The organism is Chryseobacterium phosphatilyticum (assembly GCF_002899825.2).
GTDB classification, from domain to species: Bacteria; Bacteroidota; Bacteroidia; order Flavobacteriales; family Weeksellaceae; genus Chryseobacterium; species Chryseobacterium phosphatilyticum.
The window spans coordinates 496,948-554,618 of the sequence record NZ_PPED02000003.1 but is presented as its reverse complement, the minus strand read 5'-3'; the positions used below and the strand labels follow the sequence as shown (position 1 = coordinate 554,618).

The 57,671-nt window shown below is 36.1% G+C and carries 50 protein-coding genes and 1 riboswitch (2 of these 51 only partly in view); of the genes, 24 read left to right on the top strand and 26 right to left on the bottom strand.

All coding sequences use genetic code 11. The features are described 5' to 3' along the window. The 4 genes from C1631_RS14410 to C1631_RS14395 all read left to right on the top strand — a co-directional run. A protein-coding gene (locus C1631_RS14410) for a GLPGLI family protein (protein ID WP_109712925.1) crosses the window boundary here: on the top strand, nt 1-695 show its 3' portion. Its footprint begins 142 nt before the window's first position; only the last 695 of its 837 coding nucleotides appear in the window; its start codon lies beyond the left edge, outside the window; it ends in the stop codon at nt 693-695. Nucleotides 696-817: 122 nt separating this feature from the next. Continuing rightward, nucleotides 818-885, top strand: a riboswitch (Fluoride riboswitch). A gap of 30 nt (nt 886-915) precedes the next feature. Continuing rightward, nucleotides 916-2,223, top strand: a complete 1,308-nt coding sequence (locus C1631_RS14405) for a voltage-gated chloride channel family protein (protein ID WP_109712923.1) — start codon at nt 916-918, stop codon at nt 2,221-2,223. A gap of 214 nt (nt 2,224-2,437) precedes the next feature. Further along, nucleotides 2,438-3,313, top strand: a complete 876-nt coding sequence (locus C1631_RS14400) for a LysR substrate-binding domain-containing protein (protein ID WP_103248917.1) — start codon at nt 2,438-2,440, stop codon at nt 3,311-3,313. A 147-nt stretch (nt 3,314-3,460) separates the two neighbouring features. Continuing rightward, a complete protein-coding gene (locus C1631_RS14395; RefSeq protein WP_103248918.1) occupies nt 3,461-4,396 on the top strand; it encodes a YeiH family protein in 936 nt (311 codons plus the stop codon). Nucleotides 4,397-4,474: 78 nt separating this feature from the next. Here C1631_RS14395 and C1631_RS14390 read toward each other — a convergent pair whose 3' ends face one another. The 9 genes from C1631_RS14390 to C1631_RS14350 all read right to left on the bottom strand — a co-directional run bounded on the left by C1631_RS14390 (nt 4,475) and on the right by C1631_RS14350 (nt 11,220). Continuing rightward, entirely contained in the window at nt 4,475-4,657 is a 183-nt protein-coding gene (locus C1631_RS14390) for a hypothetical protein (protein ID WP_103248919.1), read from the bottom strand. A gap of 322 nt (nt 4,658-4,979) precedes the next feature. After that, nucleotides 4,980-5,159 (bottom strand): hypothetical protein, encoded by a 180-nt coding sequence (locus C1631_RS14385; protein WP_103248920.1) that lies wholly within the window; start codon nt 5,157-5,159, stop codon nt 4,980-4,982. Between the two features lie 130 nt (nt 5,160-5,289). Then, nucleotides 5,290-6,531 carry an MFS transporter gene (locus C1631_RS14380; RefSeq protein ID WP_109712921.1) on the bottom strand — a complete coding sequence of 414 codons (1,242 nt, stop codon included), beginning with the start codon at nt 6,529-6,531 and terminating at the stop codon, nt 5,290-5,292. 73 nt (nt 6,532-6,604) lie between these two features. Next, nucleotides 6,605-8,170 (bottom strand): ribonuclease Y, encoded by a 1,566-nt coding sequence (gene rny / locus C1631_RS14375; protein WP_185144671.1) that lies wholly within the window; start codon nt 8,168-8,170, stop codon nt 6,605-6,607. A 232-nt stretch (nt 8,171-8,402) separates the two neighbouring features. Continuing rightward, nucleotides 8,403-8,690 (bottom strand): cell division protein ZapA, encoded by a 288-nt coding sequence (locus C1631_RS14370; protein WP_103249320.1) that lies wholly within the window; start codon nt 8,688-8,690, stop codon nt 8,403-8,405. Next, nucleotides 8,690-8,992, bottom strand: coding sequence for a hypothetical protein (locus C1631_RS14365; protein ID WP_103249319.1), 303 nt, complete (start codon nt 8,990-8,992; stop codon nt 8,690-8,692). Before C1631_RS14365 ends, C1631_RS14370 begins: the two co-directional genes overlap by 1 nt. A 137-nt stretch (nt 8,993-9,129) precedes the next feature. Then, on the bottom strand, nt 9,130-9,912 hold the full coding sequence (porT, locus tag C1631_RS14360) for a type IX secretion/gliding motility protein PorT/SprT (RefSeq protein ID WP_109712917.1): 783 nt from the start codon (nt 9,910-9,912) through the stop codon (nt 9,130-9,132). Nucleotides 9,913-9,915: 3 nt separating this feature from the next. Further along, a complete protein-coding gene (gene ubiE / locus C1631_RS14355; RefSeq protein WP_109712915.1) occupies nt 9,916-10,647 on the bottom strand; it encodes a bifunctional demethylmenaquinone methyltransferase/2-methoxy-6-polyprenyl-1,4-benzoquinol methylase UbiE in 732 nt (243 codons plus the stop codon). A 3-nt stretch (nt 10,648-10,650) separates the two neighbouring features. Then, the gene (locus C1631_RS14350; RefSeq protein ID WP_109712913.1) at nt 10,651-11,220 is read right to left on the bottom strand and encodes a hypothetical protein; all 570 of its coding nucleotides are present in this window, start codon (nt 11,218-11,220) and stop codon (nt 10,651-10,653) included. Between the two features lie 101 nt (nt 11,221-11,321). On the opposite strand from C1631_RS14350, the gene C1631_RS14345 reads away from it, so the two are divergent. Then, a complete protein-coding gene (locus tag C1631_RS14345) occupies nt 11,322-12,395 on the top strand; it encodes a 3-oxoacyl-ACP synthase III family protein (RefSeq protein WP_103250133.1) in 1,074 nt (357 codons plus the stop codon). Between the two features lie 66 nt (nt 12,396-12,461). Continuing rightward, nucleotides 12,462-13,667 carry a metallophosphoesterase gene (locus C1631_RS14340; protein ID WP_109712911.1) on the top strand — a complete coding sequence of 402 codons (1,206 nt, stop codon included), beginning with the start codon at nt 12,462-12,464 and terminating at the stop codon, nt 13,665-13,667. 143 nt (nt 13,668-13,810) lie between these two features. Here C1631_RS14340 and C1631_RS14335 read toward each other — a convergent pair whose 3' ends face one another. The 3 genes from C1631_RS14335 to C1631_RS14325 all read right to left on the bottom strand — a co-directional run bounded on the left by C1631_RS14335 (nt 13,811) and on the right by C1631_RS14325 (nt 18,688). After that, on the bottom strand, nt 13,811-14,563 hold the full coding sequence (locus C1631_RS14335) for a polysaccharide deacetylase family protein (protein WP_109712909.1): 753 nt from the start codon (nt 14,561-14,563) through the stop codon (nt 13,811-13,813). A gap of 84 nt (nt 14,564-14,647) precedes the next feature. Further along, entirely contained in the window at nt 14,648-15,613 is a 966-nt protein-coding gene (locus C1631_RS14330; RefSeq protein WP_109712907.1) for an NAD-dependent epimerase/dehydratase family protein, read from the bottom strand. A 222-nt stretch (nt 15,614-15,835) separates the two neighbouring features. Beyond that, nucleotides 15,836-18,688: a TonB-dependent receptor plug domain-containing protein gene (locus C1631_RS14325; RefSeq protein ID WP_109713323.1), complete on the bottom strand. Its 2,853-nt coding sequence runs from the start codon at nt 18,686-18,688 to the stop codon at nt 15,836-15,838. A 317-nt stretch (nt 18,689-19,005) separates the two neighbouring features. Here C1631_RS14325 and ggt point away from each other — a divergent pair, with 317 nt between their 5' ends. Together ggt and C1631_RS14315 are read left to right on the top strand one after the other, a co-directional pair. Beyond that, nucleotides 19,006-20,694 carry a gamma-glutamyltransferase gene (ggt, locus tag C1631_RS14320; RefSeq protein ID WP_109712905.1) on the top strand — a complete coding sequence of 563 codons (1,689 nt, stop codon included), beginning with the start codon at nt 19,006-19,008 and terminating at the stop codon, nt 20,692-20,694. Between the two features lie 141 nt (nt 20,695-20,835). Continuing rightward, nucleotides 20,836-22,116, top strand: a complete 1,281-nt coding sequence (locus C1631_RS14315; RefSeq protein ID WP_109712903.1) for a dicarboxylate/amino acid:cation symporter — start codon at nt 20,836-20,838, stop codon at nt 22,114-22,116. Between the two features lie 99 nt (nt 22,117-22,215). Here C1631_RS14315 and C1631_RS14310 read toward each other — a convergent pair whose 3' ends face one another. The 7 genes from C1631_RS14310 to gyrB form a co-directional block, all read right to left on the bottom strand. Further along, the gene (locus C1631_RS14310; RefSeq protein ID WP_103249212.1) at nt 22,216-23,028 is read right to left on the bottom strand and encodes a T9SS-dependent choice-of-anchor J family protein; all 813 of its coding nucleotides are present in this window, start codon (nt 23,026-23,028) and stop codon (nt 22,216-22,218) included. Between the two features lie 272 nt (nt 23,029-23,300). Further along, nucleotides 23,301-24,152, bottom strand: coding sequence for a diacylglycerol/lipid kinase family protein (locus C1631_RS14305; RefSeq protein WP_109713321.1), 852 nt, complete (start codon nt 24,150-24,152; stop codon nt 23,301-23,303). A 43-nt stretch (nt 24,153-24,195) separates the two neighbouring features. Continuing rightward, on the bottom strand, nt 24,196-25,023 hold the full coding sequence (locus C1631_RS14300) for an RsiV family protein (protein ID WP_109712901.1): 828 nt from the start codon (nt 25,021-25,023) through the stop codon (nt 24,196-24,198). 96 nt (nt 25,024-25,119) lie between these two features. Next, nucleotides 25,120-27,054 carry a transglutaminase family protein gene (locus C1631_RS14295; protein WP_109712899.1) on the bottom strand — a complete coding sequence of 645 codons (1,935 nt, stop codon included), beginning with the start codon at nt 27,052-27,054 and terminating at the stop codon, nt 25,120-25,122. Nucleotides 27,055-27,056: 2 nt separating this feature from the next. Next, nucleotides 27,057-28,949: a DUF3857 domain-containing transglutaminase family protein gene (locus C1631_RS14290; RefSeq protein ID WP_109712897.1), complete on the bottom strand. Its 1,893-nt coding sequence runs from the start codon at nt 28,947-28,949 to the stop codon at nt 27,057-27,059. 113 nt (nt 28,950-29,062) lie between these two features. After that, complete coding sequence (locus C1631_RS14285; protein ID WP_103247861.1) at nt 29,063-29,485, bottom strand: DUF5684 domain-containing protein; 423 nt, start codon at nt 29,483-29,485, stop codon at nt 29,063-29,065. An 83-nt stretch (nt 29,486-29,568) separates the two neighbouring features. Continuing rightward, a complete protein-coding gene (gene gyrB / locus C1631_RS14280) occupies nt 29,569-31,503 on the bottom strand; it encodes a DNA topoisomerase (ATP-hydrolyzing) subunit B (RefSeq protein ID WP_109712895.1) in 1,935 nt (644 codons plus the stop codon). A gap of 373 nt (nt 31,504-31,876) precedes the next feature. Between gyrB and C1631_RS14270 the strand changes: the two genes are divergently transcribed. Genes C1631_RS14270 through C1631_RS14260 form a run of 3 tightly spaced genes read left to right on the top strand, consistent with a single transcriptional unit; the run spans nt 31,877 to nt 34,741 of the window. Then, nucleotides 31,877-33,220, top strand: a complete 1,344-nt coding sequence (locus C1631_RS14270; RefSeq protein WP_109712893.1) for a cytochrome ubiquinol oxidase subunit I — start codon at nt 31,877-31,879, stop codon at nt 33,218-33,220. Further along, nucleotides 33,217-34,221: a cytochrome d ubiquinol oxidase subunit II gene (locus tag C1631_RS14265; RefSeq protein WP_103247865.1), complete on the top strand. Its 1,005-nt coding sequence runs from the start codon at nt 33,217-33,219 to the stop codon at nt 34,219-34,221. The genes C1631_RS14270 and C1631_RS14265 overlap by 4 nt, the downstream gene beginning before the upstream one ends. A gap of 4 nt (nt 34,222-34,225) precedes the next feature. Next, the gene (locus tag C1631_RS14260; protein WP_103247866.1) at nt 34,226-34,741 is read left to right on the top strand and encodes a ClbS/DfsB family four-helix bundle protein; all 516 of its coding nucleotides are present in this window, start codon (nt 34,226-34,228) and stop codon (nt 34,739-34,741) included. A 170-nt stretch (nt 34,742-34,911) separates the two neighbouring features. Here the strand turns inward: C1631_RS14260 and C1631_RS14255 are convergent, their stop codons facing one another. The 3 genes from C1631_RS14255 to C1631_RS14245 all read right to left on the bottom strand — a co-directional run bounded on the left by C1631_RS14255 (nt 34,912) and on the right by C1631_RS14245 (nt 41,846). Next, nucleotides 34,912-36,348 carry a glutamate synthase subunit beta gene (locus C1631_RS14255; RefSeq protein WP_103247867.1) on the bottom strand — a complete coding sequence of 479 codons (1,437 nt, stop codon included), beginning with the start codon at nt 36,346-36,348 and terminating at the stop codon, nt 34,912-34,914. Next, complete coding sequence (gltB, locus tag C1631_RS14250) at nt 36,348-40,877, bottom strand: glutamate synthase large subunit (RefSeq protein WP_109712891.1); 4,530 nt, start codon at nt 40,875-40,877, stop codon at nt 36,348-36,350. The genes C1631_RS14255 and gltB overlap by 1 nt, the downstream gene beginning before the upstream one ends. Nucleotides 40,878-41,432: 555 nt before the next feature. After that, entirely contained in the window at nt 41,433-41,846 is a 414-nt protein-coding gene (locus tag C1631_RS14245; protein ID WP_109712889.1) for a helix-turn-helix domain-containing protein, read from the bottom strand. Between the two features lie 203 nt (nt 41,847-42,049). Between C1631_RS14245 and C1631_RS14240 the strand changes: the two genes are divergently transcribed. Continuing rightward, a complete protein-coding gene (locus C1631_RS14240) occupies nt 42,050-43,705 on the top strand; it encodes a tetratricopeptide repeat protein (protein ID WP_109712887.1) in 1,656 nt (551 codons plus the stop codon). 80 nt (nt 43,706-43,785) lie between these two features. Here the strand turns inward: C1631_RS14240 and lysS are convergent, their stop codons facing one another. From lysS to C1631_RS14220, 4 genes are all read right to left on the bottom strand, one after another. Next, on the bottom strand, nt 43,786-45,483 hold the full coding sequence (gene lysS, locus C1631_RS14235) for a lysine--tRNA ligase (RefSeq protein ID WP_109712885.1): 1,698 nt from the start codon (nt 45,481-45,483) through the stop codon (nt 43,786-43,788). Between the two features lie 159 nt (nt 45,484-45,642). Next, nucleotides 45,643-46,569, bottom strand: a complete 927-nt coding sequence (rlmF, locus tag C1631_RS14230; protein WP_103247997.1) for a 23S rRNA (adenine(1618)-N(6))-methyltransferase RlmF — start codon at nt 46,567-46,569, stop codon at nt 45,643-45,645. Next, complete coding sequence (locus C1631_RS14225) at nt 46,570-46,944, bottom strand: c-type cytochrome (RefSeq protein WP_103247995.1); 375 nt, start codon at nt 46,942-46,944, stop codon at nt 46,570-46,572. Beyond that, nucleotides 46,944-47,156 (bottom strand): hypothetical protein, encoded by a 213-nt coding sequence (locus tag C1631_RS14220; protein WP_103247993.1) that lies wholly within the window; start codon nt 47,154-47,156, stop codon nt 46,944-46,946. Before C1631_RS14220 ends, C1631_RS14225 begins: the two co-directional genes overlap by 1 nt. A 202-nt stretch (nt 47,157-47,358) precedes the next feature. On the opposite strand from C1631_RS14220, the gene C1631_RS14215 reads away from it, so the two are divergent. From C1631_RS14215 to C1631_RS14160, 12 genes are all read left to right on the top strand, one after another. After that, nucleotides 47,359-47,811, top strand: coding sequence for a cupin domain-containing protein (locus C1631_RS14215; protein WP_103247991.1), 453 nt, complete (start codon nt 47,359-47,361; stop codon nt 47,809-47,811). 192 nt (nt 47,812-48,003) lie between these two features. Beyond that, nucleotides 48,004-48,648, top strand: coding sequence for a hypothetical protein (locus C1631_RS14210; protein ID WP_103247990.1), 645 nt, complete (start codon nt 48,004-48,006; stop codon nt 48,646-48,648). Between the two features lie 252 nt (nt 48,649-48,900). Next, nucleotides 48,901-50,325, top strand: coding sequence for an anthranilate synthase component I family protein (locus C1631_RS14205; RefSeq protein WP_109712883.1), 1,425 nt, complete (start codon nt 48,901-48,903; stop codon nt 50,323-50,325). 67 nt (nt 50,326-50,392) lie between these two features. Beyond that, a complete protein-coding gene (locus tag C1631_RS14200) occupies nt 50,393-50,995 on the top strand; it encodes an anthranilate synthase component II (RefSeq protein WP_103247986.1) in 603 nt (200 codons plus the stop codon). 38 nt (nt 50,996-51,033) lie between these two features. Then, on the top strand, nt 51,034-52,020 hold the full coding sequence (trpD, locus tag C1631_RS14195; protein ID WP_103248003.1) for an anthranilate phosphoribosyltransferase: 987 nt from the start codon (nt 51,034-51,036) through the stop codon (nt 52,018-52,020). A gap of 72 nt (nt 52,021-52,092) precedes the next feature. After that, nucleotides 52,093-52,872, top strand: coding sequence for an indole-3-glycerol phosphate synthase TrpC (gene trpC, locus C1631_RS14190; RefSeq protein ID WP_109712881.1), 780 nt, complete (start codon nt 52,093-52,095; stop codon nt 52,870-52,872). A gap of 16 nt (nt 52,873-52,888) precedes the next feature. Continuing rightward, a complete protein-coding gene (locus tag C1631_RS14185; protein WP_109712879.1) occupies nt 52,889-53,587 on the top strand; it encodes a phosphoribosylanthranilate isomerase in 699 nt (232 codons plus the stop codon). Between the two features lie 214 nt (nt 53,588-53,801). Continuing rightward, nucleotides 53,802-54,362 carry a GNAT family N-acetyltransferase gene (locus tag C1631_RS14180; RefSeq protein WP_103247839.1) on the top strand — a complete coding sequence of 187 codons (561 nt, stop codon included), beginning with the start codon at nt 53,802-53,804 and terminating at the stop codon, nt 54,360-54,362. Continuing rightward, a complete protein-coding gene (gene trpB / locus C1631_RS14175; protein WP_109712877.1) occupies nt 54,352-55,530 on the top strand; it encodes a tryptophan synthase subunit beta in 1,179 nt (392 codons plus the stop codon). Before C1631_RS14180 ends, trpB begins: the two co-directional genes overlap by 11 nt. A gap of 62 nt (nt 55,531-55,592) precedes the next feature. Then, the gene (gene trpA / locus C1631_RS14170) at nt 55,593-56,327 is read left to right on the top strand and encodes a tryptophan synthase subunit alpha (RefSeq protein WP_109712875.1); all 735 of its coding nucleotides are present in this window, start codon (nt 55,593-55,595) and stop codon (nt 56,325-56,327) included. Between the two features lie 31 nt (nt 56,328-56,358). Beyond that, entirely contained in the window at nt 56,359-57,087 is a 729-nt protein-coding gene (gene lipB / locus C1631_RS14165; RefSeq protein ID WP_109712873.1) for a lipoyl(octanoyl) transferase LipB, read from the top strand. Nucleotides 57,088-57,401: 314 nt separating this feature from the next. After that, nucleotides 57,402-57,671: the 5' portion of a protein-glutamine glutaminase gene (locus C1631_RS14160; RefSeq protein ID WP_123966687.1), read on the top strand. Its footprint extends 693 nt past the window's final position; 270 of the gene's 963 nt are visible here — the first part of the coding sequence; it begins with the start codon at nt 57,402-57,404; its stop codon lies off the right edge, out of view.

Below are 57,671 nucleotides of genomic sequence, written 5' to 3'. Positions count from 1 at the left end.
GCCCAAAAGAAGTGAAATTTTATGGGCAGAACCTGGCGATTACCGATTCTTTAAACAAAAAATTCGGGATGAATTCTGAGTATACTGATATGTCTGGTCAGATTGTCAAAAGAAAAATCAATTCTTTTGATCATGAAAACTACATTAATATCAAACAAGGATACTACTCTTTCAAAACGACAGATAAAATAAACTGGGCCATTTCTGATGAAACGAAAAAAACAGAAAATTACCATTTACAAAAAGCTACTTCAAAATTCGGAGGAAGAAGTTGGACAGCATGGTTTTGTAAGGACATTCCATTTAATGAAGGGCCATTTAAATTCCGGGGATTGCCTGGATTAATTTTTGAATTATCTGACACAAAGAGAAATTTCATCTATACTCTTATCAAAAGCCAGAAGTTACCTGATAATTATTCAACTGAATCTTTTGTGGAATCAAATTTTGGAAATAAGGCCATTCCTATCAATGAAAAACAAAAGTATAAACTGAGCATGGAGTTTTATAATGATCCTTTCGCTTACGAAAGAAATACCTTCAGCAAAACAAATAATGATTTAAAAATCAACATTAATGGAAAAGAAATACGCAATATTGATGAGCTGAACACACAAACAAAAAGCATGCAGGAAGTGATCAGAAGATACAATAACCCACTTGAAATTAATAAAGCACTGCATTATCCCAAATAGATAATCATAAACAAAAGATCATTCATACTGATGTTGAATACAACAATAGATAACAGAAGTTTAATCATTTTATCTTTTATCTTTTATCTTTTATCTTGTGATCATAATTCATATATTTGTAGTATCAAAAAGGAAATGGTGTTCTTCCTTACCCAACCGCTTTACAAAAGCTGATGACGCCTGATTGAGAGATTATTAACAATAACTAATCAGGTTTATTATGTCAAAACATCAACGAACGCTTGTTAAAAAAGCAATTTTCCACACTCATTTTTTTTTCAGAAAATTTCCGGCTTTACCTTATATTTTTAAATGGCTCCTGATCAGTATTATTATTGGTATTCTGGTAGGAACAGCTTCCGCCGGATTTTTGCGATCATTGGAATGGGCCACCGATTTCAGAGAACATCACATTTGGCTGATTGCACTACTTCCTGTTGCTGGTTTTTTGATTGGACTTTTATATTATTACTGGGGTAAAGATGTTGAGGCAGGAAACAATCTGCTGATTGACACCATTCATGATCCGAGAGATATCATTCCTTTTAAAATGGCTCCTTTTGTATACCTGGGAACTATTGTAACCCATTTCTTCGGAGGCTCGGCAGGTCGGGAAGGAACAGCACTTCAGATGGCAGGTGCCATTGCAGACCAACTTACCCATCCCTTTAAGCTTGACAGAAATGAAAGAAAAGTATTAATCATAGCTGCCATCGCCGCAGGTTTTGGATCTGTTTTTGGAACTCCATTAGCAGGAGCTGTTTTTGGGCTTGAAGTCTTTCTGATCGGAAGAATACGTTATAATGCTATTTTTCCGGCCTTTGCCTCTGCTATTCTGGCAGATTGGACTACTAATCTCTGGAAGGTGAAACATACCCATTATCACATCGATTTCATCCCCAAACCAGAATTTTTGCCAATCTTATACAGCATCTTAGCAGGAATCGCTTTTGGGATCTGTGCCGCAACGTTCAGTAGAGCGATTCATTGGGCCGGCTCTTTTCTCAAATCAAAGATTAAGTATCCTCCCTTACGTCCGGTTGTGGGCGGAAGTATTATTGCTCTGGCAGTTCTGATCATGGGCACTACCCGTTATATCGGTCTTGGTGTACCGTCCATCGTAGAGTCCTTTGAAAAACAACTTCCGTTGCATGATTTTGCTTTAAAAATGATTTTTACCATCGTTACGCTTTCCGCAGGATTTAAAGGAGGAGAAGTTACTCCTTTATTCTTTATTGGAGCTACTTTGGGGAGTGCCTTGTCATTGTTCATTCCTCTTCCTTTCGGATTATTGGCAGGAATGGGCTTTGTAGCTGTATTTGCAGGCGCTACCAATACTCCTTTGGCATGTATGCTGATGGGTATAGAACTATTCGGAGCCGAATGTGGTGTGTATGTAGCTATCGCCTGTGTTGTTTCCTATCTCCTTTCCGGGCACCACAGTATTTATACCAAGCAAATGATTGGTGAAGCCAAGAATCAAAGATATGAAAGTCAGCAGAACAAATCTATTTCTGATTTTTTATAGAGCATTCGGGGTTCGATATACGAGTTGAAAGTTGTTGGTTTGTTTTTTTGTTGCTGGTTATCTTTGTTACTAGTTTCTGGCTATTTTTTGTTGTTAGTTGCCCCTCGAAACCCAACAACTCGCAACTAGTAACTCGCACCTCGCACCTCGAAACCCGAATCTCGAATCTCACCAACTCTTCGCCATTTCCAACTATAATTCGTAATTTTACCCCATGTTCGATTACAGATTAAAAGTATTTCATACGGTAGCATCGAGGTTAAGTTTTACAAAAGCTTCGGAAGAACTCCACATTTCCCAGCCGGCAGTTACAAAACATATCAAAGAAATTGAAAATCAGCTGGGCACTAAATTGTTTGACCGTAAGGGAACTTCTATTCAGCTAACCCAGGGTGGAAAGATTCTGTACGAATATGCAGAAAAAATACGAAACATCTACCGTGATCTTGAATTTGAAATCAGCCAGATCAATCAGCAACATAAGGGAAAGCTGATTATTGGAGCCAGTACAACGGTAGCACAATATATTCTTCCTGAAATATTAGCTAAATTCAATACTTACTATAAAGATATTAAAATTGAACTTCTTACCGGAAATACTGAAGCTATTTCAGCTCTTTTAAAAGAAGAAAAAATTGATCTTGGAATCATTGAAGGGGAATCTCAATCTTCTTATTTCAATTACAAAACTTTTAAGCCAGATGAAATTGTATTGACCGCAAAAGCAGACCATACCCTTGCTCATAAGACCTTACAGCTAAAAGATCTGTATGATATTGATCTGATATTCCGCGAACAAGGCTCTGGAACTCTGGAGTATATACAAAACCGGTTAAAGGAAAAGGAAGTTAACATCAATGAATTAAAAACAGTCATACAGCTTGGAAGCAGTGAAAGTATTAAAAATTACCTGCTCCACTCAGAGTGTATGGCTTTTCTTTCGATCAGCACAATCCTCAACGAACTTAAAAATAATGTACTGACTGTTATTGATATTAAAAACTTTAGTATTGAAAGAAACTTTCACTTCATTCTTCCGAAAGGGGAACAATCTGAATTGATAGAACTTTTTCTTCGATTCATTGATTAATCCTGTATTATATATTCTTTCATGCCCATATAAAACAGTATACTCAGCCCTCACCATTATAACTAAAAGTTATTCAATATAACAAAATACAATTTATTTCGTAATATTATATTGCCGAATTTTGACTTATAATTTAAAGTTCGCAATATGAAAGATCTCATTCGAAATGAAGCTGTACGAAAAGTCGTTTTTATGATACTGGCTGTTTTATGTCTAACTCCGCTTATATCTTCCCCGATAGCATTGGTTTTAGGTTTTGGACTTGCCGTTCTTATAGGAAATCCCTTTGAAAAAAATCTTCATCAATACATTCACCTGCTGTTACAAATTTCTATTGTAGGATTAGGCTTCGGATTAAAGCTCGATGAAGCTTTACATGCCGGAAAAACCGGATTAACATTAACTGTTGTGAGTATTGTAACGGTAATGGTTTTAGGATTTCTTTTAGGGAAATTATTTAAGCTGGAAAGACCTTTATCGTATCTTCTATCTGCAGGAACTGCCATTTGTGGGGGAAGCGCTATTGCTGCTGTAGCTCCGATTATTAAACCCAATACAAAACAGATTTCTCTGGCATTAGCCATTGTTTTTACCTTAAATTCTATTGCATTGTTTGTTTATCCTGCCATTGGTCATCTTCTGAATCTTTCGCAGGAACAATTTGGATTATGGTGTGCCGTAGGAATTCATGATACAAGTTCTGTAGTAGGGGCAGCCAGTAAATATGGAAATGAAGCATTAAAAACTGCTACCACAGTGAAATTGGCCCGCGCCTTATGGATTATTCCGGTCTCACTGATCACGATGTTTATCTTTAAAAACAAAGAATCAAAAATAAAAATCCCATGGTTTATAGGATATTTTATTCTGGCTATAGTATTAAATACCTATTTTCCCATTCTTGACGGTTTCAGTACTTCAATCACTGCTATCGCAAAATCGGGTTTAAATCTTACCTTATTTTTCATCGGCTCTACTCTTTCGATTCAAACATTGAAAACAATAGGATTAAAGCCTTTGCTTATGGCAGTATTGCTTTGGGTAACTATAAGTGTTGGCAGCCTGGTGTACATCATTCACTAAAAGCAGCGGGACCCTTTTGAAATCAAAAGGGTCCCGCTTATTAAATGTGGAAATGTTTATTTCATGTAAAATAGTTTCTTAGATCTCTCCGCAAGTATAAACCTGAGGACATCCAATATATTGCACACAATACCATGGACCTGTTACAGAGCCTGAACAGCTGCATCCGCAAAGTGATAAATCAGGATTTCCACTCACTCCTCCGGAGATGTTCTTAAGATCTGCTTTTCTTAATTTTTTAGCATTTTTAATACGATTCATGTGATTTAGTTTTAATTAAACAATATAGTTTTAGTTACTTCCCAAAGTTAAACAAATATTAAATATTCGCAACATATTTTACAACAAAATTTAATAATACATTGATTTAAACCTTATTAATATGTTCAAAATCCGGAGAAACCTCATTTATTTATTAAACAAGTAATTTATTCAATGAATTTCATGGCTTTATTACAGATTTCAGAAAACCTTATCTGTGACTGAAAATGCCATCGTTATTTCCCGGGCATCATCTTAATGAGTAATAAAAATAATACCTTTTGATTTCTCAAAAGGTATTATTAAATAGTTATACTTTCCGTTAGCAGGTCATCACCTGCAGGCATCTTTTATATTTCACACAGTATGACGGGCCTGTTACTGCACCTGTACAACTGCATCCACAAAGAGATAAATCCGGGTTACCGCTTATCCCTCCGATAATATCTTTGAGGTTCTCCCGTTCGAGCTTCTTAGCATTTTTTAAAATTTTTTGTGACATAATGATTTGATTTTAGTTAAAATAATTTAGTTCGTCTCTTTTCAAAAGTAACAAAATAATACCTTTTTAAAATAACAAAAAAAGTTAATTAACTAAAATTCTGACTTTTAAAGAAATGAAAAAGAAACAATTATTCGGTAAACTCAAGATCTCTATCATGTGTTTCTGAGATGGTAAGGGCAGAATAAAAGGCCAACCCAAATACAACTATTCCAACAATGGCAGCACTCTCCACTACAGAAAAACTACCTTTAAGAGAGTCAAAAGCCAGAATCATAACAGGTACCAGACCTCTTACCATATTTGGAACGGTCGTTGTCGCCGTATTCCTGATATTAGTTCCGAACTGTTCTGCTGCAAGGGTAACAAACATGGCCCAATATCCGGTTCCAAAACCCAACCATACACAAAATAAGTAATATTTAGTTTCTGTGTCTGTATTGCCAAAGAGCATTATGGCTACCCCCACCAAAGTGAATATTAACATATAAAATATGGCCATTTTACGGGATTTCAAAGCATGAGAAATAAAACCACTCATCAAATCACCCACAGAAATCCCTATATAAGCCCACATTATAGCTTTTCCGGGATTAAGGTCTTTTATTCCAAACTCGGAGGCAAACTGATTCGCCAAAACAGCAAGAATACCGATACAATACCAGGTAGGCAATCCTACCGCAATGCATTTTAAGTATCTGATCAACCTGTCTTTATTCGTGAAAAAGGATAGAAAATTCCCTTTAGAAACATTTTTATGCACAATGTTTTTATAGATTCCGGATTCCGAGACGCTTATTCTTAGCAACAGGAGTAAGATTCCCATTACTCCTCCAATGATGTACGATATATTCCATCCTCCTGCCAATTCTACAGTAAGTTGTGCTACTACTGCCCCCATTAATCCAAAACCAGCTACTACAGATGTCCCAATGGCTCTTAAACTCTTTGGCAGACTTTCAGAAACCAATGTAATTCCCGCTCCGAGCTCACCAGCTAGTCCAATACCGGCAATGAATCTTAGGGCGGCATATTGATATACTAAATGCTCTTTGGGAAAATAAGGAAGGAATCCACACGCAATATTGGCTAAAGAATACACTAAAATCGACCCGAACAATACGGATAGCCTGCCTTTCTTGTCTCCAAAAATCCCCCAGAAAACGCCTCCAATAAGGAGCCCAATCATCTGACAATTCAGAATAAAGGTTCCATCAGCATCCGGATTAAGACCTAAGGCCTTTAAGCTTGGAATTCTTACAATCCCAAACAATAAAAGGTCATAGATATCGACAAAGTAGCCTAAGGCAGAAATAATAACGGGAATAGAGAAAATGTACTTCAGTTTTGAAGACATGGACAGTTCTTGCATTTTTAAGTTTTGATAAAAATAAAAAACCTTTCAATTTCTTGAAAGGTTTTTATAAAATATCTTTGTCTGATTATTATCTTGCAATATTCACAGCTCTCGTTTCTCTGATTACTGTTACTTTCACTTGTCCCGGATAAGTCAGTTCATTCTGGATCTTTTCAGAGATGTCATAAGAAAGCTGAGACGCTACTTCGTCATTTACTTTCCCGCTCTCTACCATTACTCTTAATTCTCTACCCGCCTGGATTGCGTAAGCACTGGATACTCCATCGAAGCTTAATGCAGCAGATTCAAGGTCTTTCAGTCTTTGGATGTAAGATTCCAGTACTTGTCTTCTTGCTCCCGGTCTTGCTCCTGAGATGGCATCGGCAACCTGAATGATCGGAGATAATAATGACTTCATTTCAATTTCGTCGTGGTGAGCTCCGATAGCATTTACTACTTCAGGATTTTCACCATATTTCTCAGCCCATTGCATTCCTAATAAAGCGTGAGGTAATTCAGATTCCTGTTCAGGAACTTTACCGATATCGTGTAACAGACCTGCTCTCTTGGCTAATTTTACGTTTAATCCCAATTCAGCAGCCATAGTTGCAGCAATATTAGCGACTTCTCTTGAGTGCTGTAACAAGTTTTGTCCGTAAGAAGAACGGTATTTCATTCTACCTACGATCTTAATCAATTCAGGGTGTAATCCGTGGATTCCTAAATCAATAATGGTTCTTTTCCCCACTTCAATGATCTCCTCTTCGATTTGTTTTCTTGTTTTTTCAACAACTTCTTCAATTCTCGCCGGGTGAATTCTACCATCTGTAACCAATCTGTGTAAAGATAATCTTGCGATCTCTCTTCTTACAGGATCGAAACATGAAAGAAGAATAGCTTCCGGAGTATCATCAACGATAATCTCTACTCCTGTTACCGCTTCTAAAGCACGGATATTTCTACCTTCTCTACCAATAATTCTACCTTTTACCTCATCAGATTCGATGTTGAAAACAGACACTGAATTTTCGATAGCCTGCTCGGTTCCGATTCTCTGGATCGTTTGGATAACGATTTTTCTGGCTTCATTTTTCGCATTCATCTGAGCTTCTTCCATGATACTCTGAACATGTGCCTGAGCTCTTGTTTTTGCTTCAGCTCTCATGGTTTCTACCAATTCTGCCTTAGCTTCATCTGCAGTATAATTAGAAATTTTTTCAAGTATTTCTACTTTCTTAGCGGTTGCTGTATCTAATTCCTGTTGTTTTCTTTCCAGAATTTCATTCTTCTTAGAATAATCTGCAATCTGCTTATCTAAATCCTTTTCAAGCTTTCCTACTTTACTAAGCTCATCATTAAGCTTATGTTCTTTATCCTTCGTTCTTTTTTCTACCTCCTGCATTTTCTTTTCGCGGGACTGGATATCAGAATCGTGCTGAGATTTTAGTTCAAGAAACTTTTCTTTTGCCTGAAGGTTCTTTTCTTTCTTTATGGATTCAGCTTGTACGTTAGCTTTTTCTATAAGGTTTTCGGCGTTTTTCTTTGCATCATCTATAATAAATTTTGCCTTAGTATTCAAAGAGCTTTTGGAGAAAATCATTCCCACTGCGGCTCCGATTACTAAACAAATAACACCGACTATAACTTCTATCATAATGTATATTGAGTTTTAATTGTATTCATATCCTTTAAAATAAAAAAGCCCACAACAATTCAGAGATTGAGAGTAAACTCCTAATCAACACGATTTGAACTGATTTCCATTATCTGTAATCCGGAAATCCGGCACGCCATTTAATGGACATTCGTTCGGCAATTGTTTAGCGTTGAGTTTACCTTTAATGTGTTAGAATTATTGTAGGCAGTCTTTTTCCGGGAAAAAAAATCTATTTCCCGATTTCATTCAACGTTTGATTAATTTGTGTTAATCTTTCGTTGGTAGAATTAATATTTTTTTCGTAGTTAAGAGAGACCACTTCAGCGTTGGTTCCCAACTTCAGGGCACACATGGCTAACGCATCCTGTTTATCTCTAACATCGAAGTTTTGTTCAAAATCTTTAATCATATTTTCGATCTGCTTCCCGACTTTACGCAAAGTTTCTTCCTCTGCTGCCGGTACGTTCAGCGGATATACCCTTCCTGCAATGTTTATGGTTATTCTCCTTACCTCCATTATAGTCCACTGTTTTGAAGCTGAGCAATACAGAAATCAATTTCCTTCACCAATCTGTTGATATGATTTTTCATTAACCTATTGTGTTCAGGATTCCCTGATATTGCTGAATAAAGCTTTATATTTTTTTGTTCTTCTGCTAATACCTGATTTCTTCGTCTCTCCTCATCATACTTCTTCTTCAAGTCTTCATGCTCAGCACTTAATTCTGTTAATCTTTCAGTAAGATTTTTATAATTCTTTTGAAGAGCCAAAATCTTTCTCTCTAATTCTGAAAAATTGTTTTCTAAATCTTGAAGCATTTCAGGTTGTATATTCTAACTTGAAGCAAAAATAAAAAAATAATAACACTAACAAAAATAAAACCCACTATATTTTGGTCTCTCCACAAAAAAGGAGATGCAAAAGCATCTCCTGTATATTTTCAATAGGATATTTTTTATTCAAATTTCAGAACAAACATAATCGCTCTTGTCTGTAATGTAGAGATTGCAGAAGCCCAATATGGAGGTGTAGTAGCATTATCCGCCACTTTCTCATTGTTCATGAAGAATGTTCCTCTGATTCCCGGAGTCAGTTTGAATTTATTAAAGTAAAATTGAATGCCCATTTCCGCAGACCACGCAAAATTGTGTGTTGTAGATCTGAAAATACTTTGCATATTATCATCGCTGGAAGATGCATTAGACTGCAAATTCACAATATAGTTTACCCCTGCTGCGACATAAGGCCTTGAATTGTACCATCTTTGCCCATGAAGTTCCAGCATTACAGGAATATCTACCAATGTAGATTTAATTTCTCTTACTTTATCTTTTTCCTGTAAAGGGATCGGCATGAAGGGAGGATTAGTTAAAGATCCACCTGCATAGATGTCATTTGATTGCGTATTAAAAGTCAACTGTCTTTGAGCAAACTGTAAACCGGGTTCTAATCTTACATCCAGATAGTCATTCAGTCTCCATTTTGCGATAAGTCCCGCACCGAAACTGTAACTTTCTTTAGAGGTAACAAGATTTTGGTTTTCATTCATACCATACCTCGGATGCAGTACAATGCGGTAGTCTAGTCTGTTCCCGTTCAAATAAAACCCCCAACTGAATTTCTGTTCGTCGAAATCTTCCAACTTATCCATTCTGTTTCGGGTTCTAAATTGCGCGTTTGCAAAAACGGCAACATTTACTGAGGTCAAAACCAGTGCTTTTAATAGAAATTTATTCATAGGTTACTTTGTTGCTTTATAAATTGTGGCTATCCCTAAACTTAGTTTTTTATATTCAACTTTCTTAAATCCCGTATCTAAAAGAATTTGCTTCATCTTCTCCCCAAAAGGAAAAGCATTTACAGAATCCGGAAGGTATGTATATGCCCTATTATCTTTAGAAACCAGCCTGCCTATGGCAGGTAATATATTTTTGAAATAAAACATATAAAATGGTCCCATAAACCCCTCAACCTTTGAAAACTCCAGTATATAAACACTCTTGTTATCTTTCACTACTCTTCTTAACTCTGCCAAACCTTTCGTAAGGTTTTCAAAATTCCTTACTCCAAATGCAACGGAAACAGCATCAAATCTATTGTCCTCGAAAGGTAAATTTTCTGCATCTCCTTTTTGCATGGAAATTTTGCCGTCTAATTTAAGTTTTTTTATTTTAATAACGCCAACATTGAGCATTTGTTGTGATAAATCTAAACCAACTACTTTTGAACCGGTTCCTTTTTCGATGGTAATAGCCAGATCTCCCGTTCCAGTAGCCACATCCAGCACTTCCTGCGGGTCATCATTTTTCATCCATCTCACCAGTTTATTTCTCCATAAAACATCAATTTTCATGGATAAAACATGGTTCAAAAGGTCATACTTCGGTGCAATATTGTCGAACATATCCTCTACCTGGCTTTTTTTTGTAGCCTCTGAATTGTAGGGAGTAACTTTGGTGATATCTTTTGTCAAAACTTAAAACTTGTAATATTCTTTGTAATAATTTAGGTAATCCTGCTTTCTGAAAACTTTAGATCTCGATTCCACTTTCTGGATATTCTTGATCACTTTATCATAGTCTTCATCCACATTGTAATAAAAATCTTCTGTGTAAAGCTTATTGAAACGCTTTGCTCCTCCGACATAATCTTTTCCATCAATAACGGTCTTATCTAAAGACATCAACAATGAGTCTTTTTTAAGATTATAGCCGTAGTACTGTTCATTCACATAGTAATCCTGATGGGCAATGTTGAGCAAACCGCGAAGTTTATTCACTTCAAATGCTGAATCGTAAAGCATTTTTTTATTTTGGTCAAAAACCTGAATAGAGTTTTTCCCCTTCTTCAGATCCACATGCACATACTGCCCCGCTGAAATGATTCCCTCGGAACCATTATTGATTTTAAAATAATACGTATTCGGGGTAGGATTATCTACAACATAATAATTCTTCTTGGCTAAAAAAAGGAAGTAGATCCCAAAGGCAACGATAAACGCCACAGCTGCAATAAGTAAGCCTTTTAAGGATGAGTTGTTTTTCATAGATTGTAAAGTACAATTTTTGCAAATTTAATAATATTTTTAATTCTCCGTTATTAATATTAATTATTAACTTTGCATCTTTAAAAAAATCATATAAACGAATGCCGAATACGATCATTATTGGCTCTGGATCTTACATTCCGAACAGAGTTATTGGTAGAGATTATTTCATGAATTCTGAGTTTTACACAGAAGACGGAGTAAAGATTGAAAAGCCTGTGGAAGAGACCATTGCGAAGTTTGTAGAAATTACAGAAATCGAGAACAGGAGATTTATTGAGGATGATCTTTCCAATTCACAAATCGGATATGAAGCCGCTAAAATTGCCCTTGAAGACGCAAAAGTAGACGGCGAAGAGCTGGATTATATCATTTACGCAAGTAATTTCGGGGAAGTTACAGAGAATGGATATGCAGATTTCATGCCTACAATGGCTGCCAGAGTAAAGAACAAGCTTGGCATCAAGAATAGAAAATGTGTAACGTATGACATGATTTTCGGATGTCCGGGATGGGTGGAAGGTATGATTTTAGCAGATAATCTGATTAAAGCTAAGGTAGCTAAAACCATTCTTATCATAGGAGCTGAGACCTTAAGCCGTGTAACAGATCCACATGACAGAAACAGAATGATCTTTGCTGACGGAGCAGGAGCTGTAGTGGTGAAAGCAACTGATGAAGAAAACGTAGGAGTTATTGCACACAATACGATCTGTGATAATGGCCCGGAATTAAACTATCTGGAAAACGCTCCCTCTATCAATCAGGAAGTTGACCAAAAACGTCTTTATGTAAGAATGCTCGGAAGAAAAATTTATGAGTATGCGCTTAAAAATGTTCCTGTAGCCATTAAAGATACCATTACAGACGCAGGGCTTTCTATTGAAGATATCGACAAAATTTTAATTCACCAGGCTAATGCTAAAATGGATTATGCGATGATTGAAAGACTTCACAGGCTTTATGATGTGAAAGAATATGATCATGCTATCTCTCCTATGACGATCCAGGATCTTGGAAACACCTCTGTAGCAACCATTCCTACAATGTATGATTTAATAATTAAAGGAAAAATGGAGGGTCAATCGTTTAAAGATAATGGTAACATTGTGATGACTTCGGTAGGTGCCGGAATGAACATTAATGCTATCGTTTACAGATTTCCTAAAAAGTAATATTTAAACCATTAAAAATATAAAAGCACAAGGGAAATCTTCTTTGTGCTTTTTTTACATCAGATTATGCAAAAGAATCTTTTAATCATTGCCGGAATCTTTCTGTTTTTGGAGATTTACATTTATCAGGCCGTAAGAACGCTGACCGATAATTTTTGGCTGAGAATCGGCTATTGTGTGGTATCTTTAATCATTTATGGAATTTTTGCCTATGAAGTAACCCATTATCAGAGATCAGACCGCAGTATGGTGAGAGCCCAGATCATGATTTCTTTGTTTCTGGTATTTATACTGCCTAAAGTTTTTGTGGTCTTCTTTCTATTAATCGACGACATTTTCAGAATCGGAAGCTATGCCGTTGGATTTACGAACTCCGCAGACCATTTCTTTCCGGAGAGAAGAAAATTCCTGAGTCTTATGGGAATGGGAATGGGTGGTGTGCTTTCCGTTTTATTTATTGACGGAATAACATTCGGAAAATACCGTCACAAAGTAAGAAGGATAAAAGTAAAACTGGCTAATCTTCCAAAGAGCTTCCAGGGCTACAAAATCATACAGATCTCTGATGTGCATAGCGGAAGCTTTTCCGATCCGGGCAAGCTGCAGCATGCTATTGATCTGATCAACGAGCAGCAGCCTGATCTGGTTTTATTTACCGGAGATATGGTGAATAACGTTGCTGATGAATTCAAACCTTTTATTCCTTTATTTTCAAAGATAAAAGCTAAGGATGGCAAGTTTGCGGTCTTAGGAAACCATGACTACGGAGACTATGTAACATGGGCTTCTCCTGATGCTAAAAAACAAAACCTTGATACTCTTATCGATTATGAAAAACAAGCTGGTTTTGATATGTTGATGAACGAACACAGAGTCATTGAGAAAAATGGTGAAAAGCTCTATATTCTTGGTGTTGAAAACTGGGGATTAAAACCTTTCCCTCAGTTTGGTAAAATTGATGATGCTTTGAAAGGGGTTCCTGAATCAGCACCTAAGATCCTGATGAGCCACGACCCTACTCACTTTGATTATGTGGTAAAAAAACACCCGGGAAACATCCACTTGACACTTTCAGGGCATACCCACGGAATGCAGTTCGGATTAGATCTTAAAAATATAAAATGGTCGCCAGTTCAGTATCGCTACCCAAAGTGGGCTGATTTGTATGAGAGTGAGGGAAAAATGCTCTATGTCAACAGAGGCTTTGGAGTTCTGGGATATCCGGGAAGAGTTGGAGTATTGCCGGAGATTACGCTTTTTGAATTGAGTTAAGCGGGATACGGGGTGCGAGGTTCGGGGTGCGAGTTACTAGTTGCGAGTTGTTGGGTTTCGAGTTACGTGTTACACACAACATTAAATATTAAACCTTGAATTCTCTGCCTAATCCCTGCAATCTAATATCTAACACCTATCACCTAAAAAATATAATCTTTCATGCGGGAAGTAGCCATTTCCCTGTCATTGATAAAAGTAAGGAGGGCATCTAATTTGTCCTCCATTTTTTTGCCTGAAAATAGGGTTCTGTAAAAAGGAATATCAAAACGATATCTTTTAAAGTCTGTAAACTGCCATGTATTAAGATAAATCAGAACGAACTCTTCATTCTGCAATGTTTCCAGCATCATATTCTGATAATACTTCATGGGCAAAATCTGAAATGTAAAATCATTGTATGGCAATTGGCTGTAAGGAGAAATACTTTCCGGCACAATACTTAAACCGTCTTCCTCCGTTATTTCAGTATCTCTTTTCAATCGTTTGAAGGGAAAAAGAATATTGGCATTATCAATATTGGAAACATAATTAAACTCCAGAAGCTTCAAGCTTTCCTGAGGAATTTTAACATCTTTCTGACGAATCCCCCTGATTTGTTTCCCAAGAAAATCCTGAATATTCTTCTTGGCATTTTCGATTTCCTGAAGATTTGAACCTTTATTATAAAAAGCAATTTCATGCCCTTTGGATGAAATTGCTTTTATAAGATTTTGCAGTTTTTCGGTAAGGGAAACCTCAACAAAAAAACTTGCCTTTATATCATGAACATCTAAAATTCTAAGAATCGCTTTTGTATTCTCTTCTGTGATTTTTAATCTTTCTTCATCCGTAATTTTAGAGCTGTGTTTTACTTCAGCGTCTATATTTATTATGTTGAAAGTCAATAAAATCATTTAAATTTAATTTTAGATAAAAGTTATAATATATTAAAAATCAGAAGTTAAAATAAAACTTAATTAAAGTTTTACTTTACATTATTAATTCTTAGCTAATTTCACCTTTAGATTTTTGATCATGTCTTTTGTCATTTCAGAAATTCCGAAATCATAAGACAGTCCCCAGTCTTTTTTCGCTACAGAATCGTCAATGGAAGCCGGCCACGAATCTGCAATTGCCTGTCTGAAATCCGGGTTATAATCAATAGTAAAATCAGGAATTTCTTTCTTGATTTCTTCTGCAAGTTCTGCCGGAGTAAATGACATTCCACCTAAATTATAAGACGAACGAACGGTTACACTTTCTTTAGGAGCATCCATTAATTTCAAGGTTGCATTGATAGCATCGTCCATGTACAACATCGGCATTCCCGTGTTTTCAGAAATGAAACTTGTATATTTTCCCTCCTCTATTGCTTTGTAAAAAATCTCAACAGCATAGTCGGTTGTACCACCACCTGCCGGAGTCTTCCATGAGATTAATCCGGGATATCTGATACTTCTTACATCCACTCCATGCTTATCGAAATAATACTCGCACCATTTTTCACCTGCCATTTTTGAGATCCCATATACGGTGGTAGGATTCAGAACTACATCCTGCCCAACCTCATGTTTTGGAATTCCTTTTCCAAATACAGCGATAGAACTTGGCCAGAAGATCTTTTTAAGAAGCCCTTCTTTTGCCATTTCACAAAAATGAAGGAGAGGCTCGAGATTTAATTTCCATGCAAAAATTGGCTGCTTTTCAGATGTTCCGGATAAAAGCGAGGCTAAGTGATACACGGTAGTAATATCATAGTCTTTAATCACCTGTCTTACCAGTTGGGTATTGGTAACATCCATTCTTTCATAATGCCCGGCAGAGGTAATACCCTCCTGCCATCTGTCCAGCCCTGAAGCCACAACATTTTCTGCTCCGTGAATTTCAACAAGTCTATTTGTAAGTTCGGTGCCGATTTGCCCCAAGGCGCCTGTAATCAGTATTCTTTCCGTATAGGATTCCATTTTTCAGATTTTTTTAGAATTGTACAAAAGTAAAAAAAACATGTTAACCATAATAAAAAAGGTGTATTTAAAAATACACCAATGATTTCCTGTAGGAAATTATTTTAAAAATTGAGTTAAAATGAGAGTTATTACATTACAATTTAAATCCAATGACAATATCCCTAATATCTATAAAATTAATTATAAATTGCTATTATTCAATATCATCACTTCACCTACCTAAAAACTCAGGTTCAATCTTACAAACAGAAACCTTCCGTTCATTCCAAACTGAGAAACATTCCTGGAATATATAAACTGATCCTGATAAGAAAGATCTACCTGTGAAGAATTTACATAAACCAAATTTCCCGAAGTATCTAAAGATGGTGTTTTTACATTTTGTGCCCCAAAATTCTTATCTGGATAAATATCAAATAAATTATTCGCTCCAATAGTTACCCGAAGTTCTTTTGTAAATTTATATCCAACAGAAAGATCGGTAATCACCTTCGCACCCCAAACCGGATGCTCGGTAGCGACGGCTTGTCCATTGATGATATTTCCACTCACGATTCCATCTCCATTTACATCCGCTGTATTGGGATCGGTAACCTTTCCAAAATACACATTCCTTAACAGGATACTGAAATTATTAAACTCCAAAGAATTGTTAAGTGAAGCTTTAAATCGCGGCACTGCTTCCTCAAGATACACACGGCTGGTCTCGGAATAATAACGGTTAACCTGCCCGGCATTTATCAAAATATCCGACCCATGAATATCTCCTACTCTATTAGTTTTAGATACCGTTACTGCTAAATCAGAGTTCAGAGATACTTTTTCAGAAGCTTTAAACCTGTGAGAAACCACTCCTTCGATTCCTTTCGTCTGAGTATCAATAGCATTCGCAAAAAACGTAGCAGCATTAGCATTTGCCCGGTCAAAGCCTTGCTGAAGATTATATTCAGGACTTCCGGCCGGAAAAGCTCCTACCGGTCTTGAAAACTGATCTGTCAATACCACTCTGTTTTTTATTTTAATATAATATCCATCTACCGTAAATGTCAGGTTAGCCTGTGGAATTTTCGCCGTAAAACCTACTGAAAAACTCTTCGACTCCTCTTGTTTCAGTTGTGGAATTCCTAAAATCTGCGCTACATTAGAATCATTAGAAAAGGTCCCAACCTCATAAGCTGTTCCACCAACAAATTGAGTGGCTGTTGCATTAAAGTAAATCTGCTGCAAAGAAGGAGCCCTGAATCCGGTAGAATGAGCAGCCCTGATATTAATATTATTCGTCAGTTTATATCGGGTTGCTACTTTATAATTAAATGTAGAACCAAAATCTGAATAATTCTCATATCTCAATGCTGCACTGACTAACCACTGGTCGGTCACATCTAATTCTGTATCAAGATAAGCTGCTACAGAGCTTCTTCCTTTTTTCAATGCATTCTCCGGCCTGAATCCCGGAAACACCTGCGCCCCTCCAGGCCTTGTTGCTCCCATAAAATCAGTAGGCTTCAAAGAAGCAGGAGTATCTAGCGCTTGTATGTTTCCATTGACATCATATGTCGCCCATGAAGCTTCTTCCCCATTTTCTATTTTATACCTTTCTATCCGCACTTCTCCACCAAAAGCCAGATTGAAACCTTTCAGCCAATCAAACCTGGTATCAAAATCTGCATTGATTGTATTTTGAAGGAATCCCAGACCTCCTGCCCTGAATTCACTTTTCTTTGAACCCAGCATCGAAGTATTGGCTGTATTTTTTATCGTATAATCGAAAGTATTTTGTCCAAAGGTGTTACTAATATCATACCCTATTCTTCCTATTTTCCCTTTAAAACCGGCTGCTAATGAAAGATCAATGACATCAGACGCAATTTCCGGAAGAAAACCACTCGGATAAAGCGAAGTAGGTGTCCGGCTCTGATTGGGCCTTCTGTAAAATCCTGCAGCATTTCCCTGTCTGTAAGAAATGCCTCCAAAAGCATATCCACGAACAGAGGGCGAAATATCAAATTCAGAATTCATAAAAAACTGCCCCGACCCCAACTTCGACTGCCCCACTCTCATATTAAAATCATTTCTTTCAAGCCCTCTGTAAGCTAATTCATTACCTGTAACATCCGCTTTTAAAATCGACTGTAATTGAGAGATTGTGCCGGCATTTTGTATACTTGCTAACATCGCAGGACTGAAATAATTTACATAGGGAGCATATTGATGAATGTAGTTAATGATCTGCTGAGTATTGGAGGTATTATTAATATTCCCAAACAAAGAATTGATATCGACCCCGTTTTCAAGAGCTCGTTGTTCAATCGCGTTATAAGCATTAAAAATATCTCCACTAGCTGTTCCTGCTCTTCCTGTAGCTCCTCTGTTCAGAAAACTCGCTGTAAAATTCAGAAACCCCGTTGCTCCTAATTTTGCACCGTAATTTAAATCCACCTGATATTTTCCTCCGTCCCAACCACCACGGTGATCATTAGCCCCTTTTGAATTGAACCCGCCAGCAGTAATTGCTGCTGTAAGATTATTGGTGTTTTTCTTCATGATAACATTGATCACTCCAGCTATGGCATCAGATCCGTATTGGGCAGAGGCACCATCTCGCAATACTTCCAATCTTTCAATAGCAAAAGCAGGAATCGCATTAAGGTCTGTTCCCACTGAACCTCTCCCTGGCGAACCATTGATATTGACCAGCGATGAAGTGTGTCTTCTTTTTCCGTTCAGCAATACAAGTACCTGATCCGGCCCTAACCCTCTCAACTGCGCCGGATCCACATGATCCGTTCCATCCGCAACAGTTGTAGAATTGGAAGTAAAAGAAGGAGCGGCGTAATTTAAAATCTGATTAAGATCCATTTGTGGGCTAAGAACAGATTGAGACCCGATATTGATGACATCAACAGGGACGGGTGTATCAGTTGCTACTCTGTTTTTATTTCTTGAACCCACAGTAATCTTAACTTCATCTACTGTTTTCACTTTTATTGTATCACCTGTTTGAGCATATACATGAGCTGAAACAAAGAATAACACCCCTAAAGAAGTAATTTTTTGGTATTTCTTTTTCATTTTGTATTTTTTAAACATATCAAATAATACCATAAAAATATAAATATTATTAATTAAATTAGAATTTAAATTAACAACAAATCAACAAAAAGCAATATATTCTAAATTAAAATCAATTTAACTTAAATTTTAATACAATTTATATGAAATAAAAAAAAATTTACAGCCCTCTCTATTTACCATTGTAGATAAAAGCCTGGCATGAAAATATTTTGCTATTTTAAATAGAAGAAAAAACAAAAAAAATATTCATTAGAATAATCACCAACAACGGTTTACATAAAAATCAATAATTTTGCTATAAAGAAAACAATCCTATGAAGAAGATATTAATTGCTTCGATCCTTTTATTTAGCCAACTAAGCTTAGCTCAGTTTACAGGTTTCAATATTGTAAAGGAAGTACAGATAAAAAATAAAGGCGTAGTGGTATCCGCCCACCCGCTAGCCAGTGAAGCAGGTGCTAAAGTACTAAGAATGGGAGGAAATGCTTATGACGCCGTTACCGCTACCCAGTACGCTCTGGCTGTTGTATATCCGCAAGCGGGAAACATTGGCGGTGGCGGATTTTTAGTAGGTGTTAAAAATAACGGTGAAAAATTCACATTGGATTACAGAGAAACAGCTCCTAAAAAAGCATCCAGAGATATGTATCTGGACAAAAGTGGAAAAGCCAGCACAGATCTTTCTCAAAATGGCAGATTGGCAGTAGGAATCCCCGGAAGTGTTGCCGGTTTTTTTGCAACCTTGAAGTATTGCAAATTACCAATGGAGAAGATTATTCAGCCCGCTATTGATCTGGCAGAGCAAGGATTTGCCATCACAGATAAGGAAGCTGATATGCTCAATAGCCAAAGAGAAAAATTCCAGAAGCACAATACATCTTCTATTATTTTTGTAAAAGATACCCCATGGAAGGCCGGTGATATTTTGGTTCAGAAAGATCTGGCAGAAACATTAAAACTGATACAAAAATCAGGAGCCAAAGGCTTCTATGAAGGAAAAACGGCAGAACTTCTTGTTGCTGAAATGAAGAGAGGAAACGGAATTATCACACTGGAAGATCTTAAAAACTATAAGGTTGCAGAAAGAAAAGCCTTAGAATTTGATTATAAAGGAAGTCATGTTGTTTCTATGCCTTTACCTTCAAGTGGCGGACTTCTTCTTGCTCAGATGCTTAGAATGGCAAGTTTTGAAAATCTTGAAAAATATCAGCAAAATTCTACAAAAGCTGTTCAAATCATGACCGAAGCGGAAAGAAGAGCTTTTGCAGACCGAGCTGAATATATGGGTGATCCTGATTTCATTCAGGATAAAACACCTTATCTTATCTCTGACGAGTATCTAAAAAAAAGATGGAAAAGCTTCAGCTTTGATAAAGCAACGCCAAGTTCTGAAGTAGGTAAAATTATCCCTCAACCTAAAGAATCTATGCAGACCACTCATATTTCTGTACTTGATAAAGATGGAAATGCAGCTTCTGTTACCACTACTCTTAACGGATATTACGGAAGTAAGGTTCTTGTTTCCGGAGCCGGGTTCTTTCTAAATAATGAAATGGATGATTTTTCTATCAAACCCGGAGTACCGAATATGTTTGGCGCAGTAGGAGGAGAAGCCAATGCCATTCAACCCAACAAAAGGATGCTTTCATCGATGACCCCTACAATTCTGCTTAAAAACGGAAAACCATATATGGTAGTAGGAACACCGGGAGGAACTACAATTCCAACTTCAGTCTACCAGTCTATTGTTAATGTGGTTGATTTTAAGCTCAATGCCAACATTTCAGTAAACGCCCCTAAGTTTCACCATCAATGGCTTCCCGAAACCATATCAGTAGAAAACAACTTTCCGGAAAGCACAATTTCTGAACTGAAAAGCAAAAATTATGTGATTGAAAAAGTAAAATATATTGGAAAAACAGAAATGATCGTTATCGATGACAATGGTAATATCCATGCTGTAGCAGATGGTCGCGGAGATGATTCTGTTGCGGTTGAGTAATATGATCAATAATAAAATATACGCACTAACATTTTGTTTCGGCGGGTCTTTCAGCCCCGCCGAAACAATTTCATGACAGATGTCATGTTTTTATAAAAAATTCATACTTTCGCACTTTCAGAAATTTAAAATTATTTTCAATTGAAAGCGAAAAAAATATATCAGCAACTTTATTTTCAGGTAATAATAGCCATCGTTGCAGGGATTCTTATGGGAGAATTTTATCCTGAACTCGGAGAAAAGATGAAACCCCTGGGAGATGGTTTTATCAAACTGGTAAAAATGATCATTGCTCCGGTTATTTTCATTACCCTTACTTTGGGAATCGCCCATATGACTGATCTCAAAAAAGTGGGAAGGATTGCTATAAAGGCAATGATTTACTTTTTTACATTTTCAACATTAGCACTCATCATCGGCTTATTGGTAGGGAATGTGCTGCAGCCCGGTCATGGTCTGAACATTGATCCCGCCAGTCTTTCGGGTGATGTATCACAATATCAGGCGAAAGCTCATGAGTCTACACTTACAGGTTTTATTATGAATATCATTCCTGAAACGTTATTTAGCCCATTGGTAGGAGAAAATATACTTCAGGTCCTTCTTGTTGCCATTTTAATGGGGATTGCCTTGGTACTAACTAAGGAAAAAAGCCAGAGAGTTACTGATTTTCTTCAGGATCTGTCCACCCCGGTGTTTAAAATTGTCCATATGCTTATGAAACTTGCTCCTATAGGTGCCTTTGGGGCAATGGCATTTACTATAGGAAAATATGGGCTTCATTCTGTATTGAACCTGATATTTCTGGTAGGCACCTTCTACATCACCTCAACACTTTTTGTTATTATCGTTTTAGGAGCTGTAGCGTGGTATAATGGTTTTAATATTTTTAAATTATTATTCTATCTTAAGGAAGAACTTCTTTTGGTATTAGGAACCAGTTCTTCGGAGTCAGCATTGCCAGGAATTATGGAGAAAATGGAAAAAGCAGGTTGCTCACGAGCGATAGTAGGTCTTGTCGTTCCTACCGGATACTCTTTTAACCTTGATGGAACCAATATTTACATGACATTGGCTTCATTATTTATCGCTCAGGCTTTAAACATTCATCTTCCACTTGAAAAGCAGCTGATGTTACTATTGGTGGCTATGTTAAGTTCCAAAGGCGCTGCAGGTGTTACAGGTGCAGGATTTGTCACCTTAGCTGCAACACTGGCAGTCGTTCCTGAAATCCCTATAGCAGGTATGACCTTAATTCTAGGAATCGATAAATTTATGAGCGAATGCAGAGCGCTTACGAATGTTATAGGTAATTCGGTAGCTACGGTGGTGGTTGCCAACTGGGAGAAACAGCTTGACAAGGAACAGTTTCTGTATTGTTTAAATCATCCACAGGAAATTGAAAAAAAACTGGAAGTGTAAACGCAGTATAAATTATAGTTTATGTAGCATAAAAAAAATCCGGAGTTTATCAGATGATAAACTCCGGATTTTTTAATAGTTTAATTTGAAGATTGAAACTTATCTTTTTTCTATTTTCTTCATTATTTTATTATTGTTATCGGATATAACAATAAAATATACTCCTTTCGGCAGGTCCGATACATCATAGGATTCTTTACCAGCTTCAAAAGTTTTTATATGTTTACCAGACATATCGACAACGCTAACCCTTGTATTGTTTTTACTGTATGATATCGGAAGATCTATTTTAAATGATTCCCTTACAGGGTTTGGATAAACAAGCAGATTGTCTTCCCTAGTCTTTGCTTCGGATACACTTAAAGTACCTGCTGTAACACTAATATCATCAATACTCCACTGAGCTCCATCGGTGCCAATATAATTAAAAGCAAGCTTTACATTACTCTGCCCTATTAAGGAAGTTAGAGGAACAGTAATATTGTAGGTTGCAAATCCTGCCGGTGTGGGTACTGTGATACTATTCTCACTCCAGATTTGTGTCCATGTCGTGCCATTATCTATTGAAACCTTGACAACAGTATCATAGTTGTTGTTAGGAGTTATAGCCCAATAAGGGTTAAAATTAGACTTAAAGGCTAAGACAGGGCTGGTAGCACCTACCAAACTAAATGCCGGAGAAATTAATTTTTCATCCTGGCTTACAAGAGCAGGGTCATAAGCGACACTTGCTGACCTTGTACCTGCAACAGGGGAAGTAGTAAGTGGGGACCATGTAAATGCAGGATTTGTTGATTGAACAGTCCATCCTGCAGGAGGAAATGTTGCAGATTCAAAATTCTCGGTAATAAGCTGGCTTTTTATTGCAATACAGCAAATAAAAAGCATTAAAAAAAAGTAATGTTTTTTCATAGGAAATGTTTTATTAATAAAAATATAACCATTTCGCAATAAAAACAATATAAATAGAAATTTTCAATAAAAACAACGTTTGTATTTTAAATTATAAATAATAAAATACTTAATACAAGTAAAATATCAATAATTCAAAATAAGGACATATCTGTTAAAACTGCATTATTGGGAATTTAGCAACCAGCAATTTTTTGAGAATAAGAAATAAGGATATGTGATGCAAAACAGGTGCCCTGGGTTTTCCTTCGTATTTTTAAAATAGGCCGGATTTAAACTAAAATATTAAGGCTTGCAGGCTGCACTTTGACGTGTACAGGAGATTCTATCTTATTAAACTCCCCATCAAGGTGCCAATTTTTTGTATTGACTTTAAATGCTATTTCAGACACAGGAAGATAAGTTACATATTCATCATCTTTCAGTCTTTTAGTAAACATTCTGAATGCAAACAAAGCAGAATAAGTAATTGGAAACTTTTTCACAAGTACCATGTCGACCAAACCATCACTTTTACTTGCTTTGGGAGCGATATAGGCATTATTTCCAAACTGACGGGTATTGGCAATATTCAGCATCAGGTATTTACCATTATACTGCTGATATTCTTTATCAAAAAATTTCACCTTGATCGGTTTATAATTGAAAAAGGTCTTTAGAGAAACTTTAATATAGTTTTTGAATCCGCGGCTGGTTTTCTCAAACTCCTTAACCACTTTACCATCAAATCCGGTTCCTGATACATTGATCGAAAGCCTGTCGTTTACAGTAAAGGTGTCAATTTTTCTGGATTTTTTAGCTTTTATTTTTTCTAATAATTCATCCAGGTTTTTATTAAACCGGGTCTCATTAGAAAATCCATTTCCGGAACCAGCAGGAAAAATCGCGAGTATTTTTTCAGTATTAATCAGATTTTTAGCTACTGTAGAAATCGTACCATCTCCTCCAATCGCCACAAAAATATCTACTTTATCAAAATAAGTCTGAATAAATTCGTCTGTTCCCGCAATAGATTCGGAGATATAATATGACGGATTATCAACCTTTTTTTTCAGTTCATTCAAAAACGGCTGATAATTTTTTTTGGCCGAAAAGGGATTGATGATAAAAGCTACTTTTTTCATTACCGCAAAAATAAAAAATGCTTCCTGAACCGGAAGCATTTATTTACTTAATTTTCATTCTTTCTTTAAATTCTGTGTTTAATGTACCTTTTAGCTCTTCCCAGGAAACAGGAACTGTAATATCTCCGGCAGCAAAAGCTGCAATTTCATAGGGACTGTAATGGAAATACAGATTTTTATCATCAAAATAGAAGTTATCAATTGCAGGAATTTTATCAACCAGCAGCATTTCAGAGTTCTTTACCTCTCCGTTTTCATCTGTTGTTCCGCTATTTATTTTATTGATATTTTTCATCAATAAAGCCTCTATCTTACTTTTAGGCATTGACGTAATATCTTTCAACTCCAGTTTCTTATTATTTTTAAGGTCAAAAACTTTCTCCGAATATCCATACTCATCGTGTGCACCGCCTATATAAGCACTGGTTCCATATTGAATATGCATATAACCATTGCTATTCGATTTCAGATTCATATCCGAGTTTGAAAACCAGGTTTGTGCGCTTGTAATATCAGAAACCCAGTCTTTATTATCATTTTTTACGGAATTGAAATAGTCTTTTTTCTGATTTTCAAGAAAAGCCTGAAGACCTGCTTTAGAATAATCTTTGATTCTGGGATCGTAAGAATAAATACTATCCAATAGTATTTTGTTTTTTAAAGAAGGAAACACCAGTACTTTTGAAGTAAAAGAAAGTGTCAGGAAGTTGTTGACCTTTGTAGAATCATTCACTTTTACTGAATCTACTACAAACTCTTCAGATGTTTTATTTTCCGTTTTTTCTGTCTTTGTAACAGGTGGTATTTCCTTCTTACAGGAAGTAAATACGAAGAATGATGATAAAGTTAAAACAGCAAAAATATTTTTCATAATTATAATTTTAAATAGTAAATACAAAAACCATTCAAAAAATGAATGGTTTTAAAAATATTCCTATAAAGATACAAATTTATGAAATTATGACCTTTAAGGCTTTTTGACCAAACTAATAACCTGATTTTCGCTTTTTGAGGCTACCTCCCAGATTTGCCTGAACGCAGGATAATAATCTTTAGGGTAATCTGCACTGGATACTTTTGTAGTAGAAATCACCTCAAGCTTATTCCCTTTAAGTACAGAAACATAGCTATACTCTATTTCCTTATCTTCTGTGACAATCTTTTTATTCTTAGGCATCTCTTCAACAGTATACCCATCAGGAATTTCAAGAATTACCTTTTTTACTTTTGTAGTAGGTGCTCCAAAATCGATCATGTATTTTCTTTCTTCCGTCTGATCAAACTCATTAGCAGTTTTACTTAAAAATAACATCGGATTGATGATAATTTTTTTACCGATTTTATCAATCAGGTTATTGGAAGAAAATTTCATTGTACTTTCGAAATCACCATTTTCCACAACTTTAGTATCAATTCCGGTAAAGTCTATTGAATAATTCTCTTTATACCGTTTTTTGTATTTCTCAGGATTCTCATCATAGTTATCTTTTACAAACATGGCAAAAGCTCCGGTATCCCGGTCCGAATACGTTCCGGAAATGCTACCATCATCGTTGATTTTTGCTTCTGCAGTCAGGAAAGTATTGCTTGGATGTGTATTGGTCATCTGAATTTGTACAGCTTTATTTTTTGTTAATAAAATTCCGTACTGATTCCAGTCTCTGAGAGGAAGTTCATCTAAAGAAGATTGTTTTGAAGTGGCATCATACATATGTAATTTATCGTCCAAATCTACCGCTGCTAATACGAAATTCATATTGGAAACATTAGGAGACACAAGATTAATCATCCCGTTACTCACTGTAGAAATAAGCAGTGGATCAGCTTTAATCCCTGCCTCACGAAGGAGCATAACAAGAAATAGATTAATTTCTGCCGCATTGCCTACCTTTGTTTCCAGTAGCTTTTTGATACCATCCTCTGTATAAATACCTCTGTCTTTATTCCAAATAAACGTTTTCTGAACATAAGCGAAAACCGCATTGGCTTTTTCAAGATCGGTTTTCATTTCCAAAACACCAGCAGGCATATTCTCCCTGGCAAGCCTTGTCTTTTTAAGTTCACCACCAAATTCCTCATCTTCAGTAAGTCTTTTATTAATCTGGTCCCATGAAGAGGAATACAACTTAAGATCTTTAAAATTGGTAGAATGAAGCTCCGCACTGATTTTTGTCCGGTGATTTCTGTCATTTTGTACAAATTTCTCCGTTTTAAAACCTTTTACATTATCATACCCGAATCTATAGACCCTATATTGATAACCAAACATACTTTTCTCCTTAACTTCTTTGTATTTTGGAGATAGGTTTCCTGTGTAATTTATATTATAAGAAATATTAGCAGGTGAATCCAGTGCATATTCCGTATAAAGAGACGGGGTATCTGTTTCTATTAAAACTTCGGGAATGGCAAATAAAAAAGGAGATACGATTTCGTACTGGTACTCTAATACCGAGCCATTTTTCACATTAGGAAAAGCAAATTTGGTAACAGATACATTTTTACTTTCCTTACTTTTATACTGTGAGCTTTTTTCTACTTTAGTGGGAATTGCAACTCCATTTTCAAGATTATAGGTAAAAGCTTTAAACTTACCCAATGATTCCCGGTCCGTTTTATTACTATAAAGTGGAATTTCAAGATTCAACCAATCTTCAGCTTTATCTTTATCATAAATTTTAACCCTGTAAAAGAATTTTTTATGCAATTCTCCTGTGTTGCTATCTACCGTAAAATGTACGGATTTATATAAAATTTCGGCCGATGCACTTTCATCTATTAATGACTTTACTTTGGAAAGGTCAGTTTCATCAAATTTCGGAGGGCTTAGAAACTCATATTTTTGAGCATTAATCAAGACCACATTCGCAGAACAAAGTACGATCAGTAATATTTTCCTCATCATTATATTTTTGTAATTAAAATTTTTGAATTGTCCATGTTTATTATTTTTTTTCTGAAACCTACATATTCATTATATTTTTCTTTTGGAAAAGCTCCTTTATTGATCTGAATCTTTCTTAATACTTTTATTTCCTCCCCATTTTTCACAACATTTAATTTATAATATCCAAATTCAGAATTGATGTTGATATTATCAGGAACTTCATCAATCTTATAGCCTTTGGGGATACTAAAACCTATTTCATAATCATCTTCGAAAGACTGTCTTATTTCAAAAGGTAGACTCCTGTTTTCATCGGCTTTATACACATTATCAGAATAAATCGGAACAGCTCTGAATATTAAACTGTTTCCGGCATTTTTAGCAAAATGATTGGTTTTAAAATCTGCATCAAAAGTAATAACAGCCTTATCTCTATCATTCACATAGTTTTTCATTTCTACTTTCTCAAAATTCAACACATCAAATGTTTTTTTTAAGGCTTCATTTCTTTCTTTGGAATTGAGATTCGTGAAACTTAAGTTATAGTCATACTGACTCCCGGTATAGGAAAAATGTCCTTCTCCTGTAATGCTGTTGTCTTCGCCAATTTTTATAGTAAGTATCTGTTTTTCCCTGTTTTGTTCAGCTTTATATATGGGAGTATCAATAAGTTCTATTCCATTTTTCTTCACAGAAAGTACGTTTCTATCTGTCGTACTATTTCCCAAATGATTAAACGCAGTCTGTTGAGAGGTGTTTTCCAGCCAAATATTTCCGTTTTCTGCAGGAACCATTAAGATGGCATGATTTCCTCCCATTCTCGGAAATTCAGGATCAAAAGAAACCGAGGAAAGACCGGAATTGATTACACAGTAATAAGAAGGAATCCCAGCTTCATCCAACAGGGTTTTCATGTAATTGGTCAATCCTTTACAGTCTCCATACCCCTTTTTATATACTTCTTCCGGCATCATGGGAAGCCAGCCTCCAATTCCCAGTCCTACATAGATGTATCTGGTTTTAGACTGCATGTATTGGTAAATCTTCTTTACCTTTTCTTCTACACTACCCTGCAAGTTTAAAGCAGCCACTTCAGCCTTAATAGCCGGCGTAGAAACAGCAACCGGCTCTATCAGATTTTTATAATACCAGGTTCCAAAATCTGTCCAGCTATTTAAAGTTCCTTGTCTGCCCGCCAGGTTAAACTTTGTCAAAGCAAAACTTACTTTAGGCAGGATTTTAACAGGTTGCGGAATCAATACGGCATCTTCAATAGCCGGAATATCTTTGTAGGAATATATTTTTTCGTTTCCATTAATATGTTCTGAAACAGAGGCATAATTATATTTTGAAGGGTACACCTTAGAACGCAAATCGATTCCCGACGTATTAATGATTTTAAATTGTCCCTCCTCCAGAGAAGTATTGGTAGAGGTAAAAGGTACAAAATCAGGAATGAAAATGGTATTTTTATCTTCACTCTCAAACGAAAAATCAATGGTATAAGGGTATTGAACCGGTGTATAAGAGAAAACCAACACTCTGTTATCAGAATAAAATACTCCCTGAGGGTTATTGGCATAATCACTAAAATCGGATTTGGAAAAGCTTTTTAGTTTCTTTCCGGTTTCATCATAAACTGTAACCTTTACATTTGAAACAGTCCTCGTTTTATCATAAGGAATATAGACCATTGCTTTTTCATTCCCATCTTTATTTAAAACTGTGGTAACAGTATTGTATTGATATTTTATTTCATCAACTTTATTAATGTATGCAGTCGTGAAATCTCTTCTAATAACAGCACTTGCATTTTTCTTTAAATTTTCCGGAATTGTAGAAACAGGATAGGTTTGTGCAAAGTAGAGTGAAGCCGTAGACAAAGCCCCTAGAAATAATATTTTCATCATAGTTATTAAAATTAGGCAAAAATAATGAAATCTTAATAACTGTTAAAAAATTGTCCAAAAAAAAGAAGCTATAAATAAGAAAGACTCCATTTCTGAAGTCTTTTCTGCATTTTTTAATCATTTGGAATTCTTTTACTATCATAGGTATCACTTCCTAATCCCAGTACAGGAATAAAAATAAATCCAAGGAAGAATAACAAGATTGTATATAAAGGTGTTTCTTTGGCAAAGCCTTTGGCCAATCTATCGTTAGCTACCCAAATAGCATAGATATTTACCAGTGGTATAAAGAACAAGATAATCCACCAGATAGGTTTCTTAATGATTTCCAAAAGAACAATCGCACTGTAAATCGGAACAAAAGCTGCCCATGCATCCTGTCTTCCAGCTTTTTGAAAGATCTTGTACATGCAATATCCATAAAAAATATAGATCAGTAAGCTCATGATCATGGTACCGATTCCAAATCCTGCCGCCGCTGCACCAGTAGCTGCATCCACCCCATCATAAGGGTCTGTTTGTAAAAGAGTTAACATATTATTTGTTTTTATTTGGTTAGTCCAAATATAAAAAAAGCTTCTAAATAATTAGAAGCTTTTTTTGTATATTTTAAAAATGTCTATGCATCAATTTTTGCATATTTTGCATTTTTCTCGATAAATTCTCTTCTTGGCGGAACCTCATCTCCCATCAACATTGAGAAAATACTGTCTGCTTCAACAGCATTATCAATCGTTACCTGCTTTAAGATTCTGTGTTCCGGATTAAGTGTAGTTTCCCAAAGCTGCTCAGGGTTCATTTCTCCAAGACCTTTGTAACGTTGTACTTCTACTCCTTTTCCGTCCGGAGACATTTCTAAGGTAAACTCTTCACGTTCTTTTTCGTTATAAGCATACACTTTTTTGTTTCCTTTCTTTAATAAATATAAAGGTGGTTGAGCAATATAGATATATCCATTTTCAATCAATTCCTTCATATATCTGAAGAAGAAAGTAAGAATAAGGGTAGAAATGTGAGATCCGTCAATATCAGCATCGGTCATGATCACCACTTTATGATATCTAAGCTTAGTCATATTCAATGCTTTGCTGTCTTCTTCCGTACCTACAGAAACCCCAAGGGCAGTATAGATATTTCTGATTTCTTCATTGTCATATACTTTGTGAAGCATCGATTTTTCTACGTTCAGGATTTTACCTCTTAACGGAAGAATAGCCTGGAAATGTCTGTCACGTCCTTGTTTAGCTGTTCCACCTGCGGAATCTCCCTCTACAAGGAAAAGTTCAGATTCTGCCGGGTCTTTAGATGAACAGTCAGATAATTTTCCGGGAAGGCCTGAACCTCCCATTGGAGATTTTCTCTGAACCATTTCACGGGCTTTTTTAGCTGCCTGTCTTGCTTTTGCAGCCAACACTACCTTCTGGACGATTAGCTTTGCTTCATTAGGGTTTTCTTCAAGGAAGTTAGTAAGCATTTCCCCTACAATCTTGTCTACAGCTCCGGAAACTTCAGAGTTACCTAATTTTGTTTTTGTCTGTCCTTCAAACTGAGGCTCCATTACTTTTACAGAAACTACCGCTGTTAATCCTTCACGGAAGTCATCTCCTGTAATTTCCACTTTTTCTTTTTGTGGAACACCTAAGTCATCAGCATATTTTTTAAGAGTTCTTGTCAAAGCACGTCTGAAACCTGCTAAGTGAGTACCTCCTTCGTGAGTATTAATATTATTAACATACGAGTGAAGATTTTCGTTAAAAGATGTATTGTAACGCATTGCTACTTCTACAGGAATATCATCCCTTTCACCTTCCATGAAAATCACGTGTTCCATAATAGATTCACGGTTTCCGTCGATATAAGCAACGAATTCTTTTAACCCTCCTTCAGAATGAAAAACTTCTGTTCTGAAAGAACCGTCTTCTAACTTTTCTCTCTCATCAGTAAGGGTAATAGTAATTCCTTTATTAAGATAGGAAAGTTCTCTTAAACGACTTGCTAATGTATCATAGTTGTAAACTAATTCTGTGAAAATCGTGTCATCCGGTTGGAAAAACTGTTTTGTTCCTCTTTTCTCACTGTGTCCGATCTCTTCTACTTCCGTCTGAGCTTTTCCTTTGGAATAGATTTGTTGATACACATTTCCGTCTCTGTAAACGGTGGTGATCATTTCATTGGAAAGGGCATTCACACAAGAAACCCCTACACCATGAAGACCCCCGGAAACTTTGTAAGAATCTTTATCAAACTTTCCTCCGGCTCCGATTTTTGTCATTACAACCTCAAGAGCAGATTTTTGTTCTTTTTCGTGGAAGTCTACCGGAATACCTCTACCATTATCACTTACTTCAACTCCGTTTCCTTCTTTAATGGCAACAAAGATTGTATCGCAGTATCCTGCCAACGCTTCGTCAATAGAGTTATCTACTACTTCATAAACCAAATGATGGAGACCTCTTGTCCCAACATCACCAATGTACATTGAAGGACGCATACGAACGTGCTCCATTCCTTCTAATGCCTGAATACTACTAGCTGTATATTGTTTTTGACTCATATTAAATATTAAAAATTTTGCTATATGCAAAGACTTACAAATATCGTGATTTTTTTCGACTTATGAAAGTTAAAAAGTGCCAAAAAAGTATTGTCATCAGCATAAAAAAAGAAGACTAAAAATAACCCGTATTTTTGGAGTAATTATTGTAAAGGTGATTGTTTCAAAATCAAATTCTTATCTTTTTGAAAATACTAACACACCATATAATATACATGATACAATTTTAAAAAGAGATGAGATTCTGAGCATCACAACTTATAATGGAAATAAAGGATCAAAGTTAAGACGGTTTTATCTAATTTATACTGTTGTAAATCATATTGAACATCCGTAATTTATGTGTAAATTTATTTACTGAAAAGTTGATATTATGGATGATTTTATTGCAGCCCGTGCCCAGATGGCACTCTCTCTGGGCTTTCATATTATATTCTCCTGTGTGGGTATGGTGATGCCTTTCTTAATGGCTTTTGCCCACTGGAAATACTTAAAAACAAATAATGAAGTCTATAAAGGTCTTACCAAAGCATGGAGCAAGGGAGTAGCTATTCTGTTTGCTACAGGGGCCGTTTCCGGAACTATGCTTTCTTTTGAACTGGGACTTTTATGGCCGGGATTTATGAAACATGCGGGACCTATTTTCGGAATGCCTTTTTCTCTGGAAGGGACAGCATTTTTCATTGAGGCAATTGCCATCGGTTTTTTTCTGTACGGTTGGGAAAGATTCAATAAGTGGTTTCACTGGTTTTGTGGCTTTCTGGTTGGGGTAAGCGGACTAGCCTCCGGAATTCTTGTGGTAGCAGCCAATGCGTGGATGAACTCACCTGCCGGCTTCGATTATATTAACGGTCAATATCTGAATATTGATCCCATCAAAGCTATGTTTAATGATGCCTGGTTTCCACAAGCTCTACATATGACCGTAGCAGCATTTTGTGCTACAGGGTTTGCTGTTGCCGGGGTTCATGCTTTTTTAATTATGAGAAGAAAGAATGTTGAATTCCATACCAAGGCTTTTAGAATTGCAGTTGGGTTTGCCCTTATAGGAGCATTTGGAGCCCCTTTAAGCGGTGATGTAGCAGCAAAATCAGTGGCAGAAAGACAACCCATTAAATTAGCGGCTATGGAAGCACATTTTGAAACAGAAAAAGGTGCAGCATTCGTCATTGGTGGAATTCCTGATGAAGAAAAAGCCGAAATTAAATATGCGGTGAAAATCCCTAAAGTTTTAAGTTTTTTAGTAAGCAATGACTTTAATGCCGAAGTAAAAGGACTTAAGGACTTCCCAAGAGACGAATGGCCACCGGTTGCTGTGGTTCATTACGCTTTTCAGATCATGATTTTCTTTGGAGTTATTATGATTGGCATCGGAGCTATTTATCTTTATGCTTTCTTCTTTAAAAAAGAATGGCTTAGCAAAAACTGGTTGTTAAAGACTTTTTTAATAGCAACACCTTTTGGATACATTGCCCTTGAAGCCGGATGGACCGTAACAGAAGTCGGAAGACAGCCATGGATCATTTATGGCATTATGAGAACTGTAGATGCTGTAACCCCGATGCCGGGAATACAATATTCATTCTATTTCTTCACCGCAATTTTTGTATCCTTATCACTGATTCTGATTTTCCTTTTAAAAAGGCAGATTCAGATGGTACCAAAACTTTATGACCCTACCGATTCTCAGTTTAATGATAAAAACAAAAAATCATGATTTACATTGTAATAGGTTTTCTCTGGCTATCCATTTGTCTTTATATTATTCTGGGAGGAGCTGACTTTGGAGCAGGTATTGTAGAAATGTTCACCAATAAAAAAGCCCGCCATAAAACCCATGAGATTATGTATGAATCTATTGCTCCTGTTTGGGAAGCCAATCACATGTGGCTGATTATTGCCATCGTTATCCTTTTTGTTGGCTTTCCGGAGATTTATACCACTATGTCTACTTATCTTCACATTCCTTTAGTCTTAATGCTTTTAGGAATTATTGCAAGAGGAACAGCTTTTACGTTCAGGCATTATGACGCAGTAAAGGATAGCTGGCAGGTTTTATATACGCAGATATTTTATTATGCGAGCCTTTTGACTCCCTTCTTTTTGGGGTTAATTGCAGCTGCAACGGTTTCCCACTCTATTAATCCTGATGCAACAGGTTTTCTTGATTTGTATGTTTACAGCTGGCTTAACTGGTTTGGAGTGTCTGTAGGACTTTTTACTGTAGCATTGTGTGCTTATCTTGCGTCTATTTTTTCATTAAGAGAAACCCGTGGGAAAGAAGAATTGCTATTAATGATAAGAAAATCAAAACAAACAATGATATTTGTTGTGATTACAGGAATTCTGGTATTTGCTACTGCTTACCTTTCAGATATTCCTCTTTTGATGTGGGTATTTTCAAAGCCTTTGGGAATTATGGCTATTGCTTTTGCTACTGTTGCTTTACTGCTTATTTTAAGAGCACTGAATACCCAAAAATTACTTCCGGTGAGAGCTCTTGCAGGCTTTCAGATGGTGATGATTCTTGTGGCCGCTACCTATCAGCATAATCCGGATATTATACTGCTAGGTAACGGACAGCATCTTTCATTGTTAGAGCATATGGCACCGCCTAAAACTATTGCTGCATTAGGCTGGGCATTGATGCTGGGATCTTTATTTATTCTGCCATTTTTATTTTATTTGATGGCTTCTTTCAGTAAGCTTAGAAAATAATACTATGAAAGGTTATAAAGACAAAACTGAACTTATTGAAGAAATTAAAAAAAGGTTCCTTCTCTACAACAAGGAATTCGATGATATTAAAGAAAAGGAAAAGGATTGGCTAAAAGTTGGGGTTGATAAAACACCAGCCCAAAATATATCCTATCAGATTGGCTGGACCCAACTGCTCCTACAATGGGAAGCTGATGAAAAGAAAGGAAAGGAAGTGAAAACACCTACCCCTGAATATAAATGGAATAATTTAAAAGGATTATATCAGTCTTTTTATGAGCAATATAGCTCCTGTAATCTGGCAGAAAAAAGAGATATCTTACAAAAGCAAGTCGATGAAATTATAAAATGGATTGAAAGCCTTGATGACAAAATCCTGTTTGAACCTGAACAAAGAAAATGGGCAACAACGCCCGCTAAATGGCCCGTATGGAAATGGATACATATCAATACAGTTGCTCCTTTTAAAAATTTTAGAATACAGCTCCGGAAATGGAAAAAAGAAAAAGGTACAGGATAACTCTGTACCTGCTATTTTTATTTCTTTATCAATTTTTTCTGGTGCCCGCATTTGGCCATTGAAGAAAATAAACTCGGGATCAAAGGCTCGAATCTGTATAAAATCACCTACTTCCTTCTTTCAGCTGCCCATCTAAATTTCTTAAATACCCAATCAGAATTCAGATTATTTCAGTATTTATTTTTAAAAAATTCATCAATTTTCTCTGCGCATTGTCTGCCTTCCGCAATAGCCCATACAACAAGGCTTTGTCCTTTTCTGGCATCACCACAGGTAAAAATTTTATCTTGATTGGTTTTGTATTCTTTATTATTTCCAATTAAGTTCCCTTTGGGATCCAGGTGAATGTCTAATGCTTCAACCACTCCCTTATGTTCAACATGGGTATACCCTAAGGCAATAAAGACAATATCACATTCGAGTACAAATTCAGATCCCGGTTTTTCAGTATACAAATTCCATTTCCCTTCATCAGAATCTTTCGTCCACTCTGCTTCCACCAGGCGAATTCCCTTTAGGACTCCGCTTTCATCTTTTACAAATTCTTTTGAATTCACAGACCACATACGGTCACATCCCTCTTCATGGGAGGAAGTAATCTGTAGTAGAGCCGGATAATTGGGCCACGGCATCGTTTCATCCCTTTCTGTTGGCTGCATAGGTTTATAATAAATCTGATATACAACTTCTGCTCCCTGACGGTTAGAAGTTCCTATACAGTCAGACCCTGTATCTCCACCTCCTATGACCACTACTTTTTTTCCTTTCGTATTAATTTCTTCTTCCTCAAATGGAATCCCGCTTACTTTTTTATTACTCTGTTTAAGAAAATCCATGGCGAAATAAATTCCTTTTGCATCCCGGTTGGGAATCACCAGGTCTTTGGGAACAGTACTTCCCGTTGCCAATACAATTGCATCAAAATTACGGTTCAATTCTTCTACAGCATAATTGACACCGACATTAACTCCCGTACAAAACTCAATCCCTTCTTCTTTCATCCATTGAACTCTGCGTTCTACAATATTTTTATCCAACTTAAAATCTGGTATTCCAAATCTTAACAACCCTCCTATTTCAGGATCTCTTTCAAAAACCGTAGTCGTATATCCCATCTGATTCAATTGATAGGCTGCCGCCAATCCGGCAGGTCCGGAACCTACGACAGCAACTTTTTTATCTGTCCTCAGCCTGGGAAGTCTTGGCTTGGCAAAACCTTGCTCAAAAGCAATTTCTACAATGTTCTTTTCTATTTCTTCAATGGTAACGGCCTTGTCATTAATTCCCAACACACATGCACTTTCGCAGGGAGCCGGACAAATTCTTCCGGTAAATTCAGGAAAATTATTTGTAGATATTAAAATCTGATACGCTTTTTGCCATTGTTTTTTATACACGGCTTCATTAAACTCAGGAATGAGATTTCCCAGAGGGCAACCATTCTGGCAAAATGGAACCCCACAATCCATACATCTTGCCGATTGACAATTCAACTGCTGATCAGAAGGCTTCTGGATAAATTCTTTATAATCCTTAAGTCTCTTTTCAACATCCAGTTTAGAGGGAAGTTCCCTCTCGTATAATAAAAATCCATCTATCTTCCCCATTACGCAATGTCATTTATCTGGTTTTCAATCACTTTCTTATATTCTCTCGGATACACTTTCGTAAAATGCTTACAGCTGTTATCCCAATCGCTTATAATATATTCTGCTAATTTACTTCCTGTATTTTCAGAATGTTCTTTGATCAGATTAAAGATCAATTCTTTATCCTCCTCTCTAATAGATTCCAGATCCGCCATATCACGATTAAAATGATATTCCAACGTTTTATTTACATCCCAGACATAAGCAATACCCCCGCTCATTCCTGCACCAAAATTTCTTCCGACCCCTCCCAGGACAATAACTTTTCCTCCGGTCATATACTCACATCCATGATCACCAATTCCTTCTACAACTGCAGTAGCTCCGGAGTTCCGGACAGCAAAACGTTCTCCTGCCATGCCACTGATAAACACCTTTCCTGAAGTGGCTCCATATAAAGCAACATTTCCAACAATGCTATTTTCGTTGGCATGAATAATAGCCTCTTTATGAGGGAAAATCATCAGCTGAGCACCAGAAAGCCCTTTCCCTAAATAGTCGTTAGCATCTCCTTCTAAACGCATGGTAATTCCTTTATTACAGAATGCTCCAAAACTTTGTCCTGCGGTTCCTTTAAAATTAAATACTAATGAATTTTCATTCATTCCCTCAGACTTATAAATTTTGGTTAATTCATGGGAAAGAATAGTCCCTACTGTACGATCCGTATTCTTTATGTCAAATTCAGCCTCCATTGATGTATTATTTTGAAGAGCGTATTGAGCAGTTTCAAGCATTTTCCAGGAAATAGAATTCCCCAATCCCGCATCCTGGTCTTCAGATTTAATGACCGGCAAATCGGTTTTTATTTTATAAAGAACTCTGCTTAGGTCTATCCCCTGATGTTTCCAGAAGGTAATATTTGTTTTTCTTTCAAGACATTGAGACTGGCCTACCATTTCATCAATGGTCCTGAAACCTAAATTAGCCATAATCTCACGAACTTCCATCGCAAGAAATCTAAAATAATTCACCAGATGTTCAGCTTTTCCCTTGAATTTTTTTCTTAATTCCTCCTTTTGAGTGGCAATCCCGACAGGGCAAGTATTCAAATGACATTTTCTCATCAGTATACAGCCTTCAACAATGAGTGCAGAAGTAGCAATTCCCCATTCTTCTGCCCCTAACAAAGTAGCTATAGCCAAATCACGACCTGTTTTCATCTGCCCGTCAACCTGCAGAGTAACCCTCTGTCTCAATTTATTTTTAATCAGAGTCTGATGGGTTTCGGCCAATCCAAGCTCCCAGGGTAACCCGGTATGACGGATTGAGCCTAAAGGTGATGCTCCTGTACCTCCATCATATCCGGAAATCAGTATATGATCTGCTTTTGCTTTGGCAACCCCCGAAGCTATAGTTCCTACTCCTGCTTTTGAAACTAGTTTTACCGATAACCGAGCATGGCGATTGGCATTTTTTAAATCAAAAATAAGCTGGGCTAAATCTTCAATAGAATAAATATCATGATGTGGTGGTGGAGAAATCAGTCCAACGCCAGGCGTCGAGTGCCTTGTTTTACCAATCCACGAATCCACTTTATCACCCGACAATTGCCCGCCTTCTCCAGGTTTAGCACCCTGAGCCATCTTTATTTGAATTTCATCTGCTTCTGCAAGGTATCGGGCAGTAACCCCAAACCTTCCGGAAGCTACCTGTTTAATGGAAGAACGCAAGTTATCTCCATTCTTGTCAGGTGTATATCTGGCTTCATCTTCTCCTCCTTCTCCTGTATTACTTTTTGCCCCTATCCTATTCATTGCAATTGCCAATGTGGTATGTGCCTCCCACGAAATAGACCCAAAAGACATCGCCCCTGTTGCGAAACGCTTCATTATGCTTTCTATGGATTCAACTTCTTCCAGCGAGATGGACTCTCTGTCATTTTTAAATTCCAGTAAACCTCTCAGTAGAGTAGCTTTACCCATTTGCTGATTGACAATTCGTGAATATTTTTTAAAAACATCATAGTCATTGTTCCAGGCAGACTGTTGAAGTAAATGAATAGATTGTGGATTAAACTGATGATACTCATTATTACTTCTCCATTGGTAAATACCTCCTGTATCCAGTAAAGAGTTTTCCGTATCCTCCTTAAATGCGTCCTGATGTTTTAGCAAAGCTTCTTTCGCGATTTCATCAAATCCAATGCCTTCAATTCTGGAAACAGCTCCTGTAAAGCAGGTATTGACCACCAGTTTATTCAGCCCTATGATTTCAAAAATTTGTGCCCCGTGGTAGGATTGTAAAGTGGAAACGCCCATTTTAGAAAATATCTTTAAAAGTCCATCTCCCACCGCTTTTTTATAATTATCTTTTAGCCTTACTAAGTTTTCCTCTTCAAATACCCTTTCATCAAACATTTGTCTGATACTTGCCAGTGCCAGATAAGGGTTAATTGCCGTTGCCCCAAACCCTAATAGTGTTGCAAAGTGATGAACCTCCCAAACATCTCCAACCTCCATTACCAAACCGATCTTTCTCCGGATTCCTTTTCTGATCAAATGATGGTGTACTGCTGAGCATGCCAGTAGTGAAGGAATGGATGCATGCTGAGAATCCAGCGACCGATCCGAAAGTATAATGACTTCAAATCCATCATCTACTGCATCTACCGCATACCTGCAAATCCTGTCGATCGCTTTTTTCAGTTCACCTTCCTTTCCTCTTGCATTGAAATAAGTATAAATAGTTTTGGCTTGAAATCTACCTGTATCAACGCTTCTTAATTTTTCAAGCTGATTATTGTTAATAACAGGATTTTCCAGTTTGATAGAATGTGCAAAGTTTTTATCTTCTTGTAAAAGATTTCCATTTCCTCCGATAATGGTAGTCAAAGACATGACCAGTTTTTCCCTTATCGGGTCTATCGATGGATTGGTTACCTGGGCAAATAACTGTTTAAAATATGAACTCAAATGCTGTGGTTTCTCACTCAGCACAGCTAACGGAACATCAAATCCCATTGACCCAATCGGTTCTTTACCATGAGAAGCCATTTCTTTAATCACTCCGTCCAAATCTTCTCTGGAATATCCGAATGCCTTCTGATACTTAAAAATATCTTCTGTCTGAAGTTTATTGAACCGAATTTTAGGGTTGGGTAATTCGGTAATATTAATCCTCATACTATCCAACCATTCCCGGTAGGGTTTTGAGGTACATATTTCTTTTTTCAATTCATCATCACTGATAATTGTTCCTTTTTTCATGTCTACAAGAAACATTTTGCCCGGCTGAAGATGACCTCTTTTAATTATTTTTTTGGGATCTACAGACAATGCTCCTGATTCGGATGCCATGATCACCAAATCATCCGATGTAATACAATATCGTGAAGGACGAAGTCCGTTTCTATCCAGAGTAGCTCCTATCATATCACCATCTGTAAAGGAGATGGAAGCAGGTCCATCCCAGGGCTCCATCAAGCAGGCATGAAACTCATAGAAATCTTTTTTGTATTGCTCCATCTGTTCATGTCCATCCCATGCTTCAGGAATCAGCATCATCATTGTATGAGGAAGCGACCGCCCCGAATGATACAGCAGCTCCACCATATTATCGAGATATGAAGAATCTGATTGTCCTGGTTTTGTTAAAGGGAGTAGCATATCCATTTCCTGAGGGGTAAAAAAAGGGCTTTGGAACATTTTTTCAGAAGATCTCAACCAATTAAGATTTCCGCCTAAAGTATTTATTTCGCCATTATGTGCTAAAAATCTAAATGGCTGAGCCAAGCTCCATGTGGGAGAAGTATTGGTGGCAAAACGGGAGTGTACCATTCCAAATGCAGAACGAATTTTGGGATTGGTAAGGTCTTTAAAATAATTCCGAACCTGAATACTTCTCAATTGGCCTTTATAAATAAGTTTTTTACAGGAGAAAGAAGCCACATAAAATCCAATAGGATCATTATTGGTAATACTGATCATCTGATGAGAAATATAATTTTTAAAAATAAATAACTTTCTCTCAAAATCTTTTTCTGTATCCAGATCAAAAGGACGCTCAATAAAAAGCATCTCCATCACGGGCTCCACACTTTTTGCCAAATCACCAAGATCGATATTACTCACCGGAACAGGGCGATATCCTAATATTTTAAGATGTAGCTTTTCTGCAGATTGTGCGATGACCTCTTTACATTCTTCCCGAATAAAATTATTCTGAGAAAAAAATAACATTCCAACACCGTAAAATCCGGATTCCGGTAAATCTATCCCAACGTTTAATGCCTCATCATATAAAAGCTCATGAGGGATCTGGATTTGTATCCCTGCACCATCTCCGGTATTACTTTCATATCCGGTAGCACCACGATGTTCCATGTTCTCCAACATGGTAATGGCATCACTTACAATCTTATAACTTTTCACTCCTTTGATATTCGCTACAAAACCAACTCCGCAGGAATCAAATTCAAATTCAGGCTCATAAAGACCCTGTTTTTTTGTAAAATTATCTGGATTTTTTTTTCGTGTTGTATTCATCTACATATTCATTTTCATATCAAATGTAATGAAAAGAATAATCCCAAAAAATATAAATTACATTTATTTCAATAAAATATATTCATAGAATAATTTTATTCAATAAAACGAAACAATAAATAAACATAACATCACAAAAACAACAAATACATACACATTAAATAACAAAAATACAGAATATTAATCTATAAACTCCAAGCAATTAATAATAAAATTAAGTAATCCTAGAAAAAAAAAGAAACCGGAACAGACTGATTCTGTTCCGGTTTTGCATCTGTTTAACCTGATTATTAGGTAAAATTTGAGATTTCGAAGTTCGAAACTTCTCTTTCATGGTTTCACACTTTATTTATTTTAATTTTTTCATTCTCAATTCACGTTTTTGATAAAAAATAAGAGGTTGGAAGTTTCCATTTAAGCAAATTAAAAGGTTAAAGCTAACAGTATTTATAGCATTACCAATCAAATTGCCTGAATGAAGGAAACATGATGAGCTTCCAACCTCTGGAAAAGAGAATAATTAGTACACGAGTACTTTTTTACGTTAGTATAGTTTTAATACTTATAAATCCATCTTTGTATTGCTGCTCTTGGGATCCCGTAATGTTCTATTATTTCCATTCTGGTCATTTGTTTTGTATGATACAGTTCAAGAATAAAATCAATAACTTCTTTGCTGTAAATGTTTTTACGAAATTGGGGTAATGTTGTTTTTACAGGTAAAAGATTATTCCTGGAAAGTGGAGAGTAGAAGATAAGATGTTGAGAATAGATTCTGAAAAGGTCATATTGCAAAATCTTACTCCAGGATAATAAAATCTCTGAATCAAGGCTTTTACACTGATACATCTCTGTGATGTCCGCTTCTATACATTTCAAAAATTTGCAAAGATATGAGATTTCTATACCACGTTCCACAACCTCCTTTTCTATCATCTGTCCCATATGGATATCTTTAAAATTATTCATTTTTTCTACAATTAAAATTTCTATGACAAAGGTGAACCAAATATTAATTTATAAAAAAAAACAACCATTACATTTCATTACATAGGGAATTACGAGCTGTTACATCAACATAAACATCTGATTATAAGTAAATTTTACAATTATCTATTTTAATTTTTATTTGTAATTATGTTTTTATATATAAAAGAATAGTGTTTTTAGTTATGGTATGCTTTTCTCAGGATTGTTTTTCACAAACTGATCGTCATCAGATATTTCAGCAGGTCTATGCAAAATTATTTGCCAGGGAATATAATAAGGCAAAGCATCAGATCGATTTCGAGTTGATCGCTTCAAAAAATGAAACAGATCAGATTCTGGGATATGTGGCCATGATGTATTATTTATCAATGAAACCAGAAAAGAATAATCCATATGAGCAGATCAAAGTACTTGAAAAATTAAAACAACTGGCAAATAACAGTGATAACCCCCGCTATAAAATTTATGTAGAGTACGGATATGCCTTGTTTTATAAAAATTTAAATAAAAAAACATTATTTATAAAAACATTCAATGAAGCATTGCATCTTTTACAGCAATATTCTGATGAAAACTTTCTGCTCAGTAATCTATATTGCATGAGAAACAGATTAATTTTTGAACACGTCAATCAGAAAGAAAAACTTCAGAATTATTTAAAAAGTTTTGAATATGCCAAAAAATCAGGCAATAGGGTAAATATAAGCATGGCAATCAACGACTTTCTGGTTTATTATATATGCGATCAGAAAAAAGAAGCAATTGATAGTGTACGTTTTTATCAGCAACTATATTATTGGAATGCTCAAAAAGTGACCTATACAGCAGCCCGAAACATTATGCTTATCGTCTATGATATTAACCAGGCTACAGTCTTAACCCGGCAGAACAAAACAGAGGCCGCCATAGGAATATTTAAAAAAATTCTTGATGAAAACAAAAATAAGCCTGATATCGCAGACTTAATATTTTCGGTATACACTAACTTAGGATATATCCATTCATCAAATAAAAATTACTCTGAAGCAGTTGCCTATCGCCTGAAAGCCTATTCATTAAGACATAATAAAAAGATCCCGGTCTTTAGCCTGATCATACTCATAAATAATATTTCTTTTGGCTACGAGGAAATGGGAAAATATAAAGAAGCTTTACAATTTGAAAAGGAAAAAAATATTCTTATTGAAGCGAGATTTGAGGAAAATAATAAAATTCTCGAAGCCTTTTATCAATCAGAAAAAAAGAAAAGTATTCTTGAAGAAAAAAATAAAATGTTAAAGACAGAGCGGTATTTGTACATAGGTTTTGTTATTTTTTCTACTGTTATCATTATCCTACTGACACTTTTAATTCGATACCGAAGAAAAATATATATACAGAAAAATAAATTACTTAATGCGGAACAGGCTCGCTTAAAAGCGGAGCAGGAAGTCATTCGAAAAAAATATCTGGCAACCACCCTGCAACTTTCCCATAAAAACTCAGTACTTACAGAAATTAAAAATAAAACGAAAGAGCAATCCGATATTAATATTGATAAATTGTTAAAAGAAGAGCGATTCCTTGATAATAATTTTGACCAACTTCAACAAACTGTGCTTGAGATTCATCCTAATTTCTTTAATCAGCTAAAAATCATGTCAAAAAATAAATTAACACCCCTTGACATAAAATATGCATCTTTCATTTATCTTCACATGAATAATCAACAGATTTCAAATTATACAAAATCTGACCTGAATACAGTGAGAGTGGCTAAGCACAGACTGAAAAAAAAATTCACCATACCAAAAGAAGAAAGCATAGAAAATTTCATACAAAATATCAAAATTATATAATACTACTGCTGAATGTTATTATATAAAAAACCGGTACACACTAAGTCTGTACCGGTTTTTTTATATCTGTTTTAATAAAACTATGCGAGTTTCATCAAAAGAACTTCGTCAATTTTCTCTACTTTCACAATATTATTCTTTGTCAAAGTTTTAGAAGCTTTGTCCCATTTCTTACCTGACAACTGGCTTCTTTCCTTCACTTCAGTTAAAGACATTGCTTCTTCCTGAGAGTTAAGGATTTCAAGGATTACTTTTTCATCCTCACCTAATTCAATTTGCGGAACTGCTTTTTCAGGTCTCATCTGAGGGAAGAATAATACTTCCTGGATCGATGCATTGTTCGTTAAGAACATGATCAGTCTGTCCATTCCGATTCCTAATCCTGAAGTGGGTGGCATCCCGTACTCAAGAGCTCTTAAGAAATCCTGATCGATAAACATAGCTTCATCATCACCTCTTTCAGAAAGAGCCATCTGAGCTTCAAAACGCTCTCTTTGATCAATCGGATCGTTAAGCTCTGAATAAGCGTTGGCGATTTCTTTACCACACACCATTAATTCAAAACGCTCCGTTAAACCTTCTTTGCTTCTATGCTTTTTAGTCAATGGAGACATTTCAACCGGATAATCTGTGATGAAAGTAGGTTGAATGAAGTTTCCTTCACATTTCTCACCGAAGATCTCATCAATTAATTTTCCTTTCCCCATCGTTTCATTCACTTCGATACCGATCGACTTCGCAAAATCATACAACTCCTTCTCAGTCTTTCCTGTGATATCAAAACCCGTAAATTTCAGGATAGCCTCCGTCATGGAAACTCTTGGATATGGAGCTTTGAAGTCTACATTATGTTCTCCGAATGTAGCTGTTGTAGTTCCATTTACCTGGATTGCACAGAATTCTAATAATTTCTCCGTGAAATCCATCATCCAGTTGTAATCTTTATAAGCTACATAGATCTCCATTGCTGTAAACTCCGGGTTGTGAGTTCTGTCCATTCCTTCATTCCTGAAGTTTTTAGAAAACTCATATACTCCGTCAAAACCACCTACGATCAATCTTTTCAGATACAATTCGTTGGCAATTCTTAAATATAATGGAATATCCAAAGCATTATGATGCGTGATAAAAGGTTTGGCAGCTGCTCCACCAGGAATCGACTGCAGGATTGGAGTTTCAACCTCAAAATACCCGGCATCATTAAAGAAAGTTCTCATCGCATTGAACAATTTTGTTCTCTTTACGAAAATTTCTTTTACCTGAGGATTTACTGTTAAATCTACATAACGTTGTCTGTATCTAAGCTCTGGATCCGTAAATCCGTCATGTACTACTCCATTCTCATCAGTTTTTGCCTGAGGAAGTGGACGTAAAGCTTTAGTAAGAAGCGTAAAGTTCTTTACTAAAACCGTCTTCTCTCCTACCTGAGTGGTAAACAACTCTCCTTCAATACCGATAATATCACCAATATCTAAAAGGTGTTTGTAAACTTCGTTATATAATTCTTTATCTTCTCCCGGACAAATCTCGTCTCTGTTGAAGTAAACCTGAATTTTTCCTTTAGAATCCTGCAATTCCGCGAAAGAAGCCTTCCCCTGAATTCTGCGGGACATTAATCTACCAGCGATCTTAACCTGTTTACTTTCAGAAAAGTCCTGTTTTATAGATTCTGTAGTATCTGTAATGGTATACTCATCCGCAGGGAACGCATTAATCCCCATTTCAGTAAGCTTATTCAGCTTTTCTCTTCTAATGATTTCTTGTTCTGATAATTGCATTTCTTATTTTTCTAAAAGCGTACAAATTTAGGCATTTTTGCCTTGCCCGTCAATTGATTTTTTCAGAAATTTTAAAATGTAGACCTGATATGGAGTTCAGATGCGTGATATGGGGTATCAGGTACGGAAGATGAACTATTAACTATTATCTTATGAACTTTAAACAAACCACGTTCTCCTCTCCTTTTGGGGAATAAACGTCCAAGCCAGCATTCTGCTTATTTTCTGTCCCTGAGCCATCTCAATAGTTTTAAAATCTGCAACTTTTGCTTTCTTTAAAAGAGCGTTCAGCTTTGGTAAATTATCTTTCTTAGAAACCAGACAGGTGAACCAGAGAATCTGTGAAGAATATTGTGCACTTTCCTGAATCATTGTACTGATAAAAGCCAGTTCACCACCCTCACACCATAACTCAGACTGTTGCCCTCCGAAATTAAGCAAAGGTTTCTTTTTTGATTTACTAAGATTTTTTGTTTTCCTGATGTTACCTTTTATGGCAGATTCTTCAGAATCATGGAAAGGAGGATTGCACATCGAAAATGTGAACCGGTCATCAGATTTCAGAATATTTTTAAAAATATGCTTGGGATCAGGCTGTTGTTGTAATTGAATTACCGGAAGAAGATCCTGATTTTGGTCTAAAATCTCCTGTGCATTTTTAAGAGAATCTCCATTGATATCGGTTCCCAGCATCTGCCAGCCGTAAGACCGGTGAGCGATTAAAGGATAGACAAGATTGGCTCCGGTTCCTATATCCAGACCTTTTACAGCAGCTCCTGCCGGAATTTCACCGGATGATTCTGCTAACAGATCTGCAATATAGTGCACATAATCTGCCCTTCCCGGGATGGGAGGACATAAGTTAGTATCAGGAATATCCCAGTTTTCAACATGATAAAAATGCTCCAATAATGCCTTATTCAACAACTTTACCGCTTTAGGAATACTAAAATTAATCGTTGTTGTCTGATAAGCATTAACATAGACATAATGCTTCAGTTCCGGCACACAAGAAATAAGCTGCTCAAAATCATATGGATCGCGATGCAGATTTCTTGTGTGCAGACTGGATTTTTCAGTAGACATTTATTTTTTCTGACTTAAAATATATTCTACCATCTTTTTAGCATCTTCTTTAGATACCTGTGGATGGGCTGCCATAGGGACACCACCCCAAACTCCACTTCCGCCTTCTATAATTTTGGAGGCCAATAAATCAATATCTTTTTCAGAATATTTATTGGCAATTTCCTGATAAGAAGGTCCTATCATTCTCTCTGTTGCTGAATGGCATCCTGAACAATCTAAAGTTTCGATGATCTGATCACCGGAAAGATTAGATTTTGCAGGTTCTGAGACTGCAGCTGACTCAGAAGAAGCGGCCACTTCAGCTGTATTTTCTTTTTTAGAACAGGAAATGGTCAGAAGACCTAAAATTCCTGCCAAAAATATTTTTTTCATTATTTCTTCGCAGTAGAATCTGTTTTAGCAGCTTCAGGAGCAGGAGTTGCAGCAGCAGGAGCAGCGGCAGGTTTAGCTGTAGAATCCACAACAGGAGTTGCTGCAGGTTCTTCAAGCATTGTGTTACTGTCCTGTAATGAGTGATCTGCTTTTTTAGAACAGCTAGCTAATAATAAACCTCCGATAAATGCGATTGCTAATACTTTTTTCATTTTTTTCTAATTTGCTAGCAAAAGTATAAAAAATAAACTTTTAAACTTATGACAAATGTTGTCTTTGAGAAATATTTTTTAAGGATTAAGTTTTAATCCAATCCTTAAAAAAATAATTCGATAATTAGGGATAATTAAATTAGCTTATTATTTTTGCATACCAAATTATCCAAACCAAAATCAATCTATTAATATGAAGCGTATGACTAAAAAAAGTTTATTAAGTACTGTTTTAGCTGCAGTATTCTTTTCTCTTACCTTGTCTTGTAATAACTCATCAGACGATCCTCATTCAGAATATTCTGATAAAATTGAATCTGTAACCTTATTAAAGACAACCAAATCATGGGATGGAACATTATATCCGGCCTATCCTGCTACACAACCGGAAATTTCCGTTCTTAAGATTGCTGTACCTCCCAATAAAGCATTAGACTGGCATAAGCATCCTGTGATTAATGCGGCTTATGTAGAAAAAGGTGAAATTCAGGTGGAAAGAAAAGAAGACGGTAAAACACAGTGGATTCGTAAAGGCCAGGTTCTTCCAGAGATGGTTAACATCGTACACAGAGGAAAAACCGGGGATAAAGGAGTGACTCTGATTGTTTTTTACAGTGGAACTCCTGATATTCCTTTGTCTGAACCAGTAAAATAGTTGTTTTTAAATGCTATGTTCACAAAGTAATTATGGCAAAACTTTATTTTTTTAGTTCGCAAGGGAACTTCGTTTAGCTAATGACAAAGACTTTGCTAAGTGAAATGCCTTTGTGGCCGTTTTAACAGTAATTTAATGACATCTTTGCGATCCCGGCGTTTAACAAAAGATTATTATAGCTATATTTAATCCATGGTTTTCATTTCAAAAATTCTGTTTTTCACCAGCCATCATGGTTTTTACACTGTGATTCTGTTGTTCGTGTTCTTTGGGCTTCTCTCCTATCTGACCAAAAAAGCCTGGTTTTTGATTCCTATCATTCCACTGGCTATATTAAACGGATTTGGCGGACAGTTTTTAAATGCATGGTTTCTGAACAAATACGGAATAGAAAGTACAGCCATCATCACCTCTGATGTGGAAACCAATTCTACCCTGAATGACATGTATATCCACGATTATGAAGCTATTGTAAAAAAACAGGACGGAAGGTATATTTCAACTTTCTTTTCTACAACAACCGCGGCTATTTATCCTATCGAAAACGCCATCAGAATCCCGCAAACAGAAGTTTCTTTTCCTGTAAAATATATTCCGGGATATGAAAAAAATATTGTTATACTTTATGGCCAATCTGAAGAAGGGAAAATGGCAGATAAGTATTCAAAGCTTGCCCCAGTTAATTCTGCAAGAATTAAATATGAAGCAGACAGAACCAATAAAGAATTTATTGAAGAATATATTGCCGCTTTAGAAAACTATATAAAATATTATAATGAAGAAGGATACAAATCAAAACTTCAGGAACTCAAAGAAGAGCTTAAACATTTGAAATAACAAACTCTCCATGTTAATTTTTTGTATTTTTTGATAATTTTTGGTTTTTATATTAAAAAAATTTCTACATTTGTCCCATGTTAAAAATGAACAACAATATTTGGTGGTGGCTTTCAAACTCTTCGTCGGGTCTGGAGGTATTGTCATATTGTTAATCACACAATAGAAATAATCAAATAAACAATATATAGGCTTTGACGGAAACGTTGAAGCCTTTTTTTATTCCTTAACCTTACTAAAACAAAACTACAGATGTTTACTGATAGAATTAACATAAAAACCGTTTCGAAAAAAATGTTGGGAGATCTTCATACTCCCATGAATATTTACCTTAAAATAAGGGATAAATTCCGGGATACCATTCTTTTGGAAAGCTCAGATTCAAAAAGTATCGACAACAACTTCTCTTTTATTGCCGTGAATGCCATTGCAGGAATTGAAGTGAAAAATCTCAACGAATTTGAAATTAAACTTCCCACCACTCCACCGGCAAAACAATTTATCATGGAGCGGAACATCATTGATATTTTTGAAGATTTCCGCAAGGTCTTTGATTGTAAAAAAACAAATGATCCTATTGAAGAAACAGCACAAAGCCTTTTTGGATACACTAGCTTTGAAGCCGTGCAGTTCTTTGAAAATATTAGTCTTAAAGCTCAAAGTCCTGAAGTGGAAATTCCTATTCTCAGATACAGACTTTACCAATATGTCATTGCTATCAACCATTTTAATGATGAAATGTACATTATTGAAAACCAGATTGACGGAGTAAAGTCTGAACTTCATCTTTTAGAAACCCTTATCAAAAATCAAAATACACCCGTTTATCCTTTTGAAAAAAGTGGAGAGGAAACCTCAAACATCACCAGTGAAGAATATATTGAATTGGTAAAAACTGCACAAAAACACTGTATGAGAGGTGATGTCTTCCAATTGGTTTTAAGCAGAAGATTTGAACAGAAATTCAAAGGGGATGAATTTAATGTATATCGTGCTTTGAGAAATATCAACCCTTCACCTTATCTGTTTTATTTTGATTACGGAAATTACAAATTATTCGGTTCCAGCCCGGAAAGCCAGTTGATTATTAAAAACAACAAAGCGATCATCCATCCCATTGCAGGAACCTCTAAAAGAACAGGAAGCCTGGATGTTGATTTGCAAGCTATTGAAGTTTTAAAAGCTGATCCTAAAGAAAATGCAGAACATACCATGCTTGTTGATCTTGCCAGAAACGACCTTGGGAAACTCGGAAAAAACGTAACCGTTACCAAGCTTAAAGAAATTCAACTGTTCTCACATGTTATTCATATGGTAAGCGAGGTAACAGCGGATGTTGCACATGATATCAATCCACTTGAAATGGTTTCTGCTACTTTCCCGCAAGGAACATTAAGCGGAGCTCCAAAACACAAAGCCCTTCAGCTTATTAATCAGTATGAAAAAGATTCCCGTGGATATTATGGAGGCTGCATTGGTATGATCGGATTAAACGGAACCTGCAATCAGGCCATTATGATCAGAACTTTCCTGAGCAAAAACAACACCCTCTATTATCAGGCAGGGGCTGGTCTTGTTGCAAAATCGGTTCCGGAAAACGAATTACAGGAAGTCAATAATAAACTGAATGCGTTGAAAAAAGCAGTCGAGAAAGCCGAGAAAATAGTGGAAAATTGAGCGTTAAAAATTGAAAATAAAGAAACAATCAGTAAACTAGTTACAAATGCCCCAATAATAAAAAGAAATGAACAACAATATAAACACTCAACAACCACAGCTTAAAGTTCTCGTTTTCGATAACTATGACAGCTTTACCTATAACCTTGTCCAGATCATTGAAAGAATTCTGAATCAAAAAGTGGATGTGATAAGAAATGATCAGATTACCCTGAAAGAAATCAATCAATACGATAAGATCATTCTTTCTCCCGGCCCCGGAATTCCGGAAGAAGCAGGCATATTATTAGATCTGATCAAAGAATATGCCCCTACAAAAAGTATTTTGGGGGTATGCCTTGGCCAACAAGCTATTGCAGAAGTTTTTGGAGGAAACCTGATCAATCTTTCTGAAATATTCCATGGGGTGGCAACCACAACACAACTGGTGAAAGAAAACATAAAACTTTTCAGGAATATACCTTCAGGAATTGAGGTAGGAAGATATCACAGTTGGGCAGTGAATCCCGAAGGTTTCCCGGAAGAACTGGAAATAACAGCCATAGACAAAGACGGAATGATCATGGCCTTACAACATAAAACATATGATGTACACGGCGTACAATTCCATCCTGAAAGTATTTTAACTCCGGACGGAGAAACCATCATTAAAAATTTTCTTTTACAGTGAATACAACAGAAATCCCCTCAACCATAAAAACTCCTCAAATGAAAGAAATATTGCAATACCTGTTCAATCATCACACTCTATCAAAATCTGAAGCTAAAGCAACGATGATTGAAATTGCTCAGAATAAATTCAATACTGCAGAAGTAACTGCTTTTATCAGTGTTTTTCTGATGCGTAATATCACATTAAAAGAACTGGAAGGTTTCAGAGAAGCTTTACTGCAAATGGCAGTCCCTGTAAATATTGATGCAAGTGATGCTATTGATATTGTAGGAACAGGAGGTGACGGAAAAAACACAATCAATATATCAACACTGGCCAGCTTTGTAGTGGCCGGAGCCGGGCAGAAGGTGACAAAACATGGAAATTATGGGGCTTCTACCACTACAGGTTCGTCTAATGTACTGGAAGAACTAGGGTATCAGTTCAAAAACAATTCAGATCAGCTGAATGAGGATCTTGAAAAAGCAAATATCTGTTTCTTACATGCTCCCTACTTCCATCCGGCACTTCAATCAGTTGGCGCACTGAGAAAATCTTTGGGATTAAGAACTTTCTTTAACCTTTTGGGACCTTTGGTTAATCCTGCGAAACCCCAATATTCAATGATTGGTGTCTATAATCTTGAAATTGCAAGAATTTATCAATACCTCCTTCAAAAAGAGGCTCAGGAATTTATTCTTGTTCATGGGCTGGATGGGTATGATGAGATAAGCCTTACCCACGACACTAAAATTATTACGAAAAAGGGCGAAGAAATCTATTCTGCACAAGATCTAGGATTTAATGCTGTTACTCTGGAAGACATTAAAGCAGGTGAAACCATTCAGGAAACAGCAAAGATCTTTATGAATATTCTGGAAGGTAAAGGTACCGAACAGCAAAATTCAGTGATTCTGGCCAATGCATCTGTCGCGTTATATCGTACTTACAAATTCGGAACCTATGACGACTGCCTTCTCTTAGCTCAGGAAAGTCTGGAAAGTGGAAAAGCATTAAGAAGCTTTGAACTTTTAATTAATTAAAAACTGAGAATTGAAATTGAAAGTTAATTTGATGAATAAATTGACAATTTTTCTATCTTCTAATATTTAAAAATGAACATACTCGATAAAATTATTGAAAGGAAAAAAGTGGAAGTTGCAACAGCAAAATCCAATATTTCTCTTGAACAATTAAAAAGTACTGAGTTTTTTGAAAGGAAAACTTTATCGTTGAAAGAATCTGTTACAAACAAAAATGGAATTATAGCTGAGTTCAAAAGACAATCTCCTTCAAAAGGTATTATCAACAACACGGCTTCACCATTGGAAGTTACCTCAGCTTATGAAAACTATGGAGCCAGTGGGGTTTCTATTTTAACCGATAAAGATTTTTTTGGAGGGAGCTTTGAAGATGTTCTGAATGTAAGAAATCACCTCAACATTCCCATCCTTCGAAAAGACTTCATGATCGATGAATACCAGTTTTACGAAGCAAAAAACATAGGAGCAGATGTTATTTTACTGATTGCTTCCTGTCTTTCTCCTAATCAGGTAGAAGAATTTACAGATCTCGCTCATGAACTTAATATGGAGGTTTTGTTGGAAATCCATACAGAGGAGGAATTGAAGCATTTTAATCCAAAGATTGATCTGGTGGGAATTAATAACAGGAATTTAAAAGATTTTAAAGTTGACTTACAGCACTCTGTTCAACTAAAGAACCTTCTCCCGAAAGATGTTGTATCAATAGCAGAAAGTGGCATTTATAATCTTGAAGATTTTATATATTTAAAAGAAAAAGGATTTGACGGATTCCTGATGGGAGAATATTTTATGAAAAATGCGGAGCCTGCCAGAGCATTCGAAGAGTTTAAGTCACAAATTTCAAAATAACCTGTAGCCAGACTATATGAAACATCAATCATTAACCGATCATTACCCCCCTTCGCTTAAAGTTTGTGGTTTAACAAAGCTAGACCAGATTCAAGCGTTGATTACCATAAATACTGATTTTCTCGGCTTCATTTTTTATGAGAAATCCCCAAGATATGTACTGAATCATCTGACATTAGAAGAAATTTTAACAATTGAGCACCCGGGGAAGGTTGGAGTATTCGTGAATGAAAAAGTTGACAAGATTATTGATCGTACTCAAAAAGCAGGATTGAATTTTATTCAGCTCCATGGTGATGAAAGTGATGATTTCATTATAGAATTAAGAGAAAAATTAAACCCTGAAACCAGCATTATCAAGGTAATAAGAATCGGAAATAATACTCCTGAAAGCAGGAACAAAGTAGCACAGATTTTCACAATCTCAACTTCTGACCTGCCAGTTAGTTATTATCTGTTTGATACGGATAGCAAAGCATTCGGAGGAACCGGAAAACAATTTGACTGGTCGATCTTAAATGAACTGAACATCCCTCGTCCCTATTTTCTGAGTGGTGGCATCTCAGAAGAAAACGTCGGACATATTGAAACCTTGAATCAGAAACCGTTTGCCCTGGACATCAATTCAAAATTTGAAATATCACCCGGTAATAAAGATATTGAACGAATAAAAAAATTCAGCCAAACCATTCAAAGTCCCAACAGGACAATTTAACGCAGGATTGGATTCAATACCATAATCAACCATATCATGAAACAAAATTTCTAAAAAGAATTCATTAAAATTTTGGAAAAACATAAAACGGATTAGGATGAAAAATACCTTTGAGACTGAATAAAGCGGAACTTCCAACTACAGGATTACATCCTTTGCCGGGCTAAATCGTCCCTTCGGGACTTTTTATTAAATCTGACCACCATTAAAAATCATGAAATATCACATAAAAAAAACAAACGAATTAACAGAACAGGAAATAGAACATATTCTTCAGCTTTGGGATATTTCAGCCTGGAATAGGATGAAGATTCCTGAATTCCATTCTCTTTTTAAAGATTCTGAATTCCATTTTCTGATAGATGCCAAAGAAGTAATCTTAGCGGTATTTCGGGTAAATTTTGATTTTACGCTGAATATTTCAGGAGAGGAAATTTCATTTGCCGAGGCAGTCGGATTGGTAGCTGCTCAGAAGAAAAAAGGATATGGTGCCAGATTGGTAGAGTATTTTACAGAGAATATGAAGGAGAGAAATATCGAAACTATTGGATTTTGTCATACACATCTGCGTCCGTTTTATGAAAAATGTAAGATTGAGATTTTATATGATAAAGCACGGGCCATCAAAGAGAATGTTGATTCCGAATGGGTCAACTCTGATGACGATGATATCCTGATATTTCACATATCTGATGAAAGAAAAAAATTACTCAATGGGCTAAGTGCTCAAAATAATGCTTATTTAATTATTAAAGAACAAAGAAATGAATTATAAAAACCCCGACGAAAACGGATATTATGGAGATTTTGGAGGCGCTTTCATTCCCGAAATGCTATATCCGAATGTTGAAGAATTGCAAAGAAACTATCTTGAAATCATTGAATCTGAAGAGTTTCAAAATGAATATCAGGATTTACTGACGAATTATGTAGGTCGTGCAACCCCACTCTATTTTGCTAAAAATTTAAGTAAAAAGTACAACACAAAAATTTATTTAAAGAGAGAAGATCTTAATCACACAGGAGCTCATAAAATCAACAATGCCTTGGGACAGGTTTTACTTGCCAAACGTCTTGGAAAAACCAGAATCATTGCAGAAACAGGTGCCGGGCAGCATGGAGTTGCAACAGCTACTGCGTGTGCACTTCTGGGGCTTGATTGCATCGTGTACATGGGCGAAATCGACATTCAAAGACAGGCACCCAATGTGGCCAGAATGAAAATGCTGGGTGCAGAAGTTATTGCTGCCACTTCAGGTTCAAAGACCCTTAAAGATGCCGTCAATGAAGCTTTAAGAGACTGGATCAATCATCCGGTAACGACACACTATGTCATTGGAAGTGTGGTGGGACCTCATCCTTTTCCTGATCTTGTGGCTAGATTTCAAAGTGTTATTTCAAAAGAAATTAAAGAGCAGCTTAAAGAAAAAACCGGAAGAGAAAATCCTGATTATGTTATCGCTTGTGTAGGGGGTGGAAGTAATGCTGCAGGAACCTTTTATCATTTTGTAGAAGAAAAAGAAGTGAAAATTATTGCTGCTGAAGCGGGAGGATTGGGTGTTGATTCCGGAAAATCAGCGGCAACGACATTCCTTGGAACATTGGGAGTTCTTCATGGAAGTAAGAGTCTTGTCATGCAAACAGCAGACGGGCAGGTAATCGAGCCTCACTCCATTTCTGCAGGATTAGATTATCCGGGAATCGGCCCTTTCCATGCGCATTTATTTAAGGAAAAACGGGCAGAGTTTTTCAGTATTAATGATGATGAAGCATTAAAATGTGCTTTTGAGCTCACAAAACTGGAAGGAATTATTCCTGCTTTGGAAAGCTCTCACGCTTTGGCTGTTTTAGACAAAAAGAAATTCAATGAAAATGACATTGTGGTGATCTGTCTGAGTGGCCGCGGAGATAAGGATATGGAAACGTATTTAAAAAATTTGTAAATGCAGATGTATATGTACAAGACCGTTTGATTGATATACATGATACTTTAATACCATAAAAAATGAAAAAATTAAATATATATTTTACAGCAGGAATTCCACAACGGGAAGATACTGCTGATATTATAAAATTAATCCAGGAATCCGGAGCAGATATGATTGAAATCGGAATGCCATATTCCGATCCGGTGGCAGATGGACCTGTGATTCAAAAAGCCCATGAGCTGGCCCTACAAAACGGCATGACTATAGAGAAGCTGTTGTCTCAGTTAAAGGCCATTAAAAATGAAGTAAAAATCCCTTTAATTCTGATGGGATACATCAATCCTGTATTAAGTTTCGGGTTTGAAAAATTCTGTGCTGAATGCTCAGAAAGTGGAATTTCAGGATTAATTCTTCCCGATCTTCCTCCTATTGAATTTGAGAAAAATTATCAGCAGATTTTACAAAAATACAACCTCAACTTTACTTTTCTCGTCACTCCGGAAACATCAGATGAAAGGATCATTTATCTTGACTCATTAAGTTCAGGTTTTCTGTATGCAGTAAGCTCTTCTTCCACTACAGGAAAAGAAAATGCAGTATTGAAAAATGAAAATTACCTCTCCAGACTCGCTTCTCTCCCATTGAAAAATCCTGTGATGATTGGTTTCGGAATCAAATCTAAACAAGATTTTGAAAATGTAACGGAAAAAGCAGATGGTGGCATAATAGGAACTGCTTTTGTCAATATTTTGCTGGAAGATAAAGACTGGAAGAAAAGTGCCATAGATTTTATCCATTCCATAAAAGGGTAAAATTCACTAAATTTGTATATCAAAAATTGAAATGAATACAAATCCAAATAAAGTAGTAGAATTTGAAGATTTAGGAATCAAAGAATATCAACCCGCCTGGGAATATCAGGAAAAACTGATGAAAGATATTATTGACACCAAAATAAAAAACAGAGATCTTCCGGCAGAGCAGCATATTATCACTCCGAACCATCTTCTTTTAGTAGAACACCCCCATGTGTATACTTTAGGTAAAAGCGGACATGAAGAAAATATGCTGGCAGGTATTGATAAGCTTAAAGAACTGGAAGCTACGTATGTAAAAACAAATCGTGGTGGAGATATCACCTATCATGGCTATGGGCAAATTGTAGGGTATCCTGTACTGGATCTTGAAAACTTTTTCACAGACATCCATTTATATATGAGGAATCTTGAAGAAGTTATTATCAGAACAATTGGTGAATATGGTCTGAAAGGCGAACGTTCCCAGGGAGAAACCGGGGTATGGCTGGATGTAGGGAAACCCTATGCACGAAAGATCTGCGCTATGGGAGTGAAGGCTTCAAGATGGGTCACATTGCATGGTTTTGCTTTAAATATCAATACAGATATGCGTTATTTTGAATACATCATTCCATGTGGTATCAAAGACAAGCAGGTGACTTCTTTAAAAAGAGAGCTTGAAAGAGAACTAAGCCCGGAAGAAATGGAGGATATTAAATCCAAAATCAGAAAACATTTCGCCGATGTATTTCAGGCAGAATTGATGTACAAATAGTTCCATAAAACATATTTTTCTCTGTGCAGCTTTAATAATGTACAGTAAAAGAACAACCAGTTTCAATAATTGAAACTGGTTGTTCTTTTACTGTACTCTATAATTTTTAAATTAATGCAAAACATAACAATATAATTGATAAAATCAACACAATTGATGATAAAATTTATTTTAAAACCAGATATATCACATTTATTTTAAAATTTTTACAAAAAACATTTGCAGGTATTATAATTTTTTTTACTTTTAATATCACAAAATAGTGAACTAAATTCACTAAAAAACATCATTTAACCACCAAATTTATGAGAATTATGAAAAAATTTTTGCTATCCATGATGGTATTTGTGACAGTTCTGTCATTTAATGCCTGCTCAGATTCAGGCGCCAATCAGGACGCCAACCTTAACTCTAATGAGTCTAAAGATTTTGTTGTGAAAGATTTCGGGAAAACAGTTCCGGTAGGGATACAGCAAGAGAATGGCAAGTACAAAGTTTCATTTATGGTTAGTGCACAGCCTTTTGAAATAAAGGACACTAAAGAAAATGAAGACTTTATCTCTATGATCAGACAAGCTGTAAAG

Coding starts and splice junctions, on each gene's coding strand:
- C1631_RS14405 (WP_109712923.1), top strand. CDS start 916: ATGTCAAAACATCAACGAACGCTTGTTAAAAAAGCAATTTTCCACACT.
- C1631_RS14400 (WP_103248917.1), top strand. CDS start 2,438: ATGTTCGATTACAGATTAAAAGTATTTCATACGGTAGCATCGAGGTTA.
- C1631_RS14395 (WP_103248918.1), top strand. CDS start 3,461: ATGAAAGATCTCATTCGAAATGAAGCTGTACGAAAAGTCGTTTTTATG.
- C1631_RS14390 (WP_103248919.1), bottom strand. CDS start 4,657: ATGAATCGTATTAAAAATGCTAAAAAATTAAGAAAAGCAGATCTTAAG.
- C1631_RS14385 (WP_103248920.1), bottom strand. CDS start 5,159: ATGTCACAAAAAATTTTAAAAAATGCTAAGAAGCTCGAACGGGAGAAC.
- C1631_RS14380 (WP_109712921.1), bottom strand. CDS start 6,531: ATGCAAGAACTGTCCATGTCTTCAAAACTGAAGTACATTTTCTCTATT.
- rny (WP_185144671.1), bottom strand. CDS start 8,170: ATGATAGAAGTTATAGTCGGTGTTATTTGTTTAGTAATCGGAGCCGCA.
- C1631_RS14370 (WP_103249320.1), bottom strand. CDS start 8,690: ATGGAGGTAAGGAGAATAACCATAAACATTGCAGGAAGGGTATATCCG.
- C1631_RS14365 (WP_103249319.1), bottom strand. CDS start 8,992: ATGCTTCAAGATTTAGAAAACAATTTTTCAGAATTAGAGAGAAAGATT.
- porT (WP_109712917.1), bottom strand. CDS start 9,912: ATGAATAAATTTCTATTAAAAGCACTGGTTTTGACCTCAGTAAATGTT.
- C1631_RS14350 (WP_109712913.1), bottom strand. CDS start 11,220: ATGAAAAACAACTCATCCTTAAAAGGCTTACTTATTGCAGCTGTGGCG.
- C1631_RS14345 (WP_103250133.1), top strand. CDS start 11,322: ATGCCGAATACGATCATTATTGGCTCTGGATCTTACATTCCGAACAGA.
- C1631_RS14340 (WP_109712911.1), top strand. CDS start 12,462: ATGCAAAAGAATCTTTTAATCATTGCCGGAATCTTTCTGTTTTTGGAG.
- C1631_RS14335 (WP_109712909.1), bottom strand. CDS start 14,563: ATGATTTTATTGACTTTCAACATAATAAATATAGACGCTGAAGTAAAA.
- C1631_RS14330 (WP_109712907.1), bottom strand. CDS start 15,613: ATGGAATCCTATACGGAAAGAATACTGATTACAGGCGCCTTGGGGCAA.
- C1631_RS14325 (WP_109713323.1), bottom strand. CDS start 18,688: ATGAAAAAGAAATACCAAAAAATTACTTCTTTAGGGGTGTTATTCTTT.
- ggt (WP_109712905.1), top strand. CDS start 19,006: ATGAAGAAGATATTAATTGCTTCGATCCTTTTATTTAGCCAACTAAGC.
- C1631_RS14310 (WP_103249212.1), bottom strand. CDS start 23,028: ATGAAAAAACATTACTTTTTTTTAATGCTTTTTATTTGCTGTATTGCA.
- C1631_RS14305 (WP_109713321.1), bottom strand. CDS start 24,152: ATGAAAAAAGTAGCTTTTATCATCAATCCCTTTTCGGCCAAAAAAAAT.
- C1631_RS14300 (WP_109712901.1), bottom strand. CDS start 25,023: ATGAAAAATATTTTTGCTGTTTTAACTTTATCATCATTCTTCGTATTT.
- C1631_RS14295 (WP_109712899.1), bottom strand. CDS start 27,054: ATGAGGAAAATATTACTGATCGTACTTTGTTCTGCGAATGTGGTCTTG.
- C1631_RS14290 (WP_109712897.1), bottom strand. CDS start 28,949: ATGATGAAAATATTATTTCTAGGGGCTTTGTCTACGGCTTCACTCTAC.
- C1631_RS14285 (WP_103247861.1), bottom strand. CDS start 29,485: ATGTTAACTCTTTTACAAACAGACCCTTATGATGGGGTGGATGCAGCT.
- gyrB (WP_109712895.1), bottom strand. CDS start 31,503: ATGAGTCAAAAACAATATACAGCTAGTAGTATTCAGGCATTAGAAGGA.
- C1631_RS14270 (WP_109712893.1), top strand. CDS start 31,877: ATGGATGATTTTATTGCAGCCCGTGCCCAGATGGCACTCTCTCTGGGC.
- C1631_RS14265 (WP_103247865.1), top strand. CDS start 33,217: ATGATTTACATTGTAATAGGTTTTCTCTGGCTATCCATTTGTCTTTAT.
- C1631_RS14260 (WP_103247866.1), top strand. CDS start 34,226: ATGAAAGGTTATAAAGACAAAACTGAACTTATTGAAGAAATTAAAAAA.
- C1631_RS14255 (WP_103247867.1), bottom strand. CDS start 36,348: ATGGGGAAGATAGATGGATTTTTATTATACGAGAGGGAACTTCCCTCT.
- gltB (WP_109712891.1), bottom strand. CDS start 40,877: ATGAATACAACACGAAAAAAAAATCCAGATAATTTTACAAAAAAACAG.
- C1631_RS14245 (WP_109712889.1), bottom strand. CDS start 41,846: ATGAATAATTTTAAAGATATCCATATGGGACAGATGATAGAAAAGGAG.
- C1631_RS14240 (WP_109712887.1), top strand. CDS start 42,050: ATGGTATGCTTTTCTCAGGATTGTTTTTCACAAACTGATCGTCATCAG.
- lysS (WP_109712885.1), bottom strand. CDS start 45,483: ATGCAATTATCAGAACAAGAAATCATTAGAAGAGAAAAGCTGAATAAG.
- rlmF (WP_103247997.1), bottom strand. CDS start 46,569: ATGTCTACTGAAAAATCCAGTCTGCACACAAGAAATCTGCATCGCGAT.
- C1631_RS14225 (WP_103247995.1), bottom strand. CDS start 46,944: ATGAAAAAAATATTTTTGGCAGGAATTTTAGGTCTTCTGACCATTTCC.
- C1631_RS14220 (WP_103247993.1), bottom strand. CDS start 47,156: ATGAAAAAAGTATTAGCAATCGCATTTATCGGAGGTTTATTATTAGCT.
- C1631_RS14215 (WP_103247991.1), top strand. CDS start 47,359: ATGACTAAAAAAAGTTTATTAAGTACTGTTTTAGCTGCAGTATTCTTT.
- C1631_RS14210 (WP_103247990.1), top strand. CDS start 48,004: ATGGTTTTCATTTCAAAAATTCTGTTTTTCACCAGCCATCATGGTTTT.
- C1631_RS14205 (WP_109712883.1), top strand. CDS start 48,901: ATGTTTACTGATAGAATTAACATAAAAACCGTTTCGAAAAAAATGTTG.
- C1631_RS14200 (WP_103247986.1), top strand. CDS start 50,393: ATGAACAACAATATAAACACTCAACAACCACAGCTTAAAGTTCTCGTT.
- trpD (WP_103248003.1), top strand. CDS start 51,034: ATGAAAGAAATATTGCAATACCTGTTCAATCATCACACTCTATCAAAA.
- trpC (WP_109712881.1), top strand. CDS start 52,093: ATGAACATACTCGATAAAATTATTGAAAGGAAAAAAGTGGAAGTTGCA.
- C1631_RS14185 (WP_109712879.1), top strand. CDS start 52,889: ATGAAACATCAATCATTAACCGATCATTACCCCCCTTCGCTTAAAGTT.
- C1631_RS14180 (WP_103247839.1), top strand. CDS start 53,802: ATGAAATATCACATAAAAAAAACAAACGAATTAACAGAACAGGAAATA.
- trpB (WP_109712877.1), top strand. CDS start 54,352: ATGAATTATAAAAACCCCGACGAAAACGGATATTATGGAGATTTTGGA.
- trpA (WP_109712875.1), top strand. CDS start 55,593: ATGAAAAAATTAAATATATATTTTACAGCAGGAATTCCACAACGGGAA.
- lipB (WP_109712873.1), top strand. CDS start 56,359: ATGAATACAAATCCAAATAAAGTAGTAGAATTTGAAGATTTAGGAATC.